Source organism: Herbaspirillum sp. C7C8 (assembly GCF_022627875.1).
GTDB lineage: Bacteria > Pseudomonadota > Gammaproteobacteria > Burkholderiales > Burkholderiaceae_D > Herbaspirillum.
Genome location: NZ_JABXGG010000017.1, coordinates 56,664 through 109,951, shown reverse-complemented (window position 1 = coordinate 109,951; position 53,288 = coordinate 56,664). Strand labels below are relative to the sequence as shown.

The 53,288-nt window shown below is 62.4% G+C and carries 51 protein-coding genes and 4 tRNA genes (1 of these 55 only partly in view); 12 read left to right on the top strand and 43 right to left on the bottom strand.

Annotated features, from left to right (window positions below):
* From HWE01_RS18645 to HWE01_RS18515, 27 genes are all read right to left on the bottom strand, one after another.
* Window positions 1–73: transfer RNA gene (locus tag HWE01_RS18645), tRNA-Gly, on the bottom strand.
* An 11-nt stretch (window positions 74–84) separates the two neighbouring features.
* Window positions 85–158: transfer RNA gene (locus tag HWE01_RS18640), tRNA-Cys, on the bottom strand.
* Between the two features lie 152 nt (window positions 159–310).
* A tRNA-Gly gene (locus HWE01_RS18635) sits at window positions 311–386 on the bottom strand.
* Window positions 387–444: 58 nt separating this feature from the next.
* Window positions 445–1,044 carry a CDP-diacylglycerol--glycerol-3-phosphate 3-phosphatidyltransferase gene (gene pgsA, locus HWE01_RS18630; RefSeq protein WP_175342404.1) on the bottom strand — a complete coding sequence of 200 codons (600 nt, stop codon included), beginning with the start codon at window positions 1,042–1,044 and terminating at the stop codon, window positions 445–447.
* Between the two features lie 123 nt (window positions 1,045–1,167).
* A complete protein-coding gene (uvrC, locus tag HWE01_RS18625; protein WP_008327990.1) occupies window positions 1,168–3,033 on the bottom strand; it encodes an excinuclease ABC subunit UvrC in 1,866 nt (621 codons plus the stop codon).
* Between the two features lie 17 nt (window positions 3,034–3,050).
* Window positions 3,051–4,079 carry a beta-N-acetylhexosaminidase gene (nagZ, locus tag HWE01_RS18620; RefSeq protein ID WP_241822538.1) on the bottom strand — a complete coding sequence of 343 codons (1,029 nt, stop codon included), beginning with the start codon at window positions 4,077–4,079 and terminating at the stop codon, window positions 3,051–3,053.
* Complete coding sequence (acpS, locus tag HWE01_RS18615; RefSeq protein ID WP_008327987.1) at window positions 4,076–4,468, bottom strand: holo-ACP synthase; 393 nt, start codon at window positions 4,466–4,468, stop codon at window positions 4,076–4,078. The genes nagZ and acpS overlap by 4 nt, the downstream gene beginning before the upstream one ends.
* 10 nt (window positions 4,469–4,478) lie before the next feature.
* The gene (pdxJ, locus tag HWE01_RS18610) at window positions 4,479–5,252 is read right to left on the bottom strand and encodes a pyridoxine 5'-phosphate synthase (RefSeq protein WP_241822537.1); all 774 of its coding nucleotides are present in this window, start codon (window positions 5,250–5,252) and stop codon (window positions 4,479–4,481) included.
* A 164-nt stretch (window positions 5,253–5,416) separates the two neighbouring features.
* Window positions 5,417–6,259, bottom strand: a complete 843-nt coding sequence (gene recO, locus HWE01_RS18605; protein WP_241822536.1) for a DNA repair protein RecO — start codon at window positions 6,257–6,259, stop codon at window positions 5,417–5,419.
* Between the two features lie 101 nt (window positions 6,260–6,360).
* On the bottom strand, window positions 6,361–7,290 hold the full coding sequence (gene era / locus HWE01_RS18600; protein WP_034350203.1) for a GTPase Era: 930 nt from the start codon (window positions 7,288–7,290) through the stop codon (window positions 6,361–6,363).
* Complete coding sequence (rnc, locus tag HWE01_RS18595) at window positions 7,287–8,264, bottom strand: ribonuclease III (RefSeq protein WP_034350201.1); 978 nt, start codon at window positions 8,262–8,264, stop codon at window positions 7,287–7,289. Before rnc ends, era begins: the two co-directional genes overlap by 4 nt.
* Window positions 8,265–8,459: 195 nt before the next feature.
* Window positions 8,460–9,374 carry a signal peptidase I gene (gene lepB / locus HWE01_RS18590; RefSeq protein WP_008327982.1) on the bottom strand — a complete coding sequence of 305 codons (915 nt, stop codon included), beginning with the start codon at window positions 9,372–9,374 and terminating at the stop codon, window positions 8,460–8,462.
* A gap of 1 nt (window position 9,375) precedes the next feature.
* Window positions 9,376–11,169 (bottom strand): translation elongation factor 4, encoded by a 1,794-nt coding sequence (lepA, locus tag HWE01_RS18585; protein ID WP_008327981.1) that lies wholly within the window; start codon window positions 11,167–11,169, stop codon window positions 9,376–9,378.
* Window positions 11,170–11,322: 153 nt separating this feature from the next.
* Entirely contained in the window at window positions 11,323–11,595 is a 273-nt protein-coding gene (locus HWE01_RS18580) for a glutaredoxin family protein (protein WP_008327979.1), read from the bottom strand.
* Window positions 11,596–11,715: 120 nt separating this feature from the next.
* The gene (locus tag HWE01_RS18575; RefSeq protein ID WP_175342399.1) at window positions 11,716–13,194 is read right to left on the bottom strand and encodes a DegQ family serine endoprotease; all 1,479 of its coding nucleotides are present in this window, start codon (window positions 13,192–13,194) and stop codon (window positions 11,716–11,718) included.
* 14 nt (window positions 13,195–13,208) lie between these two features.
* Window positions 13,209–14,255 (bottom strand): MucB/RseB C-terminal domain-containing protein, encoded by a 1,047-nt coding sequence (locus HWE01_RS18570; protein WP_034350198.1) that lies wholly within the window; start codon window positions 14,253–14,255, stop codon window positions 13,209–13,211.
* A gap of 1 nt (window position 14,256) precedes the next feature.
* Window positions 14,257–14,952, bottom strand: coding sequence for a sigma-E factor negative regulatory protein (locus HWE01_RS18565; RefSeq protein ID WP_241822534.1), 696 nt, complete (start codon window positions 14,950–14,952; stop codon window positions 14,257–14,259).
* A gap of 76 nt (window positions 14,953–15,028) precedes the next feature.
* The gene (gene rpoE, locus HWE01_RS18560) at window positions 15,029–15,631 is read right to left on the bottom strand and encodes an RNA polymerase sigma factor RpoE (protein ID WP_006463502.1); all 603 of its coding nucleotides are present in this window, start codon (window positions 15,629–15,631) and stop codon (window positions 15,029–15,031) included.
* Window positions 15,632–15,722: 91 nt separating this feature from the next.
* Window positions 15,723–16,220, bottom strand: coding sequence for a protein YgfX (locus tag HWE01_RS18555; RefSeq protein ID WP_034350197.1), 498 nt, complete (start codon window positions 16,218–16,220; stop codon window positions 15,723–15,725).
* A gap of 87 nt (window positions 16,221–16,307) precedes the next feature.
* Window positions 16,308–17,549, bottom strand: coding sequence for a beta-ketoacyl-ACP synthase II (fabF, locus tag HWE01_RS18550; RefSeq protein WP_008327974.1), 1,242 nt, complete (start codon window positions 17,547–17,549; stop codon window positions 16,308–16,310).
* A gap of 33 nt (window positions 17,550–17,582) precedes the next feature.
* Window positions 17,583–17,822, bottom strand: coding sequence for an acyl carrier protein (gene acpP, locus HWE01_RS18545; RefSeq protein ID WP_006463505.1), 240 nt, complete (start codon window positions 17,820–17,822; stop codon window positions 17,583–17,585).
* Window positions 17,823–17,985: 163 nt separating this feature from the next.
* The gene (gene fabG / locus HWE01_RS18540) at window positions 17,986–18,741 is read right to left on the bottom strand and encodes a 3-oxoacyl-ACP reductase FabG (RefSeq protein ID WP_088753657.1); all 756 of its coding nucleotides are present in this window, start codon (window positions 18,739–18,741) and stop codon (window positions 17,986–17,988) included.
* Window positions 18,738–19,670: an ACP S-malonyltransferase gene (fabD, locus tag HWE01_RS18535; protein WP_241822533.1), complete on the bottom strand. Its 933-nt coding sequence runs from the start codon at window positions 19,668–19,670 to the stop codon at window positions 18,738–18,740. The genes fabG and fabD overlap by 4 nt, the downstream gene beginning before the upstream one ends.
* 90 nt (window positions 19,671–19,760) lie before the next feature.
* Complete coding sequence (locus HWE01_RS18530; protein WP_241822532.1) at window positions 19,761–20,747, bottom strand: beta-ketoacyl-ACP synthase III; 987 nt, start codon at window positions 20,745–20,747, stop codon at window positions 19,761–19,763.
* Between the two features lie 17 nt (window positions 20,748–20,764).
* A complete protein-coding gene (gene plsX / locus HWE01_RS18525) occupies window positions 20,765–21,862 on the bottom strand; it encodes a phosphate acyltransferase PlsX (protein WP_008327966.1) in 1,098 nt (365 codons plus the stop codon).
* Between the two features lie 220 nt (window positions 21,863–22,082).
* Window positions 22,083–22,265, bottom strand: a complete 183-nt coding sequence (gene rpmF, locus HWE01_RS18520; protein WP_006463510.1) for a 50S ribosomal protein L32 — start codon at window positions 22,263–22,265, stop codon at window positions 22,083–22,085.
* A gap of 114 nt (window positions 22,266–22,379) precedes the next feature.
* Window positions 22,380–22,910, bottom strand: a complete 531-nt coding sequence (locus HWE01_RS18515) for a YceD family protein (RefSeq protein WP_241822531.1) — start codon at window positions 22,908–22,910, stop codon at window positions 22,380–22,382.
* Window positions 22,911–23,069: 159 nt separating this feature from the next.
* Here HWE01_RS18515 and HWE01_RS18510 point away from each other — a divergent pair, with 159 nt between their 5' ends.
* Complete coding sequence (locus HWE01_RS18510) at window positions 23,070–23,708, top strand: Maf-like protein (RefSeq protein WP_175342396.1); 639 nt, start codon at window positions 23,070–23,072, stop codon at window positions 23,706–23,708.
* 7 nt (window positions 23,709–23,715) lie between these two features.
* Here HWE01_RS18510 and HWE01_RS18505 read toward each other — a convergent pair whose 3' ends face one another.
* From HWE01_RS18505 to HWE01_RS18500, 3 genes are all read right to left on the bottom strand, one after another.
* Window positions 23,716–23,934: a DUF1289 domain-containing protein gene (locus HWE01_RS18505; protein ID WP_241822530.1), complete on the bottom strand. Its 219-nt coding sequence runs from the start codon at window positions 23,932–23,934 to the stop codon at window positions 23,716–23,718.
* 386 nt (window positions 23,935–24,320) lie between these two features.
* The gene (locus tag HWE01_RS22890; RefSeq protein WP_283817523.1) at window positions 24,321–24,446 is read right to left on the bottom strand and encodes a hypothetical protein; all 126 of its coding nucleotides are present in this window, start codon (window positions 24,444–24,446) and stop codon (window positions 24,321–24,323) included.
* A 72-nt stretch (window positions 24,447–24,518) separates the two neighbouring features.
* Window positions 24,519–25,733: an HPP family protein gene (locus HWE01_RS18500; protein WP_241822529.1), complete on the bottom strand. Its 1,215-nt coding sequence runs from the start codon at window positions 25,731–25,733 to the stop codon at window positions 24,519–24,521.
* A 137-nt stretch (window positions 25,734–25,870) separates the two neighbouring features.
* Here HWE01_RS18500 and HWE01_RS18495 point away from each other — a divergent pair, with 137 nt between their 5' ends.
* Together HWE01_RS18495 and HWE01_RS18490 are read left to right on the top strand one after the other, a co-directional pair.
* Window positions 25,871–26,296, top strand: a complete 426-nt coding sequence (locus HWE01_RS18495) for a MarR family winged helix-turn-helix transcriptional regulator (protein WP_008327948.1) — start codon at window positions 25,871–25,873, stop codon at window positions 26,294–26,296.
* Between the two features lie 99 nt (window positions 26,297–26,395).
* Window positions 26,396–27,418: a LacI family DNA-binding transcriptional regulator gene (locus tag HWE01_RS18490; RefSeq protein WP_241822528.1), complete on the top strand. Its 1,023-nt coding sequence runs from the start codon at window positions 26,396–26,398 to the stop codon at window positions 27,416–27,418.
* 3 nt (window positions 27,419–27,421) lie between these two features.
* On the opposite strand, the gene HWE01_RS18485 is transcribed toward HWE01_RS18490, so the two are convergent.
* On the bottom strand, window positions 27,422–29,167 hold the full coding sequence (locus HWE01_RS18485; RefSeq protein ID WP_241822527.1) for a GGDEF domain-containing protein: 1,746 nt from the start codon (window positions 29,165–29,167) through the stop codon (window positions 27,422–27,424).
* A 322-nt stretch (window positions 29,168–29,489) separates the two neighbouring features.
* A tRNA-Ser gene (locus HWE01_RS18480) sits at window positions 29,490–29,579 on the bottom strand.
* Window positions 29,580–29,854: 275 nt separating this feature from the next.
* Here HWE01_RS18480 and HWE01_RS18475 point away from each other — a divergent pair.
* Complete coding sequence (locus HWE01_RS18475) at window positions 29,855–31,735, top strand: GGDEF domain-containing protein (RefSeq protein ID WP_008327944.1); 1,881 nt, start codon at window positions 29,855–29,857, stop codon at window positions 31,733–31,735.
* A 101-nt stretch (window positions 31,736–31,836) separates the two neighbouring features.
* On the opposite strand, the gene serS is transcribed toward HWE01_RS18475, so the two are convergent.
* The gene (gene serS / locus HWE01_RS18470; protein WP_008327943.1) at window positions 31,837–33,138 is read right to left on the bottom strand and encodes a serine--tRNA ligase; all 1,302 of its coding nucleotides are present in this window, start codon (window positions 33,136–33,138) and stop codon (window positions 31,837–31,839) included.
* Between the two features lie 194 nt (window positions 33,139–33,332).
* Between serS and HWE01_RS18465 the strand changes: the two genes are divergently transcribed.
* Window positions 33,333–33,956 (top strand): anaphase-promoting protein, encoded by a 624-nt coding sequence (locus tag HWE01_RS18465; protein WP_241822526.1) that lies wholly within the window; start codon window positions 33,333–33,335, stop codon window positions 33,954–33,956.
* A 6-nt stretch (window positions 33,957–33,962) separates the two neighbouring features.
* Here the strand turns inward: HWE01_RS18465 and HWE01_RS18460 are convergent, their stop codons facing one another.
* The gene (locus HWE01_RS18460; protein WP_241822525.1) at window positions 33,963–34,910 is read right to left on the bottom strand and encodes a LysR family transcriptional regulator; all 948 of its coding nucleotides are present in this window, start codon (window positions 34,908–34,910) and stop codon (window positions 33,963–33,965) included.
* A 96-nt stretch (window positions 34,911–35,006) separates the two neighbouring features.
* Between HWE01_RS18460 and HWE01_RS18455 the strand changes: the two genes are divergently transcribed.
* On the top strand, window positions 35,007–35,648 hold the full coding sequence (locus tag HWE01_RS18455) for an alanyl-tRNA editing protein (RefSeq protein ID WP_241822524.1): 642 nt from the start codon (window positions 35,007–35,009) through the stop codon (window positions 35,646–35,648).
* Window positions 35,649–35,741: 93 nt separating this feature from the next.
* Here the strand turns inward: HWE01_RS18455 and HWE01_RS18450 are convergent, their stop codons facing one another.
* A complete protein-coding gene (locus tag HWE01_RS18450; RefSeq protein WP_008327932.1) occupies window positions 35,742–37,046 on the bottom strand; it encodes a replication-associated recombination protein A in 1,305 nt (434 codons plus the stop codon).
* Window positions 37,047–37,311: 265 nt separating this feature from the next.
* On the opposite strand from HWE01_RS18450, the gene fdxA reads away from it, so the two are divergent.
* The gene (fdxA, locus tag HWE01_RS18445; protein WP_008327929.1) at window positions 37,312–37,650 is read left to right on the top strand and encodes a ferredoxin FdxA; all 339 of its coding nucleotides are present in this window, start codon (window positions 37,312–37,314) and stop codon (window positions 37,648–37,650) included.
* Between the two features lie 64 nt (window positions 37,651–37,714).
* Here the strand turns inward: fdxA and lolA are convergent, their stop codons facing one another.
* Complete coding sequence (gene lolA / locus HWE01_RS18440) at window positions 37,715–38,428, bottom strand: outer membrane lipoprotein chaperone LolA (protein WP_008327926.1); 714 nt, start codon at window positions 38,426–38,428, stop codon at window positions 37,715–37,717.
* A gap of 98 nt (window positions 38,429–38,526) precedes the next feature.
* Window positions 38,527–40,872, bottom strand: coding sequence for a DNA translocase FtsK (locus tag HWE01_RS18435; protein ID WP_008327922.1), 2,346 nt, complete (start codon window positions 40,870–40,872; stop codon window positions 38,527–38,529).
* Window positions 40,873–41,265: 393 nt separating this feature from the next.
* Between HWE01_RS18435 and trxB the strand changes: the two genes are divergently transcribed.
* The 3 genes from trxB (at window position 41,266) to HWE01_RS18420 (ending at window position 43,423) form a co-directional block, all read left to right on the top strand.
* The gene (gene trxB / locus HWE01_RS18430) at window positions 41,266–42,219 is read left to right on the top strand and encodes a thioredoxin-disulfide reductase (protein ID WP_008327920.1); all 954 of its coding nucleotides are present in this window, start codon (window positions 41,266–41,268) and stop codon (window positions 42,217–42,219) included.
* 141 nt (window positions 42,220–42,360) lie between these two features.
* Complete coding sequence (locus HWE01_RS18425; protein ID WP_008327914.1) at window positions 42,361–42,702, top strand: I78 family peptidase inhibitor; 342 nt, start codon at window positions 42,361–42,363, stop codon at window positions 42,700–42,702.
* A gap of 67 nt (window positions 42,703–42,769) precedes the next feature.
* A complete protein-coding gene (locus tag HWE01_RS18420) occupies window positions 42,770–43,423 on the top strand; it encodes a Smr/MutS family protein (protein ID WP_175342387.1) in 654 nt (217 codons plus the stop codon).
* 17 nt (window positions 43,424–43,440) lie between these two features.
* Here HWE01_RS18420 and HWE01_RS18415 read toward each other — a convergent pair whose 3' ends face one another.
* On the bottom strand, window positions 43,441–44,766 hold the full coding sequence (locus tag HWE01_RS18415; protein ID WP_241822523.1) for a leucine-rich repeat-containing protein kinase family protein: 1,326 nt from the start codon (window positions 44,764–44,766) through the stop codon (window positions 43,441–43,443).
* 59 nt (window positions 44,767–44,825) lie between these two features.
* Complete coding sequence (locus HWE01_RS18410; RefSeq protein WP_241822522.1) at window positions 44,826–46,070, bottom strand: PA0069 family radical SAM protein; 1,245 nt, start codon at window positions 46,068–46,070, stop codon at window positions 44,826–44,828.
* Between the two features lie 188 nt (window positions 46,071–46,258).
* Between HWE01_RS18410 and HWE01_RS18405 the strand changes: the two genes are divergently transcribed.
* Complete coding sequence (locus HWE01_RS18405) at window positions 46,259–48,274, top strand: sigma-54-dependent Fis family transcriptional regulator (RefSeq protein WP_241822521.1); 2,016 nt, start codon at window positions 46,259–46,261, stop codon at window positions 48,272–48,274.
* Here the strand turns inward: HWE01_RS18405 and HWE01_RS18400 are convergent.
* From HWE01_RS18400 to HWE01_RS18385, 4 genes are all read right to left on the bottom strand, one after another.
* Entirely contained in the window at window positions 48,255–48,644 is a 390-nt protein-coding gene (locus HWE01_RS18400) for a DUF779 domain-containing protein (RefSeq protein ID WP_008327907.1), read from the bottom strand. The genes HWE01_RS18405 and HWE01_RS18400 overlap by 20 nt on opposite strands.
* A 104-nt stretch (window positions 48,645–48,748) precedes the next feature.
* Entirely contained in the window at window positions 48,749–50,269 is a 1,521-nt protein-coding gene (adh, locus tag HWE01_RS18395) for an aldehyde dehydrogenase (protein WP_008327906.1), read from the bottom strand.
* Between the two features lie 263 nt (window positions 50,270–50,532).
* Window positions 50,533–50,871, bottom strand: a complete 339-nt coding sequence (locus HWE01_RS18390) for a P-II family nitrogen regulator (RefSeq protein WP_006463535.1) — start codon at window positions 50,869–50,871, stop codon at window positions 50,533–50,535.
* Window positions 50,872–51,050: 179 nt separating this feature from the next.
* The gene (locus HWE01_RS18385) at window positions 51,051–53,108 is read right to left on the bottom strand and encodes an NAD(+) synthase (protein WP_241822520.1); all 2,058 of its coding nucleotides are present in this window, start codon (window positions 53,106–53,108) and stop codon (window positions 51,051–51,053) included.
* 119 nt (window positions 53,109–53,227) lie between these two features.
* Here HWE01_RS18385 and HWE01_RS18380 point away from each other — a divergent pair, with 119 nt between their 5' ends.
* Window positions 53,228–53,288, top strand: partial view of a GNAT family N-acetyltransferase gene (locus HWE01_RS18380; protein ID WP_241822519.1) — the start only. 1,094 nt of this gene lie beyond the right edge of the window; only the first 61 of its 1,155 coding nucleotides appear in the window; the start codon lies at window positions 53,228–53,230; its stop codon lies beyond the right edge, outside the window.

The following is a 53,288-nucleotide window of genomic DNA, read 5'->3' as shown; positions in this document are numbered from 1 at the left end:
AGCGGGAGAAGAGTCTCGAACTCTCGACCTATACCTTGGCAAGGTATCGCTCTACCAACTGAGCTACTCCCGCATGGAGCGTTTTGGAGGCGGGGGTCGGGATCGAACCGGCGTAGACGGCTTTGCAGGCCGCTGCATAACCACTTTGCTACCCCGCCTTGGGGACACGCATACTACCTAAAACACGTGTTGTTTGCAAACATCTTTTTTGACTTTTCTCGACTTGCGTCGCCGCCAAATTTTCAATGCTCGCTCACCTATCACAATAAAAAAAGGAAGCTTTGTTAGGCTTCCTTTTTTCCAAGTAACCTGGAGCGGGAGAAGAGTCTCGAACTCTCGACCTATACCTTGGCAAGGTATCGCTCTACCAACTGAGCTACTCCCGCATCGAAAACAGAACGCTATTATAAGGCGGCGTTGGTATTTGTCAACTATCGATCTTAATTATTTAATTATTTTTTTCCTGTGGCTGGCATCGGCTTCCTTGATCATGGGCATGGCGCGACGCAGGTAGTACAGCATCGACCACACCGTCAGCACCGCCGCCACCAGCAGCAGCAGGCTACCCCACAGACGGGTATCGATGAAGCCGAACAGGCTGTCGTAGTACAGCAGCATGGGGATGGCGATCATTTGCGCAGTGGTCTTGATCTTGCCCAGCGAACTGACCGCCACCGACTTGGAGGCGCCGATCTGCGCCATCCATTCGCGCAGCGCCGAGATGGCAATCTCGCGACCGATGATGATGAAGGCGATCACCGGATGCACGCGGTCCAGATGGACCAGCACCAGCAAGGCGCCGGTGACCATGAGCTTGTCGGCCACCGGATCGAGGAAGGCGCCGAAGGCGGAGGTCTGGTTCCAGCGGCGCGCCAGGAAACCATCGAACCAGTCGGTCGCGGCGGCCACCACGAAGATGGCCGTGGCGGCAATGCCCTGTTCGTAGCGGTTCAGGCCGATCTCGGGCAGGTAGTAGACCCCGACGACCAGAGGAATGAGTGCCACCCGCAACCAGGTCAGCAGAATCGGAATATTGAAAGGCATACGTCTAGGAGGGTTGGAGCGGCGTACACGAAAAAAAATTTACCGAATAGTAGCAGAGTCATCCCCTGCTGCGCCCGCCTTTACGTCAGCGCGCGCATCGACGCAGTGACGGATGCACGTCATTCAATGCAGTTGCCGGTAGATTTCCTCGGCCAGCTGGCGCGAGATACCTTCTACCGAAGCCAGGTCATCCACGCTGGCATCGACCACCCCGCGCAGACCGCCAAAGCGCACCAGCAGGCGCTGGCGGCGCTTGGCACCGATGCCCTCGATCTCTTCCAGACGCGACGTCTGGCGCGCCTTGGCGCGCTTGGCACGCATGCCGGTGATGGCAAAGCGGTGCGCCTCGTCGCGGATCTGCGCGATCAGCATCAGCGCGGCAGATTCCTTGCCCAGCTCCTTGGGAGCGCGACCATCGGCGAAGACCAGGGTTTCCAGTCCCACCTTGCGCCCCTCCCCCTTGGCCACGCCGACGATGAGGCTGATGTCCAGGCCCAGCTCGGTCAGCACCTGGCGGGCCATTTCCACCTGTCCTTTGCCACCGTCGATGAGCACGATGTCCGGCATCACGCCCTCGCCATTGGCGACCTTTTCATAGCGCCGCGTGAGCACCTGACGCATGGCAGCGTAGTCATCGCCGGGCGTGATGTCGTTGATGTTGTAGCGACGGTATTCGCCGTTCTGCATCGCATGGTGATGGAACACCACGCACGAGGCTTGCGTGGCTTCACCTTGGGTGTGGCTGATGTCGAAGCATTCGGCGCGCAGTTCGTCCAGGTCTTCGCGTTCCAGCTCCAGCACCTCGGCCAGTGCGCGGGTGCGTGCCTGTTGCGAGCCCTGTTCGGAGAGCAGCCGCGCCAGTGCGATCCCGGCGCCTTTGGTGGCCATCTCCAGCCACTGGCGACGCTGGCCCTGTGGCTGGAAGGTCAGCGTGATGCGATGGCCGCACTGCTCCATCAGGGCCATCATCAGCGCCGGATCATCGAATTCGGTGCCGACGATGAGCGAGCCGGGAATGAACTTGTCGATGTAGTGCTGGGCCAGGAAGGCTTTCAGGACTTCGACCTCGATGCTGTCCTCGGCGGTGTCCATCGCATCGTCCACATGCGTGGGGAAATAGGCGCGGTCGCCCAGATGTCGGCCGCCGCGTACCATCGCCAGGTTCACACAGGCACGCCCCCCCTGCACCACCACGGCGATGATGTCGATGTCGGCGTCGCTCACCGTCTCCATGCTCTGCTGGTGCAGCACGCTGGAGAGCGAGCCGATCTGGTCGCGCACGGCGGCGGCCTGCTCGAACTTGAGGTCGGCGGCGAAGGCGTGCATCTTCTGCTCCAGCGCTTCCATGACTTCGCTCTGGCGGCCACGCAGGAACTTGGAGGCGTTCTCCACATCGAGCGCGTAATCCTCGCGGCTGACCAGGTTCACGCAGGGGCCGCTGCAGCGATGGATCTGGTGCAGCAGGCAGGGCCGCGTACGATTGGTGAAGACAGTGTCTTCGCAGGTGCGCAGCAGGAATACCTTCTGCAGGATCTGGATCGATTCCTTCACCGCCCCGGCATTGGGGAAAGGACCGAAGTACTGGTTGCGCTTGTCCACCGCACCACGATAGTAGGCCATGCGCGGGAAGGCATGGCCGGTGATCTTCAGGTAGGGGTAGGACTTGTCGTCGCGAAAGAGGATGTTGAAGCGCGGACGCAGCGTCTTGATGAGATTGTTTTCCAGCAGCAGCGCTTCGGCTTCGCTGCGGGTGACCGTGGTTTCCAGCCGGGCGATGCGCTCGACCATCATGGCGATGCGCGGGCTGGTCAGGGTCTTCTGGAAATAGCTGGAAACACGCTTCTTGAGGTCGCGCGCCTTGCCCACGTAGAGCACGTTGTCTTCGGCGTCGAAATAGCGATACACGCCCGGCAGGTGTGGCAGCCGGGCGACCGTCTCCAGCACGACCTCGCGCGGATCGGGGAGCGGGGAAGCAGGAATGTCGGACATGAACGAATGCGAAAGACTTACAGCGACTGTACCAGCGCGCGCGCCGCCAGATAGCGCGGCTCAGCCTGCAGCGTCTCCCACATCAGCGCCTCGCCGCAGGGCAGCAAGGTAGCGCGACGCGCAGCAGACGCCGCATCCGTGCCGCCCTTGAGGCCGGCCAGAATGGCATCGGCCTTCTCGGGTGAATTGCAGATCAGGGCCACGTCGCAGCCAGCATCCAGTGCTGCTTGTGCCGCCTCCAGCGGACCACCGGCGACACTGGCGCCGTGCATGCTGAGGTCGTCGCTGAAAATCACGCCCTGGAAGGCGAAGCGCTCGCGCAGCATGGACAGCCACACCTTGGAGAAACCGGCCGGCTGGGCATCCACCTTGGGATAGATGACGTGGGCCGGCATCACGGCCGCCAGACTCATGCCCAGCCAGTCATACGGGGTGGCATCGTCACCCAGGATATCGTCCAGCGGACGTTCATCCACCGGAATGGCCACGTGCGAATCTGCCGTGACGAAACCATGGCCGGGGAAATGCTTGCCGCAATTGGCCATGCCCGCCAGCGCCAGACCGTGATTGAGGCTCTTGGCCATGAGCGTGACCACGCGCGGATCGCGATGGAAGGAACGGTCGCCGATCACGGTCGAGACCCCGTAATCCAGATCGAGCACCGGCGTGAACGACAGGTCAATGCCACAGGCGCGCAGTTCAGCGGCCAGCACGAAGCCGGTGGCCGTGGCCACCTTGGTGGCTCGCAGCACGTCGCGATCCCACAACTGGCCGAGCTGGCCCATGGCCGGCAGACGCGTAAAACCGTCGGTGCGGAAGCGCTGCACGCGGCCGCCTTCGTGGTCGACCGCGATCAGAATGCCGGGGCGAGTCTGGCGGATCGCGCTGGTCAACGCGACCAGTTGCGCACGGTTTTCGTAATTGCGGGCAAACAGGATCACCCCGCCGGTCAGCGGGTGCTGGATACGTGCGATGTCGGCCGCATCCAGCCGGGTGCCGACCACATCCAGCATCACCGGACCGAGCGGCTTGACGGTTTGATTCATGACTTCTCCACGATGACAAAGGCGACGGCGTATTCCACCTCGTCGGTGACGGAGACCTGGGCGCTCAGGCCCTGCTCTTCCATCCATTGTTGCAAGGCGCCGCTGCACACCACCACCGGTTTGCCGCTGGGCGCGTTGAGGACCTGCATGGCGCGCCAGGTCATGGGCATGCGCATGCCCATGCCGATGGCCTTGGAAAAAGCTTCCTTGGCGGCGAAACGGGTGGCCAGGAAGCGGATGCCACGGGCCTCCACCTTGGCCTTGCGGCGCAGGTATTTTTCCATTTCCTGCGGGCCCAGGATCCTGGCGGCGAAGCGGTCGCCGTGGCGTTGCAGGGTTGCCTGCAGGCGGGAAATCTGAAGGATGTCGGTACCGATGCCGTAGATCATGCAGCGCGCCTCAGCCCCGGGCCTTGAGCGCGTCCAGGCGCGCCTTGACCATGATGGCCTTCATCTCGGAGACCGCATTGCGCCAGCCGGCGAAGACCGCATGGGCGACCACGGCATGGCCAATGTTGAGTTCGGCAATCTCGGGGATGGCGGCGATGGCCTGGACGTTGGTGTAGTGCAGACCGTGACCGGCATTGACCTTCAGGCCCAGCTTCACGCCCGCCTGCACGGCGACGCGGATGCGTTCCAGCTCTTCCTGCTGCTCGCGCTCGCTGGTGGCGTCCGCATAACGGCCTGTATGAAGTTCGATGACAGGTGCGCCCGATTCTGCGGCGGCCTGGATCTGCTCGACATCCGGATCGATGAACAAAGAGACCCGAATGCGCTCCTGCTGCAACTGGACGATCGCCGCCTGCACATCGGCAAAATGGCCGCGCACGTCGAGGCCGCCTTCGGTGGTGACTTCGGTGCGCTTTTCCGGCACCAGGCAGACATCCTGCGGCTGGATGCCACAGGCGAAATCAATCATCTCGCGGGTGACGGCGGCTTCCAGATTCATGCGCGTCTGCAGCAGCGGACGGATGGCCTTGACGTCCTCGTCGCGGATGTGGCGACGGTCTTCGCGCAGGTGCAGGGTGATGGCATCGGCCCCGGCTTCCTCGGCTTCCAGCGCTGCGCGGATGGGGTCGGGATAACGCGTGCCGCGGGCATTGCGCAGGGTGGCGACGTGATCGATGTTGATGCCCAGGTCGATGGCCGGGCCGGCAGGCTGCAGGAAACTCATGGTGTCAGGAAGCTTCGTTTGAATGATGTCGGGATGTGATCAAGGCTGCACGTGAAGAACCGTGCAGCCTATGTCGGATTGTAGCGGCTCGGGATCGCACGCGGGGGCAGACGGGATCAAGTGGCGGCATGTTCTGGCCGGCGGCAGGCAGGCCGCCCGCGCCATCACAGCTGCATCAGGTCGATCAGGATCTGGCGCGTGTTGAGCTGCGCACCGCCCAGGTGATGCGACAGCAGGTAGCGCATCAGGAACTTGCTTTGCAACTGCGTGGTGGGGTCGCTGTAGTCCTCGCGCTCCATGTCCAGCAAGGTCTTGCCGGAGACCTTGGGCGCGCGGTCGGAAATGCGCTCCGGACGGGTACCCTGCTCGGGATCGACGACGTAGATGCCGTCAGGCTGGACGGCCTTGCCGCTGACCACGCAATGGCTCCAGTTGCCGGCCACCCCGGTCTGCTTCAGGAGGAGGCGTTCGAACTGACGCAGCACGATGGGGGCATTCTCGCCGTGGGCCAGCTTGTTGAGGGTGGCCACGTAATGGTCGAACAGGGCCGGATGCGCATCTTCGCGCGCCAGCAGCTTGACCAGCAGTTCATTGAGATAGAAGCCGCACAGCAGTGCCGATTTCTCCAGTGGCAGCAGGCCCCCGACCCATTCGGCATCGGTCAGCGTACGCACCTCGGACTTGCCGCTCCACGACAGCGAGAGCGGCTGGAAGGTCTGCAAGGCCCCGCGCAGCTTGGAGTGCGGACGCTTGGCCCCCTTGGCCACCAGCGCCACGCGACCATGGTCGCGCGAGAAGACGTCGATGATGAGACTGGTTTCCTTGTAGGGATAGCTGTGCAGCACGAAGCCCGGCTGCGCCAATACCTTGTGCTCCTTCTCCGGCACGGCGCGGCTACGCGCACGCGGTGCCGCCGGTTTGCGCACCGGAGCCTTGACAGGCGCCTGCGGCACTGCCGGATCAACAACCTGGCTGGCCAGCGGGGTTTCGTTGAGCATGGTGGTCATGGATATCCGTCCTGAAAGCGTGAAGCCACGTCGTTGAGGCGCGGCGTAATGCCATGATGATGCAGGAATTCAGCGCAGCCTGCAGAGGGCCGCACGCCGGCTCATTCGTAGCCGTAGGCGCGCAGGCCGGCTTCGTTGTCAGCCCAGCCCGATTTGACCTTGACCCAGATCTCCAGATAGACCGGGCCGCCGAAGAGGCGCTCCATGTCCAGCCGCGACTGGGTGGAGATTTCCTTGAGACGCGCGCCCTTCTGGCCGATCACCATGGCCTTGTGGGTGTCGCGCTCGACCAGGATGGCGGCGAAGATGCGGCGCAGGTTGCCTTCCTGTTCGAATTTCTCGATGAGCACCGTGCTGGTGTAGGGCAATTCTTCGCCGACGAAGCGGAACACCTTCTCGCGCACGATTTCGGAGGCCAGGAATTTCTCGCTGCGGTCGGTGATGTCGTCTTCATCGAACATCGGCGGATTCTGCGGCAGCAGTCTGCGTACCTCTTCCTGCAGGCGGTCCAGCTGGAAACGCTGCTTGGCCGAGACCGGCACCACGGCGGCAAAATCATGGTGCGAAGCCACTTCGCGGGCGAAGGGCATGAGCGTGGTCTTGTCCTTGTTGCGGTCGGCCTTGTTCAACACCAGGATGCAGGGCACGTTGGCCGGCAGGAGATCGAGCACCTGCTTGTCGGCCGGGCCGAAGGTACCGGCTTCGATCACGAACAGGATCACGTCGGCTGCCGTCAGGGTATTGGTGACGGTGCGGTTCAGGGTCTTGTTGAGCGCGTTGCTGTGGCGGGTCTGGAAGCCCGGCGTATCCACATAGACATACTGGGTATTCTCGATGGTCTGGATGCCGGTGATGCGGTGGCGCGTGGTCTGGGCCTTGCGCGAGGTGATGCTGACCTTGGCGCCGACCAGTACGTTCATCAGGGTCGACTTGCCGACGTTGGGACGACCGACGATGGCGATGTAGCCGCAACGGTAATCGTCATCAGGGGTCTGCGCCGACGCGTCGTCGGCCATGGGGGAGTCTGTCATGCTGTTCTGGATTGCGAGGCGGATGAAGCCGCCGAAATGGGTTCTGCTGCGACCGTTTCAGTGCGGTCGCCGGTATTCTTGCCGTCGTTGCGGGCCGTGACCGGCGCGCCCTTCTGCTCCTTGGTTTCCTTCGGCTCCTTCACCGGCTTGGCCGGCTTGCTGCCATTGACCGTCGAGGCCTCGGACCGATTGCCCTTGCCGCTGTCGTGCTCCGGCGCATCCGGCTGAATGGTGGCAATGCCGGCCAGCTTCAACTGGGTGGTGCGGGTACGCGGCTTGCGGCCGGCCGAAGGGGTCTTGGCCAGCGCCAGTTGCACCGCTTCCAGGGCCAGCTTGGCGGCGGCCTGTTCACCAGCACGGCGGCTGCCGCCGGTACCGAAGACCTGAATGTCCAGCTTGGGGACCAGGCATTCGATCTCGAATTCCTGGCTGTGGGCGGCGCCGTGCGTGGCGATGACGTTGTACTGCGGCAGCGGAATCTTTTTGCCCTGAAGAAATTCCTGCAACAGGGTCTTGGCATCCTTGCCCAGGGTCTTGGGATCCACGTGTTCCAGCACAGGGACGTAGAGCGAGCGGATCACCGCCCGCGCCGCCTCGAAGCCGGAATCGAGGAAGATGGCGCCAAAAAGCGCTTCCAGGGTATCGGCGAGGATGGAGGGACGGCGGAAACCGCCCGACTTCAGCTCGCCCTCGCCCAGGCGCAGGAACTGCGACAGCTCCAGCCGCTGGGCGATTTCATACAGGGATTGCTGCTTGACCAGATTGGCACGCAGGCGCGAGAGATCGCCTTCGTCGATCTTGTCGTAACGTTCGAAGAGCAGCGAGGCCACCACGCAGTTCAGCACCGAATCGCCGAGGAATTCCAGCCGCTCGTTATGCAAGGCGCTATGGCTACGGTGGGTCAAGGCCTGCTGCAGGAGCGAAGCATCCTTGAAATTGTGGCCTAGCCGTTGTTGCAAGAGTTGAGGATCCATTTTTTCATCCGTCATTCAGTCTGCCGCCCCGATACGCGCAGCGGCGCGTGGATCGGGGATTACCAGCCTGACCAGTCAGCGGGATCGGTTCAAAGCAAAGCTGAAAACTGCTCCGGGTCTGCCTCCACAATGCGAAGTTGCCAGTTGGAAACCGCGAAAACTACGAAAGCTGCTGGACCAGGATGCGGCGCACTTTTAGTGGAAGCTGCCGATCCGCTTGATATCGCCCAGGTTCATCCAGACAAAGAAGGCCTTGCCGACGATGTTCTGGTCCGGTACGAAGCCCCAGTAACGACTGTCGAGGCTGTTGTCCCGGTTGTCTCCCATCATGAAATACTCGCCGGGCGGCACCGTGCAGGCGAAACCTTCGGCGTTGTAGGTGCACAGCTCGTGATGCGGGAAGGCATCGGGATTGGGCACGAAGTTGGGAGCACGCTCATCGGTCAGAATCTTGTGTTCCACGCCGGTCAGGTTTTCCTGCCACTGCTTATAGTACGTCAGATTTTCGTCGTCCAGATAATCCGGCAGCGCTTTATAAGAAATTTGTTCACCATTCACCGTTAAGCGCTTGTTTTCATAGACTATTTTATCACCGGGCACGCCCACCACGCGCTTGATGTAGTCCACCGACGGATCCTTGGGGTACTTGAAGACCATGACATCGCCGCGCTGCGGCTGGCCCACGTCGATGATCTTCTTGTTGATGATGGGCAGGCGGATACCGTAGGTGAATTTGTTCACCAGGATCAGGTCGCCCACCTGCAGGGTCGGCACCATCGAGCTGGACGGGATCTTGAACGGCTCATACAGGAAAGAGCGCAGACAGAACACCAGCGCGATCACCGGGAAGAAGCTGCCCGAATACTCGATCCAGGCCGGCTGCTTCAGATGATGGGCCTGCAAGTCGGCACGGCTGGCGGCGACGCTGCCATCGCGCTTGATGCCTTGCGCCTCATCGCGCGCCACGCGGGCGTCGAACTCGGCCAGGGCGGCATCGGCACGGGCGCGGCGCTGCTTGGCAAGGAAGAAGGTGTCTGCGAACCAGATGACGCCGGTCACCAGCATCAGGACGAACAGAATGAGTGCGAAGTTGCCCAACAAAGCCTGCATGTTATTTATCTTCCACTTGTAAGATTGCCAGGAATGCTTCCTGCGGGATTTCGACCGAGCCCACCTGCTTCATGCGCTTCTTGCCGGCCTTCTGCTTTTCGAGCAGCTTGCGCTTGCGCGAGATGTCACCGCCATAGCACTTGGCCAGCACGTTCTTGCGCATGGCCTTGACGTTTTCACGCGAGATGATGGTGGCACCGATGGCCGCTTGAATGGCCACGTCGAACATCTGGCGCGGGATCAGTTCACGCATCTTGGCCGCCACCTGGCGACCACGAATCTGCGCCGCGGCACGGTGCACGATGATGGCCAGCGCATCGACCTTCTCGCTGTTGATCAGCATGTCGACCTTGACCACGTCTGCCGCGCGGTATTCCTTGAACTCGTAGTCCATGGAAGCGTAGCCGCGCGAGGTGGACTTGAGGCGATCGAAGAAGTCCAGCACGATTTCGGCCATCGGCATTTCGTAGGTCAGCTGCACCTGCTTGCCGTGGTAGCTCATGTTCATCTGGATGCCGCGTTTCTGCGTGCACAGGGTGATGACCGAGCCCACGTATTCCTGCGGCATGTACAGGTTGACGGTGACGATGGGTTCGCGAATCTCTTCGATCTTGGAGACTTCCGGCATCTTCGACGGGTTGTCCACCATCAGCATGGTACCGTCGCGTTGCTGCACTTCATACACCACCGTCGGCGCGGTAGTGATGAGGTCCATGTCGAACTCGCGCTCCAGGCGTTCCTGCACGATTTCCATGTGCAACAGGCCCAGGAAGCCACAGCGGAAACCGAAGCCCAGCGCCTGCGACACTTCCGGTTCATACATCAGCGCAGCGTCGTTGAGTTTGAGCTTTTCCAGCGAGTCGCGCAGGGCGTCGTACTGGTTGGCTTCCACCGGGAACAGACCCGCAAACACCTGCGGCTGCACTTCCTTGAAGCCCGGCAGCGGTGCCGCGGCCGGCTTGCCGGCCAGGGTGATGGTGTCGCCCACGCGCGCGGACTTCAATTCCTTGATGCCGGCGATGACGAAACCGACCTGCCCTGCCGTCAAGGCTTCACGCGATTGCGACTTGGGCGTGAACACGCCAATGCTTTCGGTCAGGTACTGGGTTTCGGTGGCCATCAACAGGATCTTGTCCTTGGGACGCAAGGTGCCATTGACGATGCGCACCAGCATGACCACCCCGACGTAGTTGTCGAACCAGGAATCGATGATCAGCGCCTGCAACGGCGCATCCGGATCGCCCTTGGGCGCCGGCACCTTGGCCACGATGGCTTCCAGCACCTCTTCCACACCCAGGCCGGTCTTGGCCGAGCAGGGGGTGGCGTCGGCCGCATCGATGCCGATGACGTCCTCGATCTCGCTCTTGGCGTTGTCCGGATCAGCGGAGGGCAGGTCGATCTTGTTCAAGACCGGCACCACTTCCACGCCCAGGTCCAGGGCGGTGTAGCAGTTGGCCACGGTCTGCGCTTCCACGCCTTGCGAAGCGTCCACCACCAGCAGTGCGCCTTCGCAGGCCGACAGCGAACGCGAGACTTCATAGCTGAAGTCGACGTGACCCGGGGTATCGATCAGATTGAGGTTGTAGATCTGGCCATCCTTGGCCTTGTAGGACAGGGCTGCGGTCTGGGCCTTGATGGTGATCCCGCGCTCGCGCTCGATATCCATCGAATCCAGCACCTGGGCTTCCATCTCGCGGTTGGACAAGCCCCCGCACAACTGGATGATGCGGTCGGCGAGCGTGGACTTGCCGTGATCGATGTGGGCGATGATCGAGAAATTACGGATATTGTTCATTAACAGACTGGAAACGATGAAAAAAGGCGCTCTGTAGCGGGCTTTGCCCAGCCGAGCGCCTTTGCAACAGCTTATTCGACCCGGCATTTTACCGGAATTCACCGGGACAAGCCCGACTTTCCGGTGGCGGGCCGCGCGCCCTGAGACCGGGACTTATTTCATTTCGACAACAAATGCCTGAAGCCGGGCCAGATCGAGATGGTAATGACACAACTCCACCCACTGGCCATCGCCACCCTGCCCCATCAGCACCGGCACCAGTTCGTCATAGCGGGCGACCAGCGCCTCGTCGGCATCGACATCGATCATCTCGATACTGGCGGGCGTCGCTCCCAGGGCCTGGCGCAGGGCATCGCGCAGGTCTTCGCACAGATGGCAGTAGCTGCGCGAATAGATGATGAAGTGCAAGGGATGAGGGGTGGTCATAGGCTCATATGAAAGTTTTTTCCTCGGCACGGCGGATCACCAAGGAAAAAGGCTGCGGTCCCGAGGAACCGCAGCCTTCATGCTGAAGTTTCTGGCAATTTTTCGGGAAGACTTCCCGCCTCAGTTGCCGCCGTTCGGACGCAGCGGCACGAACTGCGAGGCGTCGCCACGGCGCACCAGCACGGCCGCGCGCTTCTTGGCATCGAGCTTGGCCACCAGCTGGGCGAACTGCTTGCTGTCGTTGATATCGACTTCGTTGAGACGCTGGATCACGTCGCCCGGACGGATGCCGGCTGCGGCAGCAGCACCGCTGACGGCTTCCACCAGCACGCCATTATCGACCTTCAGGTCCTTCTTCTGCGCGTCGCTCAGATCGCTCACCACCAGGCCCAGAGCATTGGGGGCATTGTCGGGCTTGGCCTTCTTTTCCTCGGCCTGCTTGGGCTTGTCGGCTTCCAGCTCGACCACGGTCACGGTGACATCGCGGGCACTGCCCTTGCGCCAGATATTGACGGTCGCCTTGGCACCCGGCTTGGTGGAGCCGACCATGCGCGGCAGGTCGCTGGGGCGCTCGATGGTCGCACCGTTGTACTTCAGGATGATGTCACCCGCTTCCAGACCGGCCTTCTCTGCCGGGCCACCGGCTTCCACCCGCTGCACCAGGGCGCCCTGGGCGCGCGCCAGGCCCAGCGATTCGGCCACATCCTTGGTCACTTCGCCGATTTGCACGCCGATACGGCCACGTGTCACGCGCCCGCTGGTCTTCAACTGGTCGGCCACGCGCAACGCTTCATCGATGGGCACCGCAAAGGAGATGCCCATGAAACCACCGGAACGGCTGTAGATCTGCGAATTGATGCCGATCACTTCGCCCTTCAGGTTGATCAGCGGACCACCCGAGTTGCCGGGATTGACCGCCACGTCGGTCTGGATCAGCGGCAGGTAGTCGCCGGTATCGCGCGCCTTGGCCGAGACGATGCCGGCCGTGACGGTGTTTTCCAGGCCGAAGGGCGAGCCGATGGCCAGCACCCATTCACCCACGCGGATCTTGTCGGAGTCCCCCATGTTCAGGCGCGGCAGATTGCTGCCATCGATCTTGAGCACGGCGACATCGGTACGCGCATCCGAGCCGACGATCCTGGCCTTGAATTCACGTTTGTCGGTCAGGGTCACATAGACCTCGCTGGCACCATCGACCACGTGCGCATTGGTCATGATGAAACCGTCGGCCGAGATGATGAAGCCGGAACCCACGCCACGCGGCACTTCTTCCTGCTGGCCCTGACCGCCCTGCTTGCCGTTGCCGCGCGGGGTGCCCGGCTGCTGCTGGCGCGGAATGGGGATGCCGAAGAAGCGGCGGAAGAATTCCTGCATTTCCGGATCATCCATGCCACCCTGCCCCTGCGCATTCTGGCGCACGCGCTCGGTGGTACGGATGTTCACCACGGCCGGGCCGGTGCGCTCGACGATGTCGGCGAAATCAGGCAGCGCCGCCACCGCAGGCGAGGCCACCGGGGGCGCCGCCTGCACGGCCGGGGCAGCAGCAAGGACGGAAGCGGCCAGCATGGTGCTGACCAGGGTGTTCTTCATGGAAATCATTGCAACGGTCTCTTTTATTTGGATTTCAGTTCAATGGAATTGGCCACCTGGCTGATCGCAGCGGCGGGGACTTCTCCCACGACGGTCAGCCAGTAATCGCCCTGGCGACGTCCCAGGATATTCATGGCGCCCTGCTGCATCGTACCCTCTTCACGGCCCTGACTGCCCGGCTCGATGAAGACCGAAATGGCGGCCAGCCCGTCAGAAAACACGATCTGCAAGACCTCGCGCTCGGACGGACGATTCTGGGCCGGCGCCGCACCAGGCTCACCGCTATCGGAAATCATGCGCCGTACCTGCTGGATCTTGCGAAAGCCGGGCGGCGGCGCGACCTGCCAGGCCGACAAATCGGCCGGGACCATGGCCTCTTTCTCGATGCGCCAACCGCGCGTGTCCTTGTAAGTGGGGTTGACCCGGGCGCGATCAATGGCCCCGATGTCGATCTGGGTGAAGGCAATCTGTTCGATCACCTCGCCCCGGCCATCCAGCGTCTGCGCGCGCAACAGCAGGCCGGTGGCCTGGTCGGCGCAGAATCGATAACCGTAGCGCAGCTTGTCGCGCGGGGCCAGCACGATGGCCCGGCAACTGCGCCCGGCCACGCGCTCGTCGCCATCGGAGGCAAGCCGGTAGAAGCGCGCCAACTCTTCCGGGCGGGCATCGATGATGGCCGGGAAGGTGTCGCGCGTGACCCGCCGCTCCCTGCGCACGATGCGCTGGTCGGGATCGTAACTGGCCACCTGCTCGTTGTCGCGCACGAATTCGCGCGGCTTGCCGTCGAGCAATTCGAGTTTTTCCAGCTCACTCTTGCCGACCACCACGTGAGTGACCCGCGAACTGCGCATCTGCGCGGCCTGCTGGTAGACGAAACTGCCGGAATAATTGAGTCGCCGGGCGGCAGACTGCATTTTTTGCAGTTGCGCCAGCAATTCGGAAGAAGTGGAGGCTTCGCTGACCACAGTTGCTGAAACGCCATCCGCCGCTTCAGCGGATGGCGCCAAGGAGAACCCCAACAACGTGGTCAGCAAGCACAGTACGCCGTACAGACGCCCCGTCAGAGACATCTTACTTGTCTGCGTCCGAGGAGAAGGCTGCGGAACGGGCGTATTGCGCCGAACTGTAGGAAGGCGAGAAACGCTGATGGGCAAACAGGTAGTCGTCGATGCGCGGATCGCGCTTGACTTCCCCCTGCTGCGCCAGCGAGCTCAGCTGGTTCACGTTCTGCGGATTGCCATTGGTCTCGGCGACGGTGGCAATGGCCGAGGGCACGTTGACCGGCACCGAAGCCACCTGCGCCACCGGAGCGGCCATCTTGGCATCGGCCGTCACCACCGCCTGCTGCGGCATGGCCACGAACACCGCCGCCACGGCCGCTGCCGCCGCGGCAGCACTGGGCATGAGCAAACGCACCAGGCGACCGGGACGGCTCGCACGGTGGTCACCATTGGCGGCAACCTTGGCCGTGGCCACCGGCTGGACGGCTGGCGCAGCCACGGACGGCTGGGCCGCCGCAGCCTGAGGCGCGACGATGGTCGGCTCCGCATCGAGCAAGGCGCTCATCCTGGCCGAGAAGCCGGCACTCAGGGAGACATCCATCTCCTCCGAACGCAGCACCTCGCCGATGCGATGGTAATCCTCCCATGCGTCCCGGGCGTCCCTGGAAGAACGCAGGGCCGCGAAGGCAAGGGTCATTTCTTCAGAACCCAGCTCACCATCGGCGAGGGCTGAGATCTGTTCTTTGGTCGTTACTTTGGTATCCATGTGCAGTCACCCGGCAAATATCTTAGTTCCATACCCGCTTTATTATTTTCTTTTTAACAACAGGCTTGTGGCCTCATCACCAGCGCTTGTCCGCCGCCGTATCCAGCAGTGGACGCAACTTCTCGGCAATTGCTTCCCGCGCGCGGAAAATACGGCTGCGCACGGTGCCGATCGGACAATTCATCGCATCTGCAATCTCGTCGTAGCTCAACCCCTCGATCTCGCGCAACGTGATGGCAGTACGTAATTCTTCCGGCAATGCCTCCATTGCCACATTGACCGTCTGAGCAATCTGCTTGGTGGCCAACATCGACTCTGGAGTGTTGATGTCCCTCAGATGGTCTGCATCGTCAAAAGTTTCAGCTTCTTCTGCATCTGCTTCTGTCGAAGTTGGCGCCCTGCGCCCCATGGTGACCAAATAGTTCTTTGCAGTGTTGATACCGATACGGTAAAGCCAGGTATAGAAGGCAGAATCCCCACGGAATTGCGGCAGCGCACGATAGGCCTTGATGAAGGCTTCCTGCACCACGTCTTCGGCTTCGGCCTGGTCACGCACCAGGCGCGACACCAGGCGCATCAGCTTGCGTTGATACTTGACTACCAATAGCTCGAACGCCTTCTTGTCGCCACGCTGGACGCGCTCAACAAGCTGTTGGTCAATTTCGCGTTCTGTCGTCAAACCGGGTTCCTTGTTTTTTATGGCCGTGTTGTTTTATCGTCATTGCCTCGTGCAGATGCTTCCAGCTCGGCAATTTTCAAGCCCGTCAGCCTTATTTTTCCAGCAGCCTTGCCTTGGCGGTATTGTGACTGATCAGCCAACGACATGCCACGGAAAGTGCACGGAATGTATCTTCGGAGACCGAATCCGTCAGGATGGGGATGGTGCGCGTCCTGCCGTTTTCCAGGCGCAGGCGCAGAAACAGCATTCCTGGCCAGATGGTACTGCCGGCCAGCAGTTGGGCCAGGCCGGCTTTCATGACTTGCGGCTTGGCGCGCGCCGAGGGAAGCAGGTGCTCCACCACACGGATCTGCCCGGTGCCGGAGATATGCAGCCAGATGACCTTGCGGTCCCGCAACACCAGCACCAGCGCGAGGGCGGCGGCCAGTACGCAGGCCACGGCCAGGGCGATGCGCAACACCCAGGAGAGCGAACCCGGCATCCCGAAGGCCAGCGCGACACCAGTGAGCGCCACGCACACACAGGCGAGGACGGTGACCAACAAAAGCAGGCGGGAAGGTTTGATATCCGCGGAAACTGCGATCGACATGAGATACCCGGAGCAAGGAGCGCCATCCATACAATGAGCGCCGTTAAAACGACAAACCCGGCTTCCGAAGAAGCCGGGTCTTGCATTTTACATCTTGCCGATGACCAGGGTACCGTTGGTGCCGCCGAACCCGAAGGAGTTCTTGACGGCAATATCGATCTTCATGTCCCGCGCCTGGTTGGCGCAGTAATCCAGATCGCACTCCGGATCCTGGTTGAAGATGTTCATCGTCGGCGGCGACACCTGATTGTGCACTGCCAGCACGGTCAACACCGTTTCCAGGCCACCGGCACCACCCAGCAGGTGACCGGTCATGGACTTGGTCGAATTAACAACCATCTTGTAAGCATGGTCGCCGAATGCGGCCTTGATCGCGTCGGATTCGTTCTTGTCGCCCAGGGGCGTCGACGTACCGTGCGCGTTCAGGTACTGCACTTCATCCGGATTGACGCCGGCGTCGCGCAGTGCATTGAGCACGCAGCGGCGCGGACCATCCAGGTTGGGCGCAGTCATGTGGTAGGCATCGCCGCTCATGCCGAAGCCGAGCAGTTCTGCATAGATCTTGGCACCACGGGCCTTGGCGTGTTCGTACTCTTCGAGCACCATCACGCCGGCACCCTCGCCCAGCACGAAACCGTCGCGATCCTTGTCCCAGGGGCGGGACGCGGTCGCAGGATCATCGTTGCGGGTCGACAGTGCGCGCGCCGAAGCAAAACCACCGATGCCCAGCGGCGAAACGCTGGATTCGGCGCCGCCGGCCACCATTACGTCCGCATCACCGTACATGATCATGCGTGCGGCAGAGCCGATGCAATGCAGGCCGGTGGTGCAGGCGGTGACGATGGCCAGGTTGGGGCCCTTCAGACCGAACTTGATGGACAAGTTGCCCGAGATCATGTTGATGATCGAGGCCGGAATGAAGAAGGGACTGATGCGGCGCGGACCACGGTTGGTCAGTTCGGCGTGGGTTTCTTCGATCAGCGGCAAGCCACCAATGCCCGAACCGATCATGACGCCAATGCGCTCGGCATTCTCATCGGTCACCGTCAATCCACTGTCCTGCATGGCCTGGATACCGGCGGCCATGCCATAGTGAATGAAGGTATCCATATGACGCGCTTCCTTGGCGGGGATGTAATCCTCGATATTGAAGCCCTTGACTTCACCGGCGAAGTGCGTGGTGAAGGGGGTTGCGTCGAACTTGGTGACGGTAGCGATGCCGGACTTGCCTTCCTTGATGGCACTCCACGTATCGGCGACGTTGTTGCCGACAGGCGAGATACATCCCAGGCCGGTAATGACTACACGACGTTCACGAGTACGGCTCAAGCAATTCTCCTGAAACTTTGACCAAAACCCTTATCAGGCCTTGACTTGCGACTTTGCGTAGTCGATCGCCTGTTGCACGGTGGTGATCTTTTCAGCTTGTTCGTCGGGGATTTCCATTTCGAACTCATCTTCCAGTGCCATGACCAGCTCGACGGTGTCCAGCGAGTCGGCGCCCAGGTCGTCCACGAACGACGATTCGTTCTTGATGTCGGCTTCGGCGACGCCCAGTTGCTCAGCGACGATCTTCTTCACGCGTTGTTCGATATCGGACATAGTGTTCCTCCAGAGGGATGATAGGTTACAAAAGTGCGCGCATTTTAGCAGGTTTGCGCGCGGAAAATTTACTTTTAACTATTCCTGGCAAGATTGTGCCAAGTCCAGCTTAACTGCAAACAAAAGTCGTCAAAAGGACTTGAATCAAGCCCCCAAGACTTACTTAACCCATGTACATGCCGCCATTGACATTGAGCGTCGTACCGGTGATGTAGGCCGCTTGCGGGGAGGCCAGGAAGGCCACCGCATAGGCGATTTCCTCGGCCGCCCCCAGCCGGCCCAGCGGGATCTGCTGCAGGATGGCGGCGGACTGCTGTTCGTTCAGCGCCTTGGTCATGTCGGTATCGATGAAACCGGGCGCGACGCAGTTCACGGTGATGTTGCGGCTGCCGATCTCGCGCGCCAGCGCGCGGCTCATGCCGGCCACACCAGCCTTGGCGGCGGCGTAGTTCATCTGGCCGGGATTGCCGGCCTCGCCCACCACGGAAGTGATGTTGATGATGCGGCCGGTACGGGCCTTCATCATGCCGCGCAGCACGGCGCGCGAGAGGCGACCGACGGCGGTCAGGTTGGTGGCGATGACGCTGTCCCACTCCTCGTCCTTCATGCGCATGGCCAGTTGGTCCTGGGTGATGCCGGCATTGTTGACCAGGATGGAGAGTGCGCCAAATTCCTTCTGCACCTGCTCCACGAGGGCCACGCTGGCTTCTGCGTCGTTGACGTTGAGGACCGCACCACGTCCGGCTTCCGGTCCCAGTGCTGCCAGGTACTCGCTGATGGCGGCCGCACCCGATTCCGAAGTGGCCGTACCGACCACCTTGGCGCCCTGCTTTGCCAGCTCGGTAGCGATGGCTCGGCCAATACCGCGCGACGCGCCGGTCACCAGGGCAACCTGGCCTTGCAGATTCTGTGCACTCATTTCAGCAACTCCAATACTTTGTTCAGGGATTCCTGGTCGACGATGGCCTCACCCACCAGCTCGCCATTGATGCGCTTGGTCAGGCCGGTCAACACCTTGCCCGGACCGCATTCGATCAGGTGGGTGACGCCGTCGGCACCCATCTTTTGCACCGTCTCGACCCAGCGCACGGGCGCGGCCGCCTGGCGCACCAGGGCATCCTTGATGGCAGCCGGATCATTGACCACGGCCACGTCGACGTTGTTGATCAGCGGGATCTGCGGGGCGGAAAACGCCACGTTGGCCAGATAGGCTTGCAGGCGATCCGAAGCCGGCTTCAAGAGCGAGGAGTGGAACGGCGCCGACACCGGCAGCGGCAATGCGCGCTTGGCACCCTTGGCCTTGGCGATGTCGCAGGCACGACCGACAGCAGCCTTGTGGCCAGCGATCACGACTTGTGCAGGAGCGTTGAAATTGACGGCTTCGACCACTTCACCTTGCGCCGCTTCGGCGCAGGCCGCACGCACATCCTCATCGGAAAGGCCGAGAATGGCCGCCATGCCGCCCTGCCCGACCGGCACGGCTTCCTGCATGGCTTGCGCGCGGAAGCGCACCAGCGGCACCGCATCCTTGAAGGCGATCACGCCAGCGGCGACCAGCGCCGAGTATTCGCCCAGGCTGTGGCCGGCGACCAGTGCCGGCGCCTTGCCGCCTGCGGCCAGCCAGGCACGATAGAAGGCCACGGCAGCCGTCAGCATGACGGGCTGGGTGTTGGTAGTCAGGTCCAGGTCTTCCTTGGGACCTTCAGCGATGAGCTTGCCCAGGTCGAATTGCAGTGCGTCGGAAGCTTCAGCGACGGTCTGGCGAACGACTTCATTGTCGGCGAAGCCATTGAGCATCCCGATGGCCTGCGAACCCTGGCCCGGGAAAACGAAAGCAAATGTTGTCATGCTTGGATGTAGGTAAATTGGATGAAAATGCAGGAAATCGATGAAGCCAGTGAACGAAAGGACTACATCAGCAGCCCCTCCCTGCCCGCTTTACATGCGCACCAGCACGGCGCCCCAGGTGAAGCCGCCGCCGACGCCTTCCATCATGACGGTGTGGCCCGGCTGGATGCGACCATCGCGCACCGCCTGGTCCAGCGCCAAGGGAATCGAGGCCGCCGAGGTATTGCCGTGTTCGGCCACGGTGACCACCATCTTTTCCAGCGGCAGGCCCATCTTTTTGGCCGTGCCCTGCATGATGCGGATATTGGCCTGGTGCGGCACCAGCCAGTCGACCTCGGTGGATTGCATCCGGGCCGCTTCCAGCGCTTCGCGCGCCACCTTGTCCAGCAGGGAAACGGCCAGCTTGAAGACCGCCGGGCCGTCCATGTACAGGTAGGCGCTGCCAGCGACGGCGCCGTTGTTGACACTGCCCGGCACGCACAGGATGTGGCCATGGCTGCCATCGGCGTGCAGCTTGGTCGCCAGCACGCCTGGCTCCTGCGAGGCGCTCATGACGATGGCGCCGGCGCCGTCGCCGAAGAGCACGCAGGTGGTGCGATCCTTGAAATCCAGAATGCGCGAGAACACTTCGGCACCAATGACCAGAACGTTCTTGTGCGCACCCGATTTGATGAAGCTGTCTGCCACCGACATGGCGTAGACGAAACCGCTGCAGACGGCCTGCACATCCATGGCCGGCGCGCCATTGGTGATGCCCAGCTTGCGCTGGACCACACAGGCGGTGCTCGGGAAGCCACCCAGGTGATCCGGGGTGGAGGTGGCCATGATGATCAGGTCGATGTCATTGGGCTGCATGCCGGCCGCTTCCAGGGCGCGCTGCGCCGCCTGCAGGGCGAGGTCGCTGGAGAGCTGGGTGGGTTCGGCATAGTGGCGCGCGGAAATGCCGCTGCGCGTGACGATCCATTCGTCCGAGGTCTCGATGCCCTGCTCGGCCAGCTGCGCGGCCAGCTCATGGTTGGTGACGCGCTTGGCCGGCAGGTAGCTGCCGGTGCCGACGATTTTGCTGTAAGTGGTCATGCCGTCTTCTTGCTCTGTTAGTTCGGTTGATCCAGGGAGACCGGCGCCGGCTCGAAAGCCTTGGCAGCGGCCTCGGCCGTGCGCCCCTGCTCCTGGGGCATCAGCTCCGCCATGCTGGCGGCAATACGGGCGAGCACATCATACTTGGCCGCGTCATAGGCGCGGCGGATGGCCCATTCGAAAGCATAGACATCGGCCCCGCCGTGGCTCTTGAAGACCAGGCCCTTCAGGCCCAGCAAACTGGCGCCATTGTAGCGGGAAGGGTTGAGGCGGCGCGACAGTGCCTTGATGGCGCCATAGGCGATCAGGGCGCCGAGCTTGTTGATCAAGCCCTTCTTGAATTCGCTGGTGAGCACCTGCTTGACGAAGCGCCCCAGCCCTTCGGAGGCTTTCAGGGTCACGTTGCCCACGAAACCATCGCACACCACCAGGTCGGTCGTGCCTTCGAAGATGTCATTGCCTTCCACGTTGCCGTAGAAGTTGAGAATACCCTTCTCATGATCGGCGCGCAGCAGGCCGGCGGTCGCCTTGACCAGCTCGTTGCCCTTCATGTCTTCCTCACCCACGTTCAGCAGGCCCACGGTCGGCTTGGCCTTGCCTTCCATGACCGCCACCAGGGCCGAGCCCATGAGTGCAAATTGATGTAAATGCTGTGGCTCGCAGTCGACGTTGGCGCCGAGGTCGAGCATATAGGTGGGGCCATCCTTCTGGTTGGGCAGGATGGTGCAGATGGCCGGACGGTCCACGCCCGGCAGGGTTTTCAATACGTAGCGCGAGACCGCCATGAGGGCGCCGGTGTTACCGGCCGAGACGGCGGCGTGGGCCTGCCCTTCCTTGACCAGGGTCACGGCCACGCGCAGGGAAGAATCCTTCTTGCGGCGCAGGGCGACCTCGATCGGGTCGTCCATGGTCACCACTTCGGTGGCGTTGTGAATGCGGATGCGGGTTTCGCCGGCCAGCTTGTATTTCTTCAGCAGCGGCTGCAGCACGGCTTCCTGGCCGACCAGGATCAGCTCTGCATCAGGTTGGCGCTTGAGGAAGGAGGCAGCGGCCGGGAGCGTGACTGACGGGCCATGATCGCCACCCATGCAGTCGATTGAAATTTTGATGGTCATCGATTTGATTCTGAGCCTTGCCAGCCCACATTATGAGGCAGATTGGAGAGCCTTCAAAATCGCACACTAGGTCAGCGCGCCAGATGAAGCTTCACGCAAGCAGGCAGGCGGGTCCGCTGACAGATGCCGCGGACATAAAAAAGCGGCGCAAAATGAACCTCCTGAAACAGAAGCTCATTGCGCCGCTTTTCTCCAAAAACAGCAAGCTCAATGAATGAGATTACTCGTCGTTCTTGGTCTTCAGCACCTTGCGACCACGGTAGAAACCGTTGGGGCTGATGTGGTGACGCAGGTGGGTTTCACCAGTCGTCGGCTCCACAGCCAGCGGGGGTGCAGTCAGAAAGTCGTGTGCACGGTGCATACCGCGCTTGGACGGGGTCTTTTTGTTCTGTTGAACGGCCATGATTACTCCTAAACCTTACTTAAGATTGAAAATTTTAACACATAGGATTCCCGTTTTAGGTAAACCCGCTGTGCCGCTGCCCGGCCTTTGCCAGACATTCCCCAACAATACTTGTTACTGCTTTAACTTCTTCAGTACCTCAAACGGGGAAGCCCGTTCAGCACCTTTGGCCTCGGCCGCCACGCCACCATCAGGACAGACGTCATGCTTGGGCGCCACCGGCAAGGCCAGCAACGCTTCGTCTTCGATCAGGTAGTTCACGTCGAAGGCGGCTGATCCGACGATGACATCGATCTCGTCATCGTCCAGCAGTTCTTCGATGGTGTCGGCTTGCGCCTCATCTTTTGCCAATACCAGCAGCGACTTCGAATCAATCTCGAAATTCAATGCCGTCAGGCAACGCTGACAGATCAGATTAACTGCACCCGACACTGCCAGACTGAGTTGAGCATGCCCCAGCTTGTCGATATCGCCGGACAGAGCCCAGTGAATCGTGCCGGAACGGTCAACCGTCTCTTGCGCCAGACGACCTAATTCAGCAACCGGAATCTCACCCTGCGCCTGCTGTTTCAGCCTGCAGAATTCGAACGCGTCGATAACAAATGCATTCATAGCCAAAGCAGAATCCGGAAAACCTGCGATCATAACAGAAAATTTCCTTACCAGTCAAAGCCTTAGCGCACCACCTGCGTTCGACGCGCAAAAAAAAATTCGCCTCGGGAGGCAATAAAGCCGCTTGGGCGAGGTTTTTCGGCCAAAATCCGGGTTTTACTTGCCAACAACATCACACTCACCGTTGCCGATATGTCGCAAAATCACACCAACCTCTCGCCATTACGGCTCATCCTCGGCTCCAGTTCGGTCTATCGCAAAGAACTGCTGAGCCGCCTCGGCCTGCCCTTCGAGAGCATGGCACCGGACATCGACGAAACCCCGCAACCTGGCGAAACACCCGAAGCCACCGCCCTGCGCCTGGCACGCGACAAGGCCGCCGCCATTGCTGCGCGCGTCGGCCCGGCCCTGGTGATCGGCTCGGACCAGGTCGCCACGCTGGACGGCCTGCAAATCGGCAAGCCCGGCAACCACGCCAATGCCTTAAAACAATTACAACTGATGCGCGGGCGCGAAGTCATTTTTCACACGGCGCTGTGCCTGTGGGATAGCCGCCAGCGTGATGCTGCTGCGGCGGCGCAAGTAGTTAATGTGCAGACGCTGGTACGCTTCCGCGATCTGGATGACACCGAGCTGGATGCCTATCTGAAGATCGAGCAACCCTACGACTGTGCCGGCAGCGCCAAGAACGAAGGCTTGGGCATTGCCATTCTGGAGAGCATCCGCAGCGACGATCCCACCGCCCTCACCGGGCTGCCCCTGATCACCCTGACCAGCATGCTGCGACGGGCCGGCGTGAGCTTCTTCGCCGCCGCTGACGCGGCTCAGTAATTGCGGCTCAGTAATTGCGGCGCGGGTAACCTTCGGCCAGGATGCGCTGCCAGACCACTTCGCGCTGCTCCTTGTCCATGAACACCCATTGCGCCACCTCATCGACGGTACGGCCGCAGCCGCGGCAGACATCGTCGAAGGTGGTGGAGCACACGGCCACGCAAGGCGTGTCGGGGCGCTCGGGCGCGGATGAGACGGCGGACGGCGAAAGAGAGCTGGGAGACATTGAGCGAATCTGAATAGGGAAGATGAAGCATGGGACAAGCGAATTGCCCGGTATCCGGGAAAACCCTTCACTTGCAAAGGCTGCGAGTCCCCCATCTTACCAAGAACCGGTGACGGCCTCCCCCTGCTGATCGAAGGGATAGGCAAAGCCGCCCCCCCCCCTCCTTGAGCTCCACGCCCGAATCAAAAGACAAAAAAAAGCCCGCGACCATGAGGTGCGGGCTTGAATCCAATTTCTTAAGGAGGAGATTGGAGGAGACAGGTGCAACTATAGCGATGCACCCCGACGGAGTCTGCTTTATTGTGGCAATAGCAGATATTCACGCCCCTCATATCTCACCGCCGAACTGTGCCACAACGGCACCACCCCTGCGCCCCTTCACAACTTCACGCTGCGAACCAGACACCTTGCGCAGCAGAGGTCACCGGCCTGGGCGGATTGCCGCCCTTGCGGTCACAGGCTTGCAGCGACAGCAGAGCGGATACCAGCAAAATCAGCGCATTCGTTCTCATCACAGCCTCCCAGAATGAATTCTCTTGCACAGAATGCCACCTTCCGCCTGCCCTGCCCGCCTGTCAAGCCGATCAGGCGGCGCTACGGAGGCTGCCCAGTACGCCAGATGCCGGTACGGCACGCGCGGCAGCCAGGTTTTTCTCGTAGAGCGCGGCGATCATGTCCGACTGGGTCAGCATGCCGGCCAGCTTGCCGTCGGCCTGCACGACCGGAATCTGATGCAGCCCATCGGCCATGCGCGGCACCAGCTCCAGCAAGGGCGTATCGACCCGGGCGGTGATGACCGGGCGACTCATGATCTGACCCACGACTTCAGGCTTGTCCGAATGGGAGAACGGCACCCGGTGCAGCAAGCGGCGCAATTGCGCCGCCAGCCCGGTGTGCACTTCCACACCGGCATGGTCGAGGAAGTCGGTACGACTGACGATGCCGATCACATGCCGGCCGCGATCGAGTACGGGCAAGGCGCGCAGTCGGTGCTGCTGCAACAGGCGCCAGGCCTCGTCCAGACCGGTGGCGAACTCCACCGCCACCACGTCGCGCGACATCACGGCCGCACACAGGGTCTGACCGAAGCGGCGGTGATAGGCCCGCATCTCGGTTTGCAGGAAGATCTCTTCCAGGTCGTCGCGGCCGATGTCGAGCACCTGATTGAAATTCTTCAATACCTCGTCCAGATCGTCAGGCGAGAACCCCAGCCGTGTCATCGGCAATTCATCCCGCGTCTGGTGCGGATGGGGTGCAGCGCTGTGCTGGGCATGCGGATAGCGGCGCCCGCTGGCATTGTTGTAGAACAGGGCCGCAGCCAGCAGCAGCGCCGAATTGAGCAGCACCGGCGAAAGCACGAAGGCATAGCCCATGTCATGCACTACCGGCCCGCCCAGCACCGCGGTCAAGGCGACCGCCCCGCTGGGCGGGTGGATGCAGCGCAGCACGAACATGCCGCCGATGGCCAAGGCAATGGCCAGCGCCGCCGCCAAGGCCGGTTCCTGCACCAGCTTCGCGCAGGTCACGCCGATGAGCGCCGCCCACAGGTTGCCGCCCATGATCGACCAGGGCTGCGCCAGAGGACTGGAGGGGACCGCAAAGAGCAGCACCGCCGATGCCCCCATCGGCGCGATCAGCCAGATGGTGTGTGCTTCGTGCGGCAGCAGCGCATAGCTGATCAGGCCGACCAGCAGAATGCCGAACAGACTGCCGGCACACGCACGCATGCGCTCGAAGCGATCGACATTGGACTTGGCAGGAATAAAACTTTTCAACCACAGCAAGATAGAATCGGGCATATCCGTTCCGTGACGACGGTTCTCAACACGGCGCGTGGCGTGACAGCGCCCGCACCAACACCGCAATTACATCACAAGATGATATATATGTCCTGCTTACCGCTCTCCGTTTCCCCTCACTGCCCAGGCTTGTTCCGATGAGCGCCGCGCCCCGCCTGCAAAAGGATGATTTCGAGGCCTTGTCGGAATTTCGCTACCAATTGCGCCGTTTCCTGCGCTTTTCGGAAGATGCCGCCCAAAGCGAAGGGCTCACGCCGCTGCAATACCTGTTGCTGCTGCACATCAAGGGTTATCCCGGACGCGACTGGGCCAGCATCAGCGAACTGGCCGAGCGCCTGCAGGCCCAGCATCATGGCGTGGTGGCGCTGGTAACGCGCTGCGTGAAAGCCGGACTGGTCACGCGCACCCCGGACGACCGCGACAAGCGCCTGGTCCAGGTGCGCCTGACCGCGCTGGGCGAGCAATACCTGCATCGCCTGGCGCAGTTGCACCGCGATGAATTGCAGTCGCTGTCAGGCGTGTTCCAGGTCTCGTACATCTCGGCCTTCAACGACCGCGACTGACCCGGTGGCCGAGTCGGCGCAAGCGGGCTTGTGGATGTCCGCAGTCCGATCGGGGCAAGCTGCTGTTATGCTGGCGACAATTTCTCATCTCGCGCTCCAATGATCCGCAAAACTGCCCCCGCCGCCGCGCCCGTTCGCGCCATCACCAAGGAAGACGTGGCGCGCGCCGCCGGGGTGTCGCACATCACGGTTTCGCGGGTCATCAATACGCCTGAAAAGGTCTCCCCCGCTACGCGCGAACGGGTCGAAGCCTTCATCAGCAGCATGGGCTACATTCCCAACATGCTGGCCGGCGGGCTGGCCTCGCGCCGTACGCGCATCGTGGCGGCCATCGTGCCGACCATCAGCCATTCGATCTTTGCCGAGACCGTGCGCGGCCTGTCCGAGCAACTGAGCCTGCAGGGCTACCAGTTGCTGCTGGGACAGACCAATTATTCGGAAGAAGCGGAAACCGGCCTGGTGGAAGCCTTCATCGGCCGCCGCGTCGATGGCCTGGTGCTGACCGGCGTGCAGCATTCGCTGCGCACGCGCCAGCGCCTCAAGGCGGCCGGCATTCCGGTGGTGGAAACCTGGGACTGGAGCACGCAGCCCATCGACATGCTGGTGGGCTTTGACAACCACGCCGCCGGGCAGGCCATGGGCGAGTATCTGGTCCGCAAGGGCTATCGCCGCATGGCCTTCGTGGGCGGCGACGACCCCCGCGGCCTGGCGCGTTTTGCCGGCATGCGTGCTGCCCTGCTGGCGCAGGGCACGCCCGAGCCGGTGCACCTGGTGGTGCCGATGGGCAGCTTCCTGCAGGCCGGGCGCGAAACCCTCGGTCGCCTCCTTGCCTTGCAACCTGACATCGAGGCCGCTTTCTTCAGCAACGACGTCATGGCCGCCGGCGCTGCGCTGGAATGCGCGCGACGCGGCATCGCGGTACCGCAGCGCATGGCGCTGGCCGGTTTTGCCAATCTGGAGATCGCAACCGAAGTCCTGCCCGCACTCACCACGGTGCAGATCAGTGCGCACCAGATTGGCCTGACGGCGGCCGAGATGCTGCTCACCCGCTTCGACGGCCAGCCAGTCCCGCAGCCCGTCTGCGACCTCGGCTATTGCATCCTGGAACGCGACAGCGCCTGAGGCTCAGGGCTCTTCCAGCTCTTCGCCCGCCAGTTCGACCCGATTGCGCCCCAGACGCTTGGCCCGATAGAGGGCGATATCGGCACGCTTGGTCAGCCGGTCCAGCGCCTCGCCAGCGGTCAGGGCCGCCACACCGAAACTGGCCGTGACCGTGATCCGCCGCTCCTGCTCGACCTCGAACACGCGCTCCTGCAACGCCGCGCGCAGCTTCTCGGCCACGGCGGCGGCCTGCGCCAGGTCGGATTCGGGCAGCAGGATGATGAATTCCTCGCCGCCGTAGCGCGCCAGCACATCGACCTTGCGCAGCGACTGCGCCACGCACTGGCTCACCCCGATCAGGATGGCATCGCCGGCCTGGTGGCCGTAGGTATCGTTGATACGCTTGAAGTGGTCGATATCGAACAGCACCACCGACACCGCCCGTCCGTAACGCCGCGCCACACCCAACTGCTGGTCGGCATGGGTATAGAAGGCGCGCCGGTTCAGCACGCCAGTCAGGAAATCGGTGTTGGAAGAAGCCTGCAATTGCGTGATCAGAGCCTCACGCTCCCTGGCCAGGCTGTTGCGCTCACCCATGCGCTGCTTGAGCACGTGCAAGGCGCGCATCATGGCGCCGATTTCATCCTGATGGCGCGCCTGCGGAATCTCCTGCTCCAGCTTGCCCTCCACCAGGCCCGCGACCAGATCGGTGGCCTGCACCAGCGGACGCACCACGCGTCGCGCGATGAGCACCATGAGCATCTGGAAGAACAGGCAGGCCAGCAAGGTCAGGCTTACCACCAGGATCAGCAGGTCGCGGGCGCGGGTGCTGTGGCGCTCGGCCTGCTTCAGCAGATCACTCATGAGCAGGTCGCGCAGATCGGTGATGGATGCCATCTGGGGGACGTAGAACTTGAGAAGATCGTCGGGCGTGACGCCATATTCACCGGCCTTGAGCCCGATCTGCAGCAAAAAATCGAGGAACTGGAAGCCGCTGTCGAAATATTCCTTTTCCACCCTGTCCACGGCCGAGGCGAATGCGGGATCGCGACTGTAACTGGCCACCTGCCCGGCAATGAAGGTCCGCAGCAACTCGATGCGCCCGTAGAGACGCCCGATCTCGATGACTTCATCCTGGGTCAGCTGGCGATGCGCGATCAGGGGTGCGACGAAACGGGATCCCACCTGACCGGCATATTCGCGCAGGCTGGCGACCGCGCGCACGGCCGAGAGGCCATCGCGCAGCAAGGGATCGGCCCGGTCAGCCTCGTTGCTCAGATCGCTGACCACGCGCACCATCAGCGGCAGCAGATCGACCATGCTGCTCACGGCGGCCACCACCAGCACATCGCTGCGATCTTGCGGCGCCAGATGCGCCACCCGGTCGACATTGGCGCGCGCCGGGCCCAGCCCCTGCTGGACCAGGCGCACCTTGTCCAAGGCCCATGACTGGCGCAGCCGCGGATCGGCCTCCAGCGCCGTGCGCAACTGACTGAGAGCCGCATCGCTCTGGGTGCGGGCATTGGCCAGCCTGGCCTGCAGTGGCGCCGCAAGGGGCACTCCCGCTCCCATGGCGGCATTGGCCGGGCCGCGCTCGGCGGAAATCTTTTCCATGGCCAGCAGAGCCAGGCGCAACTTGCGCAGGGCCGGCACACTGTTGGCACCGCTGCGATAGGTATTCCACTCCATCCAGACCAGCGCTAGCGCGAACGCCAGAAACAGCGTCAGCAAGGCAATCGAGATCAGACGGAACAGACGATTCAGGGACATGATGAGCCCGCCATGAAAAGCAAACGCAGATACATGAGACGAATATATCAAGCTGCAGCCAAGGACGGCGCGGCCAGGTCGCGAGCGGGAAGAAATGTTGACCAGACTATCGCGGCGACGCCACGAAACCGGGAAAGCCCTCCCGGCAGATGGGACGAGCCTGGTGCGCACACGATGTTCTCCCCCTCGAAAAACATCCACTACGCAGGAAATGACAGTCGCGGCAACGCAATGCGCCCCGCGCGGAACCGACGGACAAAAAAATAAGGCCCTGAAAAAATCAGAGCCTTATCTCTACAACTGCTACAACCTGCAAGCCAACTGGCGGAGAGGGTGGGATTCGAACCCACGGTACGGGAAACCGTACGCCTGATTTCGAGTCAGGTACATTCGACCACTCTGCCACCTCTCCGGTCAACTTCGGTCGTTTCACTGCGTGGTGCAGCGAAGACAGCGACTATAGCAGAACTATTTTCAGAGTGAAACTATTTTTTAAAAAATATTCAAAAAAATTATCTTCCCGTCATTGCTTCTGCCGCCGGACAGACTAAAGGAGGCAAAGTTCACACATAAAAGCATAAAGCTGAATTGCTTATCATCATCTTGTCATAAATCACTTCTAGCATCCGTAAACTATTTCGCCTTGCTTTGTCGTTCTTTGACTCTTTCGAACCCGGATTCAGCCAGATGGCTCCCCTTTCCAGCCCAATCTTTCCGCTCGGCGCCGAAGTCGTCGACCTGATCGCCGGCGCCTCCGGCGCGGCCCTGCGCGGCGCCGATGACCCGATGTTGTCGCTGCTGCACGAGATCATCGCGCAACGCAAGCTGTCGGCCTTGTTCCAGCCCATCGTACGCATGCGCAACGGCGAAATCCTGGGCTATGAAGGTTTGATCCGCGGCCCCTCCAATACCCCGCTGCATTCGCCCCTGGCGCTGTTCAAGGTAGCGCGCGCACACAATCTGTCGGTACAGATGGAGTACCTGTGTCGCCACATCGTGATGACCCGCTTCGCGCAACTGGGTCTGCCGGGCAACCTGTTTCTCAACGTCTCGCCGGGTGCGCTCATGCAGCCCGAGGCGATCCAGGGCGAAACCCTGCGCTACCTGGAAAAGCTGGGCGTCAATCCGCAGCGCATCATCATTGAGCTCACCGAGAACGAGCCGACCTACGACTATGCCCTGCTGCGCAATGCCGCCATGCACTACCGCGACATGGGTTTCCAGATTGCCATCGACGATCTGGGTGAAGGTTTCTCCAGCCTGCGCCTGTGGTCGGAGCTGCAGCCGGAATACGTCAAGGTGGACATGCACTTCGTGCAGGGCATCAACCACGATCCCATGAAGCTGCAGTTCGTGCGCTCGATCCAGGAGATCGCCGAGAAGTCCGGTTCCATCGTCATCGCCGAAGGCATCGAATCGCAGGCCGAGCTGCTGACCATCCGCGATCTGGGCATCGCCTGCGGCCAGGGCTATCACATCTCGCGTCCGCTACCGGAGCCGCCGGTGTCGATCTCGGACGACGTCACCAAGACCCTGCGGCGCGACAAGGTACCGCTGGCGGCCAACAAGTATGGCCCCGGCAAGCGCAGCGCCACGGTCGCCAAGCTGCTGCGCGAGACCCAGTACGTGAGCCCGGAGGTCACCAATGACACGGCTTACGACATGTTCGTCAACGATCCGCAGTTGCAGGCCCTGCCGGTGGTCAGCAACGGCCTGCCGATCGGGCTCATCAACCGCTACAGCATGGTCGAGCGTTTCGCCCGCCTGTACGGGCGCGAACTGTATGGCAAGAAGTCCTGCGCCTTCTTCATGGACCCCAACCCCATCCTGACCGAGCAGGACACCAGCCTGCAAGAGCTCTCCAACCTGCTGGTGCATGCCGAATCGCACCACCTCTCCAACGGCTTCATCATCACCGACCGCGGCCAGTATGTGGGACTGGGCACCGGCCACGACCTGCTGCGCGAAATCACGCAGATGCAGATCGACGCCGCGCGTCACGCCAATCCGCTCACACAATTGCCGGGCAACGTGCCCATCAACGATCACATCGAATACCTGCTGCAGAGCGGCGTGGAGTTCTGCATCTGCTACTGTGACCTGGACCACTTCAAGCCTTTCAACGACGTCTACGGCTACCGCAAGGGCGACGACATGATCCAGACCACCGGCCGCGTGCTGCAGCAGGCCTGCGACCCCAACCTGGACTTCATCGGTCACATCGGCGGGGACGATTTCCTGATCCTGTTCCAGAGCGAAGACTGGGAAAAACGCTGCCGCGCCATCCTCGACGGCTTCGAGGTTCAGGCGCGCGCCTTCTACTATGACGAAGACGTACAGCGCAACGGTTACTACACCGAGGACCGCCAGGGCAATCGCGTCTTCCATCCGCTGGTGTCGCTGTCGCTGGGGGCGGTCAAGATCGAGCCTTCGCAATACTCCTCGCCGCACCAGATCGCTTCAGCCGCCACCCGCGCCAAGAAGGAAGCCAAGAAAATCCAGGGCAACAGCCTGTTCATCGAGCGCCGCATCCCCACCACCTTCTCCTGGGCACTCAAGGACGCCTAGCCAGCGCCATCAAGAAAACGTTTTCGCAAACCTTGCGACGATAAAAAAACGGCTGTCTCTCGCGAGACAGCCGTCTTCATTTCCTGCACCGTCAAACTGAATCAGGCGCCCGGTACCAGCTTGGTCACGCCGCCCATGTAGGGCTGCAACACCTCGGGGATATCCACGCTGCCATCGGCCTGCTGGTAGTTTTCCAGCACCGCCACCAGGGTACGGCCTACGGCCAGGCCCGAACCGTTCAGGGTGTGCAGCAGTTCCGGCTTGCCCTGGGCATTGCGGAAGCGGGCCTGCATGCGGCGTGCCTGGAAGGCTTCGCAATTGGAGACCGAGGAGATTTCACGATAGGTGTTCTGCGCCGGCAGCCAGACTTCGATGTCATAGGTCTTGGCCGCACCAAAGCCCATGTCGCCGGTGCACAGGGTGATGACGCGATACGGCAGGCCGAGCTTCTTCAGAATCGTTTCGGCATGGCCCAGCATCTCGTCCAGGGCTTCGTAGGACTTCTCGGGATGCACGATCTGCACCATTTCCACCTTGTCGAACTGGTGCTGGCGGATCATCCCGCGCGTGTCGCGGCCGTAGGAACCGGCTTCCGAGCGGAAGCAAGGCGAGTGGGCAGTGAACTTCATCGGCAGCGCATCCCCGGCGACGATTTCATCCCGCACGAAGTTGGTCAGCGGCACTTCAGCGGTCGGGATCAGGTACAGCGCGGCATTCTCGGCCTCGCCTTCCTGGCCGCCCTTCTTGGCCGCGAACAGGTCGGCCTCGAACTTGGGCAACTGGCCGGTACCGCGCAGGCTGTCGGCGTTGACGATGTAGGGGGTGTAGCACTCGGTATAGCCATGCTCCATGGTGTGGGTGTTGAGCATGAACTGCGCCAGCGCGCGATGCAGGCGGGCGATGCCGCCCTTCAAGACGGCAAAGCGCGAACCGGTCAGCTTGGTCGCGGTATCGAAGTCCAGGCCCAGCGGTGCGCCGACGTCGACGTGATCCTTGATCTCGAAATCGAAGTTGCGGGGCGTACCGACCTTGCGCAGCTCGACGTTGCCGCTTTCGTCATTGCCGGCGGGCACCGATTCATGCGGCAGGTTGGGCAGGGCCTGCAGGAACAGGTTCATCTGCTGCTGCACTTCTTCCAGACGGGTGGCGGAGGCTTTCAACTCGTCGCCGATACCGTTGACCTCGGCCATCACGGCGGAGGCGTCCTCGCCCTTGCCCTTGAGCATGCCGATCTGCTTGGACAGCGTATTGCGCTTGCCCTGCAGTTCTTCGGTACGGGTCTGGATCTGCTTGCGCTCGGCTTCCAGCGCATTGAAGCCGGCCACGTCCAGGACGAACTTGCGGGCCGCCAGGCGGGCTGCGACGTTCTCGATGTCTTTACGGAGGAGTTGAATGTCGATCATGGGAAGAAATTACGATAGATTTGGTGCTCGAAACCGCGATTGTACCAAGTCGCGCGCCCGCTACGGGCTTCCCGTGCACCCCCGCCACAATAAAATGCGCCGGCCCCGGTAGCCGCCAGCGCCCATGCGGGTTACCATGCGGCCCATTGCAGCCCTCTTCAGCCTTCTTCAGCCTTCTTGAGACCCGATTGCCCATGTCCGTCCAGCCCGAATCCCGTCCGCCACGCGAAGTCCCTGTCCTGTTCTCCCTGCTGGGCCTGGTGGCCGCCTTTGCCCTGGGCTTGTGGGCCGGCATCCATTACATGTCCAACGAGGCCAGCCTGTTCTATGGGCTGATCGCGGGCCTGTCCTTCGGCGCCGCCTTCGCCTTCGGCCAGCAGATCAAGAACCGCTTGGTGCCGCCCAAGGTCCGCAAGACCGACTGGAAGGTGCAGGCACCGGGTGCGGCCGAGCTCTCGCCGACACGACTGGCCGCGCAGCAGGCACGCAAGATCAGCGTGGAATTCGACGACGAAGAAATCCGCACCATGGTGCGCGGCACCAGGCGCGAAGGCATAGCCTGGCGCGAAGTGGATGACGTCACGATCCGCATCAGCGAGGATGCCCTGCCGCAACCGCAATGGATCCTGGCGGGCAAGAGTGCCGAGGGCATCAAGGGGGTGCTGATCCCCAACGATGCCGATGGCCTGGAAGCGCTCATGGATGCCATGAAGACCCGCCTGCCCGGCTATGACGACGACAAGAATTACGAGACCGTGATCGCCGCCATGTCGGCCATGGAAGGCAGCTTCCACGTCTGGCACCGTCCTGCGGCCTGACGGGCTTCAAGGCACAGGCTTGGCACCCGGCGCCAGGGCCGGTTCCTGCGCCAGGCGCTGCGCCAGGAACTGCACGAAGGCGCTCAGGCGCGGTGGCAGGTGGCGCGTGGCCGGATACAGCGCCCACAGCTCGCCGCAATAGCGCGTCCTGAAACTCCACTGCGGCAGCACCTGCACCAGACTCCCCTCCTCCAGCCGTGGCCTGCCGATGAAATACGGCAGGCTGGCAATCCCCAGATGGCGCAAGGTGGCATCGAGACGCACGCCCGTGTGGTTGGCCGCATACCTCCCCCGTACCTCGACATTGACTGATTTGCCCTGGCGGCGAAAGCGCCAGCGCGCGTCTGCCGGCGACTCACCCAGGTAGATGCAGTCATGCTCCTTCAAGGCCCGGGGATGGTCCGGCATCCCGTGCCGCTGCAGGTACTGCGGCGTGGCGCACAGCAGATGATCGATGCGCATCAGGCGCCGCCCCATCAGGCCCGGCGGCGGCTGGTCGGTGATGCGGATGGCCAGGTCGACCTGGTCGTCGATGAGATCCATGTAGCGGTCTTCCAGCCTGAGCAGCACGTCCACCTTGGGATGGGCCGCCAGGAAATCCGGCATGTGCGGGTGAATCAGTGCATGCCCGACCGCCTTGGGCACACTCACCCTCACCTGCCCCTGCGGCTCGGCGTCGAAGGCACCGGACACCGACAGCACGGCCTGCGCGGCGTTGAGCATGTCGCGGCAACGGGCGTGGATCTCCTCGCCGCTTTCGCTCAGGCGCAGCTTGCGGGTGGTCCGTTGCAACAATTGCGTGCCGAGGGCTTTTTCCAGGCGGGCGATGGCGCGGCTGGTGGCCGACGGTGTTGCGCCCAGTTGGCGGGCCGCTTCCGAGAAGCTGCCGGTCTCCACTACCTTGGCGAAGATGGCCATTTCGTTGAGCAGGGCGATGCTTTTATTTGTGCTCATGGAGCAAAGATCCTTTGCAGTGTTGCTGGATTATCGCAAGTTCATCCTGTCGATACAATGCACGACACTCGCCGCAGTTTCATTGAAAGCCTCGTCATGACCGAACGTCTCTACCTCACCGACCCCGCCTTGCGCGCCGACATCCAAGTGCTGGACTGCACTGCGCAGGACGATGGCCGCTACGCCGTGCGGCTGTCGGCCACGCCCTTTCATCCGCAGGGTGGCGGACAGCCCAGTGATACCGGTCGGATCGGTGCGGTGGAAGTACTGCGCGTGAGCAGCGAAAGTGAAGGCATCGTCCACTACACCACCGCCCCCGTGGCGCCTGGCCCGGCGCTGGCCTGCGTGGATGCGCAGCCGCGCCAGTTGCACGCCCGGCTGCATTCAGCGGGCCACGTGATCGGGCAGGTACTGGCCGAACTGGGATGGAAGCCCACCAAGGCGCATCACTGGCCGGGGGAAGCGCGCGTGGTGGGCGTGGCTGCCGCCGCAGATGGCACAGCCCAGGAACTGGTGCCGGCAGAGCTGGAGCGCCGCTGCAATGACTTGCTGGCGCAGGATTTACCCTGCGTGATGGCCATGGAGAATGGCTTGCGGCAGATCGGTTTTGGCGAGCTGCCCGCCTACCCCTGCGGCGGAACGCACGTGGCGTCGCTGGGAGAGATCGGGCGAATTCGTATTGACTCCGTACGGGTCAAGAAGGGGGAAGCGTCGGTGCGTTATGACGTTACTCCCTGAGCGACTATCTGCCCTCAAAAAACACTGGTTTGATTCGCGCTCATGGCGGTGAAAAAAACCGTCTCAAAAGACGGCTACTCCCCAAGAATTGACTTACTCTTTTTGCGCATCTTCATCCCACTGCCGCAAGATCGCCAGCTTTTCGCCTATCTTGATTTCCAACCCCCTTGGAACCGGCTGGTACCAGCCCGGCTCAGCGATCCCCTCCGGCAAATAAGTCTCCCCCGCCGCATAGGCATTGGGCTCATCATGGGCATACCGGTATTCATGCCCGTAGCCCAATTCCTTCATCAACTTGGTCGGCGCATTGCGCAGATGCACCGGCACTTCCCGGCTCTTGTCCTGCTTCACGAAAGCGCGCGCAGCGTTGTAGGCGTTGTAGCCGGCATTGCTCTTGGCCGCCACCGCCAGGTAGATCACCGCCTGCCCTAGTGCCAGTTCGCCCTCGGGGCTGCCCAGGCGCTCATAGGTCAGCGCGGCATCGTTGGCGATCTGCATGGCGCGCGGGTCGGCCAGGCCGATGTCTTCCCAGGCCATGCGCACGATGCGCCGCGACAGGTAGCGCGGATCGGCGCCACCATCGAGCATACGGGTCAGCCAGTACAACGCCGCATCCGGATGTGAGCCGCGTACCGACTTGTGCAAGGCCGATATCTGATCGTAGAAATTGTCTCCACCCTTGTCGAAACGACGGCTGTTGAGCGTCAGCGCATTCTGCAGGAACTCGGCCGTCACCAGCTGCGTGCCGGTCGTGCGGGCGGCCGTCTGGGTCTGCTCCAGCAGATTGAGGAAGCGACGAGCATCGCCATCGGCGTAGCCGATGATGGTGTCGGTGGCCTGTCCGTCGAATTGCAGATCCCCCAGCGCCTTGTCCTGCGCACGCTTGAGCAACTGCTTCAGTTCCTCATCGGTGAGCGACTTGAGCACGTAGACCTGCGCCCGCGACAACAGCGCCGAATTGACCTCGAAGGAAGGATTCTCGGTGGTGGCGCCGATGAAGGTCACCAGGCCGCTTTCCGCATAGGGCAGCAAGGCATCCTGCTGCGACTTGTTGAACCGGTGAATTTCATCCACGAACAGAATCGTGTGCTTGCCCATCGCCAGATTCTGCTCGGCCTGCTCCATGGCCGCACGAATATCCTTGACCCCCGAAAACACCGCCGACAGCGCAATGAATTCACACGCAAAGGCGGTGGCGGTCAGCCGCGCCAGCGTGGTCTTGCCCACACCCGGCGGCCCCCAGAAGATCATCGAATGCGGCTTGCCGGACTGGAAGGCCAGCCGCAAGGGCTTGCCTTCGCCCAAGAGATGCGACTGCCCGATCACCTCATCAAGCGTCTTGGGGCGCAGCGCTTCAGCCAGCGGCGCAGCGGGTTCTTGCGCGAACAGGTCAGCCATGCACCGCCCCGCGCAAACTCGGAAGATCGGAGAAGAAGAACCGCAGCAGGGCGGTCAGGGAAATAAAGTTCATAGTCATCAGGATGCGGGCGCGGCGCCGGATTGCAAGGCGCATTCACCAAAGGCCGTAGTCTAACGCAGCAGGCCGCTACAGGGGCGATGGCGCAGTCATGCCCGCGCCTGCAACCATCCGGCCCAGCGGGTAGAATGCAGCCTGCGCTTTTTTCTTCATATCGCCCTTTTTCCTGCCTCTCCCTGCGTCTCCATGCCCTTCGTCGTCACCGATTCCTGTATCCAGTGCAAGTACACCGATTGCGTCAGCGTCTGCCCCATGGATTGCTTCCTGGAAGGCCCCAATTTCCTGGTCATCGACCCGGACGGCTGCATCGACTGCTCCATGTGCGTGCCGGAATGCCCGGTCGGTGCCATCTACAACGCCACCGACCTGCCCGCCGCCCTCTCCCACTTTGAGGACCTCAACGCCCGTCTGGCCAAGCTGCCCGGCTGGAAGCCCATCACCCAGGCCAAAGCGCCCCTGCCCGACCACGAGCAATGGAAGGACCTGCCCGACAAGCTGCCCCAGCTGAAGATGCCCGACCTCTGAAGCACCAGCAAAACAGCCCCGCAAGCGCAAGCCTGCGGGGCTGTTTCGCTACGGGCGGACAAGCTCAGTTGTTGAATACGTCCGCACCCTTGGGAATGGTGAAGCTGAAACTGTTGCTCTTGAGCGGCGGATTCTTCTCGAAGCTGTCGAAGCTCAACAAAGAAACCTGGCCGAAGGAATCATGCAGCTCCATCGCCACCGGGGTGCCGTTCTTCAAGCCAATGCCGATGGTGTCGAAGGTCGTGTCCTTGCTCTTGGGGATGGCTTGCAGCCATTCCAGGCCATCCTTGGTGCCGGCTTCCTTCAGTGTGAAGTTTTTTTCCAGATCATTGCTGCCGAAGAGGATGGCGGCCGGCGAAGAGCCCAGCGCATTGCCCAGTTTCTTGGTGGTGACCTGGTTGAGGTCCTTGTCGTAGATGAAGAGTTTTTCCCCATCGGCCTGGATCACCTGTTCATACGGCTTCTGGTAGGTCCAGATGAACTTGCCGGGACGCGAAAACACGAAGCTGCCGCTGGACGTGTTGACCACCTTGGACGTGCCATTCTCCACCCGCACCATGCGCTGGGTGAACGCACCCTTGGCCGACTGCGTGCTGCTGACGAATTGCTTGAACTGGTCCAGCGCGGCAGCCGAGGCACGGTTTGGTGTCAGCGCGGTGATGGCGATGGCCCCGGCCACGGCCAGCGCGGAAAGACCGGCCGCCATCATCAGGCGGCGCAGGTTGAAGGTACGGGCTTGCGCAGGGCGCGAGCGGAAAGCGTTTCTGGAATTGTCCATGTTGTTTGATTCCTTCTTGACTAGGCGCCACCGGCAAGGTGGCGGCCGGCGCGATGGTGGCCGGCCTTCAGGGCAGCTTGATGTGGAGGGAAGACCGCTTATTCAGCCGCATCGCCAGCACCCGCCGGCACCAGGATTTCACGGTTGCCATTGGACTGCATGGTGGAGACCAGACCGCTTTGCTCCATCTGCTCCAGCAAGCGCGCCGCACGGTTGTAGCCGATGCGCAGGTGACGCTGCACCAGCGAGATCGAGGCCCGGCGATGTTTCAGGACCACGGCCACGGCCTGGTCGTACATCTCGTCGCCTTCTCCACCGCCTCCGGCGCCAGCTGCGGCACCGCCGCCAGCACCGCCGTCAGCGTCCTCCAGCACGCCTCCCTCTAGGATGCCCTCGATGTAATTCGGTTCCCCCTGGGATTTCAAGTGCTCCACCACGCGGTGCACTTCATCATCCGACACGAAGGCGCCGTGCACTCGCACCGGCAAGGCCGTACCCGGCGGGTTGTAGAGCATGTCGCCCATGCCCAGCAGGGTTTCAGCGCCCATCTGGTCGAGAATGGTGCGGGAGTCGATCTTGGAAGAGACCTGGAAGGCAATGCGCGTCGGCACGTTGGCCTTGATCAGGCCGGTAATGACGTCCACCGACGGACGCTGCGTGGCCAAAATCAGGTGGATGCCAGCCGCGCGCGCCTTCTGGGCGATGCGGGCGATCAGTTCTTCCACCTTCTTGCCCACCACCATCATCAGGTCGGCCAGTTCATCGATGATGATGACGATGGTTTCCAGCTGCTCCAGTGGTTCGGGGGCATCGGGCGTGAGGCTGAAGGGGTTCGGGATCTTCTCGCCGCGCTTCTCGGCATCGATGATCTTCTGGTTGTAACCAGCCAGGTTGCGCACGCCCAGCTTGGACATCTTCTTGTAGCGGCGCTCCATCTCTTCCACCGCCCAGTTCAGCGCGTGGCCGGCCTGGCGCATGTCGGTCACCACCGGCGCCAGCAGGTGCGGAATGCCCTCGTAGATCGACAGTTCCAGCATCTTGGGATCGATCAGGATCAGGCGCACCTGGCGCGGTGAAGATTTGTACAGCAGCGAGAGGATGGTGGCATTGATGCCCACCGACTTGCCCGAGCCGGTGGTGCCGGCCACCAGCAAGTGCGGCATCTTGGCCAGGTCGGCCACCACCGGATTGCCGGCGATGTCCTTGCCCAGCGCCACGGTCAGGCTGGAATGGCTGTCGTTGTAGACCTTGGAGCCCAGGATCTCCGTCAGGCGCACGATCTGGCGCTTGGGATTGGGCAATTCCAGACCCATGAAATTCTTGCCCTGGATGACTTCCACTACGCGAATCGAGGTCAGCGACAGCGAACGCGCCAGGTCACGCGCCAGGTTGACGATCTGGCTGCCCTTCACACCGGTGGCCGGTTCGATCTCGTAGCGGGTGATCACCGGGCCGGGATAAGCCGCCACCACCTTGACCTCGACGCCGAAGTCGGCCAGCTTCTTCTCGATCAGGCGGCTGGTGAATTCCAGCGTTTCCACCGAGACCGTCTGCTGCGCAGGCGGGGCCTCATCGAGCAGCGACAGTGGCGGCAGTTCGCTGTTCAAGTCATCGAAGAGGCTGGTCTGCTTTTCCTTCTGGACGCGGTCGGACTTCTGCACCTCCACGATCTGCGGTTCGATGCGGATCGGCGGGGCTTCCACGATCTTGGCGCGCTCCTGCACCACGGTTTCCTCGCGCTTGACGGCGGCTTCCTGGCCGGCACGGCGGTCGGCGCGGGCGGCGAAGAAGTCGCGCACCCAGAACAGGCCATCCTCGATCATGCCACCGATGCGTTCCACCGCCGCCAGCCAGGACACCTGGAACAGCAGCGAGAAGCCCAGCCCGAACAGCAGCAACAGCAGCAGCGTGGCGCCGGTGAAACCGAAAGTGGGCTGCATGGCCGAACCGATCATCTCGCCCAGCACGCCACCGGAGGAATGCGGCAACTTGGGGGCGAAACGCTGCATGCGGGTGAACTCGATCCCCATGCTGCCGGTGAGCATGAAGACAAAGCCGACGGCGCGGATGAGCGGTTCCTGTCGATGTTCCGGCTCCACCGGCTGGGACACCAGGAAGCGGTTGGACAGGCGCCGATAACCGGTCCACACCGAGCGCGCCAACAGCACGCACCACCACCAGGCCGACAGCCCGAAAATGTACAGCATCAGATCGGCCATCCAGGCACCGACCCGGCCGCCCCAGTTGCCCACGCGGGGCACCGAGCTGGCCACCGACCAGCCGGGGTCGGTCTTGGCATAGCTCAGCAGGATCAGCACCAGATAGGCCAGCAGGGCCGCCAGCGCCAGCCAGCGCGCTTCCGATAACAGCCTGACCAGGCGGCTGGGCATCGGGGGCGCCGGCGTCTTGGTGGTGCGGATGTGGGCTTGACTCGTCTTGGACATAACTTCCGTACAAAAAAAACACGCCGTCATTGTAACGGCATTGAATTGGCGCTTCGCGGTTTTGCGCAGGCCAGCGGGAAACCCGCTGCACTGACCGTCACTGGCCGCTATCGTTCTGGCTGTGCTGTCTTTTTGTTCATATTCTGGACAGTAGCCCTGCCACTGCCCCCGCAGCCGCCGACTATTGCCGACATAGCGTAATTCCATGAGCCCCGCAGAGGGCATGGACTATAATCTTACCCGTTTTGCAGCGCGGCAAACCGCAAACTTGTGCGCTGGCAAGCACCCGCTTGTGCCGGACGGCCTGGCTGATGTGCCGGGCCGTCCGGAATTGAAATCTCCGGGAGTCGCCTCATTTGCAGAAGCGATCCCACAACATTTGATGAGTAGCTTATGAGCACGCCCAAACATGCCAAGGTCCTGATTCTCGGCTCCGGCCCCGCCGGCTATAGCGCCGCCGTCTATGCCGCGCGCGCCAACCTGAACCCGGTGCTCATCACCGGGGTGGAACAAGGTGGCCAGCTGATGACCACCACCGACGTCGAAAACTGGCCGGGCGACCCGCTGGGCGTGCAAGGACCGGAACTGATGCAGCGCCTGCTGCAGCACGCCGAACGCTTCAAGACCGAAATCATCTTCGATCACATCCACACCACCAAGCTCTCCGAACGCCCCTTCCGCCTCATCGGCGACAGCGGCGAATACACGGCCGATGCCCTGATCATCGCCACCGGCGCCTCGGCCCAGTACCTCGGCCTGCCCTCGGAACAAGCCTTCATGGGCCGCGGCGTATCGGCCTGCGCCACCTGTGACGGTTTCTTCTACCGTGGCCGCGAAGTGGCCGTGGTCGGCGGCGGCAACACTGCCGTGGAAGAAGCGCTGTATCTCTCCAACATCGCCAGCAAGGTCACCATCGTGCACCGCCGCGACAAGTTCCGTGCCGAGCCCATCCTGATCGACCGCCTGCTGCACAAGGTCAGCGAAGGCAAGATTGCCATTCAGTGGCACGCCACCCTGGATGAGGTGGTCGGCGACGACAGCGGCGTGACCGGCATCAAGATCAAGTCGACCCAGGACGGCGCCATCACCGAAATCCCGGTGCACGGCCTGTTCATCGCCATCGGCCACAAGCCCAACACCAGCATCTTCGAAGGCCAGCTGGAGATGCACAACGGCTACCTGAAGACCCGCACCGGCACCGAAGGCTTCGCCACCGCCACCAGCATCGACGGTGTCTTTGCCGCCGGTGACGTGCAGGACCACGTCTACCGCCAGGCCATCACCAGCGCCGGCACGGGCTGCATGGCAGCACTGGATGCACAGCGCTATCTGGAAGGCCTCGAATAAGGTAAATCAATGTAAAATGCTGCGCTGCGAGAACTCGCAACGCGACAGGCACTCAAAAGGCCGGTGACGAGTTGTCGTCCCGGCTTTTTTGTTTCACTCGAGCAATCAAACACAAGAATCATCAAGACCGAGGAAAGCATCGTGCCCTATCACTCATCTCCCTCCCGTTCCGGGCGCAGCTCGCCGGCATTGAAGGCGGTATTGGTCACGCTGGGCCTGGGTGCCGTGCTGGTCGCCTGCAGCGCTTCGCGCGACACCCCGGTGGCCGATGCCACGGCCGGCCAATGCGATGCCTCCCGCGCCGATCACCTGATCGGCGAGAACTACAGCGGCTACGTCGAACGCCAGGCGCTGGCCGAATCGGGTGCCGCCGAGATCCGCGTGCTCAAACCGGACGATGCCGCCACCCTGGATTTCAACCCGCGCCGCCTGAATCTGCAGGTCGATCCGGGCATGGTGATCATCAAGGTCGCCTGCGGCTGAAGAGCGCGTCCGCTTCTGCTAAAGTAGCCACTCGGGGAACAATACGCTACAGGGTTAGGTGGCTGTCATGGCGACAATGAAAGATTTCTCGGCGCTCCAGGGATTGCGCCGCGATCTGCAGGAACAGGAAAAAGCGCGCGCACTGGCCCTGGCCGAGCGCCAGCGCCAGGAAGCGGCAGCCCGCGAGGAAGCCAACATCTTCCGCAACAGCATCGGGCAGGTGGCGCCCTTGCGCCCCAAGGTGGTCGACAAGGCCCTGTGTCTTCCGGAACCTCCCCTCCCCATTCCCCGCCAGCATTTGGCCGATGAACAGGCCGCACTGCTGGAGTCGCTGTCGGATGAGTTCACCATCGAGACCCTGATGGACAGCGACGAAAATCTCAGTTTCGCCCGCCCCGGTGTGGGCATGGATGTATTGAGCAAGCTGCGTCGTGGCAACTGGGTGATCCAGGCCCAGTTGGACCTGCACGGCTACCGCCGCGACCAGGCGCGCGAGGCCCTGGGTGAATTCCTGCGCCAATCGCGCCGCCGCGGCCTGCGCTGCGTGCGGGTGATCCACGGCAAGGGGCTCGGTTCGGTGAACAAGGAACCCGTACTCAAGCACAAGGTACGCAACTGGCTGGCGCAGAAGGATGAAGTGATGGCCTTTTGCCAGGCGCGCGCGGCCGATGGCGGCGCGGGAGCACTGGTGGTGCTGCTGCGCTCCAGCGAGCGGGCCTGACTACCGCGCCTGCGGCATCAGCCCGCAGACAAATGGTCCAGCATGGCCACGATGGCCTCGAAATGCGGCCGTGCGGCGGCGTCAGGGCTCAGACAAGCCTGGCGCACACCGGCCAGCGCGGCTCGCTGCTTCTGGCCCGCTTCATCTTCCTGCTGGCCATGCGCCAGCAACTCTTCCAGCAGACAGCCATAGGCCCGCACTTCCATGGCCTGCACACCCCAGGCATGGGGCTGTTCGACATCGTAGAACCAGGCCGCACCGAAATCGCCGAGCAGGGCTTCACCCTCCCGATGCAGGATGTTGTGACCGTAGAGGTCGCCATGCACGATGCCCTGCGCATGCAGGTGAGCTGCTGCCGAGGCGATATCGCGTGCAATGACGAGCACCTGGCTCCAGGTCAGCATGAAGCCTTGCGCATAGACATCGCGCGTACAGGATTGCAGGTCAGGCGGGCCGGCCAATACCTTGAAATCGCGATCAATCAGCGGCATGACCAGTCCCTGCACCGCTTGCGGATGACCTTGCAATCGCCCCAGCACGGGAATCAGCCCGCGATGGCGGCCGGCCATGATGCAGGCCGCCATCTCGCGCTCGGGCAGGCCGTCGCTGGTGACGGCACCCTTGAAGAGCTTCAGCGCCACCGGCTGCGTCTTGTTGGCGTCCTTCCAGCGGGCGGCGTAGATCACGCCGGAAGCACCCTCGCCCAGCTTGTCGGCCAGTTGCAGATCCTGCCAGTGGATTGCCGCCACCTGAGCATGGCGGTCTGCCGCTTCTTCCACCGCCGCGCACCAGGCATTGCCGGCCATGGCCAGCCAGCTCAGACGCGGCAGGGTCAGCAGCCAGTGTGGAAACGCCTCCAGCGTATTGGCCGACAGGCGCAACAGTTCCAGATGGCGGCAGGCCGCCAGTTCCGATGGCAAGGTGAGCAGGCGGTTCCCGGCCAGCATCAGCTTTTGCAGGCGACTGCATTGCCCGATGCTGGCGGGCAGCCGGGTGATGCGATTGTCGGTCAGCACCAGCCAGCGCAGCGAAGGCGGCAGCGATTCGGCGGGGACGTGTTCGATGCGGTTGGCCTTGAACCCGATCATTTCCAGCGCAGGACAGCGCCCCAGCACGGTTGGCAATACGGTAAAGGCATTGTCGGAACAGAACACGATGCGCAAGCGACGCAAGCGCGGCAGGTCGTCGGGCAAGGCAGCCAGCGCGTTGCCGCTCAGGTCCAGAATCTCCAGGGTTTCAGCCAGTGTGAAGATTTCTGGCGGGAATTCGCGCAGGCCGCACGACAGAGACAGGCGGGTAATGCCTTTCAGGGCGCCGCTGCGCAATTGTTCCAGGGTGTGCATGCAGAGAGGTGAAGAAAAACGTCAGAAAGCGCGGAGTTTACCAGTGCCCGCCCGCCCCTTCAGAACAGATCCAGCTGGGCATCGCCTGGTGATCTGCCGGACCTCGCCTGCGGTCGCCGAAAACGGCTGGCATCCAGCGTGGCAAAGGCCCGGTTGCGGTGATCGATGCCGAGCCGCCGGCTGGCCTTCTCGAAACGCTGGTGCAGCAGGTCGGCCCAGACGCCGGTGCCACGCATGCGGGTGGCGAAGTCGGCGTCGTAATCCTTGCCGCTGCGCATGTCCTGGATGCGGTTCATCACCCGCGCCGCCCGGTCGGGGAAATGCGCCTGCAGCCACTGCCGAAACAGCGGGCTGACTTCCCACGGCAGGCGCAGCACGATGTAGCCCGCTTGCCGCGCACCGGCGTCGACGGCGGCTTCCATCACGCGCTCCAGGTCTGGTTCGGTCACGAAGGGAATCACCGGGGCAATCGATACGCTGACCGGAATACCCGCCTCGGCCAGGGTACGAATCACCCGCAGCCGCCGCGCCGGGCTGGCCGCGCGCGGCTCCAGCGTGCGTGCAATGGCGGCATCGAGCGTGGTGATGGTGACCGCGACGATGGCCTGCCCCTTGGCGGCCATGGGCGCCAGCAGGTCGATGTCGCGCTCGATCAGGGAGGACTTGGTAATCATCGCCACCGGGTTCTCGCAATCGTGCAGGATCTGCAGGATGCGCCGGGTCAGTTGGTGCTCGCGCTCGATGGGCTGGTAGGCATCGGTATTGATGCCCACCGTGATGGTGTCGGGTTCATAGGACGGCTTTGCCAGTTCGCGCAGCAGCAGGTCGGGCGCATTGCGCTTGGCGACCAGCCGGCTTTCGAAATCCAGACCGGGCGAGAGGCCCAGATAGCTGTGCGAGGGCCGTGCAAAGCAGTAGATGCAGCCATGCTCACAACCCCGGTAGGGATTGAGCGAGAGCGAGAACGGCAGGTCCGGCGAGCTGTTGCGGCTGATGATGGAGCGCGCGTCTTCCTCGGTGACGATGGTCTTCAGGCGCGGCGGCTCGTCATCCTCCATCACCTCGGCTGCAAGCGGCTCGACGGCGGCAAAACTGACCGCCTGCCAGCCATCATCGAACTCTTCCCGTGCCACCGATTCGTAGCGCCCGCGCAGATTGGTGACGGCTCCCCGACCCTTGCGCGCGACCTGGTTGCGATGGACGAAGGTTTCCGGCGTGAGGGTGGCGTCATCCTCGCCAGAAGGCGCAGGCTGGTCAGGAAAAGGCCGGGCAATGCCCTGCGGGAATTTGGGGAAGGAAGCCAAGGCAAGCTCAAAGATACTGTATATATGAACAGTATTTTGCCTTCACTTGGGGCGCACTGCAAATGCTGTTTCAATTTGTCCGGGTGCCGCATTAATCGGTTATGCTTGTTCACCCTCAGCTTCCCATCAGCGAAGAAAGCGACCACAAAGGGGGAACAAGGACCACCCGAGGTCCCAAGGAGACAAGGATGCAATACCAGGCAAACCGGCGCGCTGCCGGTGCATTGCTGGGCGCCTCGCCCCTGGTGCAGTCCGGCGCCGATGCGCTGCTGGATCTGCAGGCTATCGAACGCTCGCACCAGCGCAGCTCGTCCTACGGCATCACGCGCGGCCAGCGCCCCGATCTGGACGCGCTCTCGCGCGCCGACCTGGCACAGACGCTGGAAGCCAACCAGGCCCTCTCCGGCCACGCCCGCCCGGTCATGGAAACCCTCTACGACCAGATCCGCAATACCCACAGCATGGTGATCCTGTCGGACGCTGAAGGTACCATCCTGCACACCCTGGGCGACAGCGATTTCCTGGCCAAGGCCGACCGCGTGGCGCTGGGTCCGGGTGGATGCTGGTCGGAACAATTGCGTGGCACCAATGCCATCGGTACGGCCCTGTTCGAGCAGAAGCCGACCACCGTACATGCCCAGCAGCACTATCTGGATGCCAACCGTTTCCTGACCTGTTCAGCCGCCCCCATCTTCGACCATCGCGGCCAGGTGCTGGGGGTGCTGGACGTCTCCGGCGAATGCGGCAGCTTCCACAAGCACACCATGGCGCTGGTACGCATGTCGGCGCAGATGATAGAAAACCACCTGCTGGCCGGCAGCTTCCCCGATTGCATCACCCTGCACTTCCACAGCCGTGCCGAATTCGTCGGCACGCTGGTCGAAGGCATCGTCAGCTTCACCCCGGGCGGACGCTTCCTGGCGGCCAACCGCAGTGCGCAGTTCCAGTTGGGGCTGACGCTGGCGGCGCTGCAATCGCATACCTTCGCATCGCTCTTCGGGGTACCGCTGTCGCTGCTGTTCGAGCACCATCGCAAGGCCGCCCCGGGCTTGCTGGAGCTGTGCCTGCACAACGGCATCCGCATCCATGGACGGGCCGAACTGCGGCTGCGCGACCAGCATTTTCAGAATGCGCGCGAAGCCATCATCGATACGCCGCACACGATCCCCGCCGACCGCCCGGCGCCCGTTGCACGGCCTCATGCAGGCCCGCCGCGTCCCGGCCTGCAGGCACTCGATACCGGCGACGCCCGCATGAGCGCCCTCATCGCCAAGTTGCGCAAGGTCATCGACCGCGATATTCCCATCCTCATCACCGGCGAGACCGGTACCGGCAAGGAATGGCTGGCCCAGGCCATCCACCGCGAGAGCGCGCGCTTGCGGGCCACGCAAACCCGGACAGGCGCAGCGCCTTTCGTGGCCGTGAATTGCTCGGCCATTCCGGAGAATCTGATCGAGGCCGAACTGTTCGGCTATGAAGACGGCGCCTTCACCGGTGCGCGTCGCAAGGGAGCGCTGGGCAAGATCGCCCAGGCCCAGGGCGGCACCCTCTTCCTCGATGAGATCGGCGACATGCCGCTGGCCCTGCAAGGCCGCCTGCTGCGGGTCTTGCAGGAACGCGCGGTGACGCCCCTGGGCAGCCAGCGCGTCATCCCGGTGGACTTCGCGCTGGTGTGCGCCACCAACCAGCCACTGCGCGAGATGGCCGCGCGTCATGCCTTCCGCGAAGACCTGTACTACCGTATCAACGGCCTGCAGGTGAAGCTGCCAGCTCTGCGCGAACGCAGCGACCTGGTCGGCCTGATCGAGCGCATTCTGGAGCAGGAAGGCGGCGCCGACGCGCCGCGCTTCGATACCCAGGCCCTGGCCCTGCTGCAGGCCAGCCGCTGGCCGGGCAATCTGCGGCAGCTCTCCAACCTGATCCGCACCGCCCTGGCCATGGCCGAGGGCCAGGCCTGGATAGGGGTGGAACACCTGCCAGATGACTTTCTGGAAGAGGCGGCGCCCGTGCAGGCGGCTTGCGAGATGCCGGTACACATGGCATATGAAGAAAAACGCGAAAAATCGCTCTCCATGCACGACAGCGAATGGGCTGCCATCGAGCGCGCCCTGCGCACCCATGACGGCAACGTCAGCGCCGCTGCCAAGGCGCTGGGCGTGTCGCGCAATACGCTCTACCGGCGCTTCAAGTCACGCGGGCACTGAGCGGCGCCAGCGGCGCCAGCGCCTCGTACTCCTCATCGGTAAACAGCCGCGAGCGCGTCAGGAAGCGCTTGCCGCTGCCGTTCTCCAGCGAGAACATGCCGCCGTTGCCATTGACCACGTCAATGATCAGTTGCGTATGCTTCCAGTATTCGAACTGGTCGGCGCCGATGTAGAACGGCACGCCATCGATCTCTCCCAGATGCACATCGGTATCGCCCAGCGTGAAGTCGCCGGCGGGATAGCACATCGGCGCGCTGCCATCGCAGCAACCGCCGGACTGGAAGAAGATCAATTCACCATGCCGCCTCTTCAACTGACGCAGCAAGTCCACCGTGGCCTCGGTGGCCGTTACCCTGGGCAATGCCTTCATCGCCATTCTCCTGTCGGATCTACCATAAAAGCGGCGCCGGCCGCGGGGAGGCGGACCGGCGCCGAAGCTGCCTTGCTGCAAGGAGTCAAACGAAGATCACGCGATCAGAAGAAGCCCAGCGCCTTGGGGCTGTAGCTGACCAGCAGGTTCTTGGTCTGCTGGTAGTGGTCCAGCATCATCTTGTGGTTTTCACGGCCGATGCCGGATTGCTTGTAGCCACCGAAGGCCGCATGCGCCGGATACAGGTGATAGCAATTGGTCCATACGCGACCAGCCTGGATCTCGCGACCCATGCGGAAGGCACGCGTGCCATCGCGGGTCCACAGACCCGCGCCCAGGCCGTACAGGGTGTCATTGGCGATGGACAGGGCTTCTTCCTCATCCTTGAAGGTGGTCACCGAGACGACGGGGCCGAAGATTTCTTCCTGGAAGATGCGCATCTTGTTGTTGCCCTGGAACACCGTCGGCTTGACGTAATAGCCCGAGGCCAGGTCGCCACCCAGTTCTTCACGTCCGCCGCCGGCCAGCACCTTGGCGCCTTCCTGCTTGCCGATGTCGATGTAGGAGAGGATCTTTTCCAGCTGCTCCTGCGAGGCTTGCGCGCCGATCATGGTGCTCTTGTCCAGCGGGTTGCCCTGCTTGATGGCGGCCACGCGCTTCAAGGCACGTTCGATGAAGCGCTCGTAGATCGATTCCTGCACCAGCACGCGCGAGGGGCAGGTGCAGACTTCGCCCTGGTTCAGCGCGAACATGGCGAAGCCTTCCAGGGCCTTGTCGAAGAATTCGTCATCCTTGTCCAGCACGTCGGCAAAGAAGATGTTGGGCGACTTGCCGCCCAGCTCCAGGGTCACCGGGATCAGGTTCTGCGAGGCGTACTGCATGATCAGGCGGCCGGTGGTGGTCTCGCCGGTGAAGGCGATCTTGGCGATACGCTTGTTGGAGGCCAGCGGCTTGCCCGCTTCCACACCGAAGCCCTGCACGATGTTGACCACGCCGGGCGGGATCAGGTCAGCGATCAGTTCGATCAGGACCATGATGGAAGCCGGGGTCTGCTCGGCCGGCTTCAAGACCACGCAGTTACCGGCGGCCAGCGCCGGGGCCAGCTTCCACACCGCCATCAGGATGGGGAAGTTCCAGGGGATGATCTGGCCGACCACGCCCAGCGGCTCATGGAAGTGGTAGGCATAGGTGTCGTTGTCGATGGGGCAGATGCTGCCTTCCTGGGTGCGCACGGCGGCGGCGAAATAACGGAAGTGGTCGATGGCCAGCGGGATGTCGGCGGCCATGGTTTCGCGGATGGGCTTGCCGTTGTCCAGGGTTTCGGCGGTGGCCAGCAGCTCCAGGTTGGCTTCCATGCGGTCGGCGATCTTGAGCAGCATGTTGGCGCGCTCGGTGGGGGACGTCTTGCCCCAGCTCTTCTTGGCCGCGTGGGCGGCGTCCAGCGCCAGCTCCACGTCTTCGGCGCTGGAGCGGGCCACTTCACAGAAGGCGCGTCCGATCACCGGGCTGATGTTCTCGAAGTATTCGCCCTTGACCGGGGGCACGAATTTGCCACCGATGAAGTTGTCGTAACGTTGCTTGAAGGGATCGCGTACGCCGAGTTTGCTGATGTCTGCCAGGTTCATGTCGTCTCCGTTCGGGTTATGGTTGAAATCCCGCCGCGATCATGGCCGCGGCGGAGGTTCATCCCTCTGGATGGCAAATCGCATGCCAGCCTGCAAACCCGCTCTGGACGGGCCTTGCGCGCCAGCATCATTGTCACGCTGTGTCAATCTGGCGCAGCCCGGGACAGCGCAGAGGGACAGCCTGACACACTCTTTTTCTTGCACTGCGGACGTAAAAAAACCGGCCAGCGGCCGGTCTCTCGTGATGCTTGCGCTGTCCTGAATCAGACGGCATCCGGGCCGGTTTCGCCGGTACGGATACGGATCACCTGTTCCACTTCCTGCACGAAGATCTTGCCGTCGCCGATCTTGCCGGTGCGGGCGGCCTTGATGATGGCGTCCACGGCCTGCTCGACCACCTTGTCGTCCACCACGACCTCGATCTTGACCTTGGGCAGGAAATCGACCACGTATTCGGCACCGCGATAGAGTTCGGTGTGGCCCTTCTGGCGTCCGAAGCCTTTCACTTCGGTGACCGTCAGGCCCGTGACGCCGACTTCGGCGAGGGATTCACGCACCTCGTCCAGCTTGAACGGTTTGATGATGGCGGTCACTTGTTTCATGGCAATTCCTCTCTTGGTATGTCGTAAAGAAACGATCTCAACGATCTATTGAATAGCGGATACAGCATTTATTATTATTTTACTGGCAAGACCATGGCGTCCTGCCCACTTGCACATTGTCAATCAGGCGTGCCCAGCTTTCAACCTTCTTGCACAAGCCGGGCCATAAAAAGCCGGATTCAGTCCTCCAGATCGGGAATACGTTCCAGATCCCGGAGCCAGACGGTGGCCTCGCCATCGCTGGGTGCGCGCCAATCCCCACGCGGCGAGAGCGAGCCGCCCGAGCCGACCTTGGGCGCATTGGGCACGCAGGAGCGCTTGAACTGGCTGGTCTTGAAGAAGCGATAGACGAAGATACCCAGGTTTTTCTTGATCTGCGGCAAGCTGTACTGGTTGCGCGCACCATGCAGCCCATCCGGCCAATGGCCGATGCTGCGGTCTTGCCAGGCGCTGTGCGCCAGGAAAGCCACCTTGGCCGGCGTGAAGCCATAGCGCAGGATGTAATAGAGATTGAAGTCCTGCAACTCGTAGGGACCGATGAAATCCTGCGTGCGCTGGCCCGGCTCGCCGTCCGAGGCGCCCGGCACCAGTTCCGGGCTGATTTCGGTTTCGAGGATGTGGATCAGCACTTCCGGCTGCTTCAGTTCCAGCGAACCCGATTCGGCCACCCAGCGCACCAGGTGCGTGATCAAGGTCTTGGGCACGCTGGCGTTGACGTTGTAGTGCGACATGTGGTCGCCCACGCCATAGGTACACCAGCCCAGCGCCAGTTCGGACAGGTCGCCGGTGCCGATGACGATGGCACCGTGATGATTGGCCAGGCGGAACAGGTGATTGGTGCGCTCGCCCGCCTGCACGTTTTCGAAGGTGATGTCATAGACCGGCTCACCGCGTGAATACGGATGAGCCAGGTCCTTCAACATCTGTTCGCAGCTGGGGCGGATATCGATCTCCTGCGCCGAGCAGCCGACCTGCGCCATCAGCTGATGCGCCTGCACCAGCGTGCGGCTGCTGGTGGCAAAGCCGGGCATGGTATAGGCCAGGATGTTGGAACGCGGCAGGCCCAGCTTGTCCATGGCCTTGGCGCAGACCAGCAGCGCATGGGTCGAATCGAGACCACCGGACACACCGATGACGACCTTCTTGATGTTCGAAGAAGACAGGCGCTGCACCAGTGCCTGCACCTGGATGTTGTAGACCTCGCGGCAGCGCAGTTCGCGCTGTTCGGCATTGGCCGGCACATAGGGGAAGCGCGCCACCCGGCGTTGCAGCGGCAAGGGCTGCTCCTGCGGGATCTGCACATCGAAGCGCACGACCTCGAATCGGCGTACTTCTTCTGCATGACGGCGTACCGACTGGCCGAAGGTGGTCTGGTGAAAGCGCTCACGCGAGAGGCGTTCCAGGTCGATGTCGGCATAGATCACGTGACCGCCTTCGGCAAAGCGCTCGGACTCGGCCAGCAGTTCACCGTTCTCGCAGATGAGCGCCTGACCATCCCAGGCCAGGTCGGTGGTGGATTCGCCATTGCCGGCCGAGGAATAGAGATAGGCCGCCAGACAGCGCGCCGATTGCTGCGACACCAGCTGATGCCGATAGCCCGACTTGCCGACCACGATGTTGGAGGCCGACAGGTTCACCAGCACGGTAGCCCCGGCCAGTGCGGCAAAGGAGGACGGCGGGATCGGCACCCAGACGTCTTCGCAGATCTCGATATGGAAGCGGAAGTCGGGGATGTTGCCGATCTCGAACAGCAGATGGCTGCCGAAGTCCACGTCCTGCCCCAAGAGGCGGGTACGGCGGGTGACGGCGCAATCGGCGCTGCTGAACTGGCGCGCTTCGTAGAATTCGCTGTAGTTGGGCAGGTAGCTCTTGGGCACCACGCCCAGGATGCGGCCGTTGTGGACCACCACGGCACAGTTGTAGAGCTGGTGATCGACCTTCAGCGGCATGCCCACGATGAGAGCGGCGGAGATGCGCATGGACGCTTCCAGCACCGATTGCAGGGCCTGCAGGGAGGCTTCCAGCAAGGCGCGCTGCTGGAACAGATCTTCGCAGCTGTAGGCCGACAGGCCCAGTTCGGGGAAGGACACCAGGGCCGCACCACGGGCGGCGGCCTGTTCGGCCAGGGCGATGGTAGCTTGCGCGTTGAAGCCGGGATCGGCCACCTTGCAGTCCGGCACTGCCACGGCGACGCGGGCGAAACCGTGGTTGTAGAGATTGAAGAAGGGGCTTTGCATAGCGTGTGTTGGACTCCGTGCACTTCGCCAGGGCGGCGACGCGTTCTGTTCATTTTGCGTAGAATGCCTGTTCGAGCGGGCCGTGGGCCGCGCCATCTTTCGCAGGTCACTTGCAGTCCATGGATTATCGCACGCGAATCGTTTCTTCTCTGGCCGAGATCGGCCCGTCCCGCTGGGATG

Bases quoted from the DNA above. Each gene is read 5' to 3' on its own strand.
- pgsA (WP_175342404.1), bottom strand. From the start codon at position 1,044: ATGCCTTTCAATATTCCGATTCTGCTGACCTGGTTGCGGGTGGCACTC.
- uvrC (WP_008327990.1), bottom strand. From the start codon at position 3,033: ATGTCCGACATTCCTGCTTCCCCGCTCCCCGATCCGCGCGAGGTCGTG.
- nagZ (WP_241822538.1), bottom strand. From the start codon at position 4,079: ATGAATCAAACCGTCAAGCCGCTCGGTCCGGTGATGCTGGATGTGGTC.
- acpS (WP_008327987.1), bottom strand. From the start codon at position 4,468: ATGATCTACGGCATCGGTACCGACATCCTTCAGATTTCCCGCCTGCAG.
- pdxJ (WP_241822537.1), bottom strand. From the start codon at position 5,252: ATGAGTTTCCTGCAGCCTGCCGGCCCGGCCATCGACCTGGGCATCAAC.
- recO (WP_241822536.1), bottom strand. From the start codon at position 6,259: ATGACCACCATGCTCAACGAAACCCCGCTGGCCAGCCAGGTTGTTGAT.
- era (WP_034350203.1), bottom strand. From the start codon at position 7,290: ATGACAGACTCCCCCATGGCCGACGACGCGTCGGCGCAGACCCCTGAT.
- rnc (WP_034350201.1), bottom strand. From the start codon at position 8,264: ATGGATCCTCAACTCTTGCAACAACGGCTAGGCCACAATTTCAAGGAT.
- lepB (WP_008327982.1), bottom strand. From the start codon at position 9,374: ATGCAGGCTTTGTTGGGCAACTTCGCACTCATTCTGTTCGTCCTGATG.
- lepA (WP_008327981.1), bottom strand. From the start codon at position 11,169: ATGAACAATATCCGTAATTTCTCGATCATCGCCCACATCGATCACGGC.
- HWE01_RS18580 (WP_008327979.1), bottom strand. From the start codon at position 11,595: ATGACCACCCCTCATCCCTTGCACTTCATCATCTATTCGCGCAGCTAC.
- HWE01_RS18575 (WP_175342399.1), bottom strand. From the start codon at position 13,194: ATGATTTCCATGAAGAACACCCTGGTCAGCACCATGCTGGCCGCTTCC.
- HWE01_RS18570 (WP_034350198.1), bottom strand. From the start codon at position 14,255: ATGTCTCTGACGGGGCGTCTGTACGGCGTACTGTGCTTGCTGACCACG.
- HWE01_RS18565 (WP_241822534.1), bottom strand. From the start codon at position 14,952: ATGGATACCAAAGTAACGACCAAAGAACAGATCTCAGCCCTCGCCGAT.
- HWE01_RS18555 (WP_034350197.1), bottom strand. From the start codon at position 16,220: ATGTCGATCGCAGTTTCCGCGGATATCAAACCTTCCCGCCTGCTTTTG.
- acpP (WP_006463505.1), bottom strand. From the start codon at position 17,822: ATGTCCGATATCGAACAACGCGTGAAGAAGATCGTCGCTGAGCAACTG.
- fabG (WP_088753657.1), bottom strand. From the start codon at position 18,741: ATGAGTGCACAGAATCTGCAAGGCCAGGTTGCCCTGGTGACCGGCGCG.
- fabD (WP_241822533.1), bottom strand. From the start codon at position 19,670: ATGACAACATTTGCTTTCGTTTTCCCGGGCCAGGGTTCGCAGGCCATC.
- HWE01_RS18530 (WP_241822532.1), bottom strand. From the start codon at position 20,747: ATGACCACTTACAGCAAAATCGTCGGCACCGGCAGCTACCTGCCGGCC.
- plsX (WP_008327966.1), bottom strand. From the start codon at position 21,862: ATGACCATCAAAATTTCAATCGACTGCATGGGTGGCGATCATGGCCCG.
- rpmF (WP_006463510.1), bottom strand. From the start codon at position 22,265: ATGGCCGTTCAACAGAACAAAAAGACCCCGTCCAAGCGCGGTATGCAC.
- HWE01_RS18515 (WP_241822531.1), bottom strand. From the start codon at position 22,910: ATGATCGCAGGTTTTCCGGATTCTGCTTTGGCTATGAATGCATTTGTT.
- HWE01_RS18510 (WP_175342396.1), top strand. From the start codon at position 23,070: ATGTCGCAAAATCACACCAACCTCTCGCCATTACGGCTCATCCTCGGC.
- HWE01_RS18505 (WP_241822530.1), bottom strand. From the start codon at position 23,934: ATGTCTCCCAGCTCTCTTTCGCCGTCCGCCGTCTCATCCGCGCCCGAG.
- HWE01_RS22890 (WP_283817523.1), bottom strand. From the start codon at position 24,446: ATGAGAACGAATGCGCTGATTTTGCTGGTATCCGCTCTGCTGTCGCTG.
- HWE01_RS18500 (WP_241822529.1), bottom strand. From the start codon at position 25,733: ATGCCCGATTCTATCTTGCTGTGGTTGAAAAGTTTTATTCCTGCCAAG.
- HWE01_RS18495 (WP_008327948.1), top strand. From the start codon at position 25,871: ATGAGCGCCGCGCCCCGCCTGCAAAAGGATGATTTCGAGGCCTTGTCG.
- HWE01_RS18490 (WP_241822528.1), top strand. From the start codon at position 26,396: ATGATCCGCAAAACTGCCCCCGCCGCCGCGCCCGTTCGCGCCATCACC.
- HWE01_RS18485 (WP_241822527.1), bottom strand. From the start codon at position 29,167: ATGTCCCTGAATCGTCTGTTCCGTCTGATCTCGATTGCCTTGCTGACG.
- HWE01_RS18475 (WP_008327944.1), top strand. From the start codon at position 29,855: ATGGCTCCCCTTTCCAGCCCAATCTTTCCGCTCGGCGCCGAAGTCGTC.
- serS (WP_008327943.1), bottom strand. From the start codon at position 33,138: ATGATCGACATTCAACTCCTCCGTAAAGACATCGAGAACGTCGCAGCC.
- HWE01_RS18465 (WP_241822526.1), top strand. From the start codon at position 33,333: ATGTCCGTCCAGCCCGAATCCCGTCCGCCACGCGAAGTCCCTGTCCTG.
- HWE01_RS18460 (WP_241822525.1), bottom strand. From the start codon at position 34,910: ATGAGCACAAATAAAAGCATCGCCCTGCTCAACGAAATGGCCATCTTC.
- HWE01_RS18455 (WP_241822524.1), top strand. From the start codon at position 35,007: ATGACCGAACGTCTCTACCTCACCGACCCCGCCTTGCGCGCCGACATC.
- HWE01_RS18450 (WP_008327932.1), bottom strand. From the start codon at position 37,046: ATGGCTGACCTGTTCGCGCAAGAACCCGCTGCGCCGCTGGCTGAAGCG.
- fdxA (WP_008327929.1), top strand. From the start codon at position 37,312: ATGCCCTTCGTCGTCACCGATTCCTGTATCCAGTGCAAGTACACCGAT.
- lolA (WP_008327926.1), bottom strand. From the start codon at position 38,428: ATGGACAATTCCAGAAACGCTTTCCGCTCGCGCCCTGCGCAAGCCCGT.
- HWE01_RS18435 (WP_008327922.1), bottom strand. From the start codon at position 40,872: ATGTCCAAGACGAGTCAAGCCCACATCCGCACCACCAAGACGCCGGCG.
- trxB (WP_008327920.1), top strand. From the start codon at position 41,266: ATGAGCACGCCCAAACATGCCAAGGTCCTGATTCTCGGCTCCGGCCCC.
- HWE01_RS18420 (WP_175342387.1), top strand. From the start codon at position 42,770: ATGGCGACAATGAAAGATTTCTCGGCGCTCCAGGGATTGCGCCGCGAT.
- HWE01_RS18415 (WP_241822523.1), bottom strand. From the start codon at position 44,766: ATGCACACCCTGGAACAATTGCGCAGCGGCGCCCTGAAAGGCATTACC.
- HWE01_RS18405 (WP_241822521.1), top strand. From the start codon at position 46,259: ATGCAATACCAGGCAAACCGGCGCGCTGCCGGTGCATTGCTGGGCGCC.
- HWE01_RS18400 (WP_008327907.1), bottom strand. From the start codon at position 48,644: ATGAAGGCATTGCCCAGGGTAACGGCCACCGAGGCCACGGTGGACTTG.
- adh (WP_008327906.1), bottom strand. From the start codon at position 50,269: ATGAACCTGGCAGACATCAGCAAACTCGGCGTACGCGATCCCTTCAAG.
- HWE01_RS18390 (WP_006463535.1), bottom strand. From the start codon at position 50,871: ATGAAACAAGTGACCGCCATCATCAAACCGTTCAAGCTGGACGAGGTG.
- HWE01_RS18385 (WP_241822520.1), bottom strand. From the start codon at position 53,108: ATGCAAAGCCCCTTCTTCAATCTCTACAACCACGGTTTCGCCCGCGTC.